At 61.7% G+C, this 57,671-nt stretch carries 50 protein-coding genes (2 of these 50 only partly in view); 25 read left to right on the plus strand and 25 right to left on the minus strand.

Going from position 1 to position 57,671, the window contains the following annotated elements; all coding sequences use genetic code 11:
• The 3 genes from purU (ACTHXA_RS03620) to ACTHXA_RS03630 all read left to right on the plus strand — a co-directional run.
• Positions 1 to 508: the 3' portion of a formyltetrahydrofolate deformylase gene (purU, locus tag ACTHXA_RS03620; protein WP_441669434.1), read on the plus strand. Its footprint begins 401 nt before the window's first position; 508 of the gene's 909 nt are visible here — the last part of the coding sequence; its start codon lies beyond the left edge, outside the window; its stop codon occupies positions 506 to 508.
• A gap of 173 nt (positions 509 to 681) precedes the next feature.
• Complete coding sequence (locus tag ACTHXA_RS03625) at positions 682 to 1,527, plus strand: methylenetetrahydrofolate reductase (protein WP_441669436.1); 846 nt, start codon at positions 682 to 684, stop codon at positions 1,525 to 1,527.
• A 56-nt stretch (positions 1,528 to 1,583) separates the two neighbouring features.
• On the plus strand, positions 1,584 to 2,927 hold the full coding sequence (locus tag ACTHXA_RS03630; RefSeq protein ID WP_441669438.1) for an aminomethyl transferase family protein: 1,344 nt from the start codon (positions 1,584 to 1,586) through the stop codon (positions 2,925 to 2,927).
• 15 nt (positions 2,928 to 2,942) lie between these two features.
• On the opposite strand, the gene ACTHXA_RS03635 is transcribed toward ACTHXA_RS03630, so the two are convergent.
• Positions 2,943 to 3,416, minus strand: a complete 474-nt coding sequence (locus tag ACTHXA_RS03635) for a MarR family winged helix-turn-helix transcriptional regulator (protein WP_441669440.1) — start codon at positions 3,414 to 3,416, stop codon at positions 2,943 to 2,945.
• A gap of 133 nt (positions 3,417 to 3,549) precedes the next feature.
• Here ACTHXA_RS03635 and ACTHXA_RS03640 point away from each other — a divergent pair, with 133 nt between their 5' ends.
• Positions 3,550 to 4,251, plus strand: coding sequence for a GntR family transcriptional regulator (locus ACTHXA_RS03640; protein ID WP_441669442.1), 702 nt, complete (start codon positions 3,550 to 3,552; stop codon positions 4,249 to 4,251).
• A 194-nt stretch (positions 4,252 to 4,445) separates the two neighbouring features.
• On the opposite strand, the gene ACTHXA_RS03645 is transcribed toward ACTHXA_RS03640, so the two are convergent.
• The 3 genes from ACTHXA_RS03645 to ACTHXA_RS03655 form a co-directional block, all read right to left on the minus strand.
• Positions 4,446 to 5,828: an aminomethyl transferase family protein gene (locus tag ACTHXA_RS03645; protein ID WP_441669444.1), complete on the minus strand. Its 1,383-nt coding sequence runs from the start codon at positions 5,826 to 5,828 to the stop codon at positions 4,446 to 4,448.
• A 350-nt stretch (positions 5,829 to 6,178) separates the two neighbouring features.
• Entirely contained in the window at positions 6,179 to 7,462 is a 1,284-nt protein-coding gene (locus ACTHXA_RS03650; RefSeq protein WP_441669446.1) for a DUF3500 domain-containing protein, read from the minus strand.
• 95 nt (positions 7,463 to 7,557) lie between these two features.
• Positions 7,558 to 8,607: an amidohydrolase family protein gene (locus tag ACTHXA_RS03655; protein ID WP_441669448.1), complete on the minus strand. Its 1,050-nt coding sequence runs from the start codon at positions 8,605 to 8,607 to the stop codon at positions 7,558 to 7,560.
• A gap of 163 nt (positions 8,608 to 8,770) precedes the next feature.
• Here ACTHXA_RS03655 and ACTHXA_RS03660 point away from each other — a divergent pair, with 163 nt between their 5' ends.
• The 9 genes from ACTHXA_RS03660 (at position 8,771) to ACTHXA_RS03700 (ending at position 18,797) form a co-directional block, all read left to right on the plus strand.
• A complete protein-coding gene (locus ACTHXA_RS03660; RefSeq protein WP_441669450.1) occupies positions 8,771 to 9,520 on the plus strand; it encodes a dienelactone hydrolase family protein in 750 nt (249 codons plus the stop codon).
• A 92-nt stretch (positions 9,521 to 9,612) separates the two neighbouring features.
• Positions 9,613 to 10,911 carry an FAD-dependent monooxygenase gene (locus tag ACTHXA_RS03665; protein WP_441669452.1) on the plus strand — a complete coding sequence of 433 codons (1,299 nt, stop codon included), beginning with the start codon at positions 9,613 to 9,615 and terminating at the stop codon, positions 10,909 to 10,911.
• Positions 10,895 to 11,386 carry a nuclear transport factor 2 family protein gene (locus tag ACTHXA_RS03670; protein WP_441669454.1) on the plus strand — a complete coding sequence of 164 codons (492 nt, stop codon included), beginning with the start codon at positions 10,895 to 10,897 and terminating at the stop codon, positions 11,384 to 11,386. Before ACTHXA_RS03665 ends, ACTHXA_RS03670 begins: the two co-directional genes overlap by 17 nt.
• 129 nt (positions 11,387 to 11,515) lie before the next feature.
• A complete protein-coding gene (locus ACTHXA_RS03675; protein WP_441669456.1) occupies positions 11,516 to 12,385 on the plus strand; it encodes a fumarylacetoacetate hydrolase family protein in 870 nt (289 codons plus the stop codon).
• A 142-nt stretch (positions 12,386 to 12,527) separates the two neighbouring features.
• Complete coding sequence (locus ACTHXA_RS03680) at positions 12,528 to 14,054, plus strand: ABC transporter substrate-binding protein (RefSeq protein WP_441669458.1); 1,527 nt, start codon at positions 12,528 to 12,530, stop codon at positions 14,052 to 14,054.
• A 110-nt stretch (positions 14,055 to 14,164) separates the two neighbouring features.
• Positions 14,165 to 15,109, plus strand: a complete 945-nt coding sequence (locus ACTHXA_RS03685; RefSeq protein WP_441669460.1) for an ABC transporter permease — start codon at positions 14,165 to 14,167, stop codon at positions 15,107 to 15,109.
• The gene (locus ACTHXA_RS03690) at positions 15,106 to 16,971 is read left to right on the plus strand and encodes a dipeptide/oligopeptide/nickel ABC transporter permease/ATP-binding protein (protein WP_441669462.1); all 1,866 of its coding nucleotides are present in this window, start codon (positions 15,106 to 15,108) and stop codon (positions 16,969 to 16,971) included. Before ACTHXA_RS03685 ends, ACTHXA_RS03690 begins: the two co-directional genes overlap by 4 nt.
• Complete coding sequence (locus ACTHXA_RS03695) at positions 16,968 to 17,870, plus strand: ATP-binding cassette domain-containing protein (RefSeq protein ID WP_441669464.1); 903 nt, start codon at positions 16,968 to 16,970, stop codon at positions 17,868 to 17,870. The genes ACTHXA_RS03690 and ACTHXA_RS03695 overlap by 4 nt, the downstream gene beginning before the upstream one ends.
• A 30-nt stretch (positions 17,871 to 17,900) precedes the next feature.
• Complete coding sequence (locus tag ACTHXA_RS03700; RefSeq protein ID WP_441669466.1) at positions 17,901 to 18,797, plus strand: LysR family transcriptional regulator; 897 nt, start codon at positions 17,901 to 17,903, stop codon at positions 18,795 to 18,797.
• 360 nt (positions 18,798 to 19,157) lie between these two features.
• On the opposite strand, the gene ACTHXA_RS03705 is transcribed toward ACTHXA_RS03700, so the two are convergent.
• Positions 19,158 to 19,727 (minus strand): hypothetical protein, encoded by a 570-nt coding sequence (locus ACTHXA_RS03705; RefSeq protein WP_441669468.1) that lies wholly within the window; start codon positions 19,725 to 19,727, stop codon positions 19,158 to 19,160.
• 103 nt (positions 19,728 to 19,830) lie between these two features.
• Between ACTHXA_RS03705 and ACTHXA_RS03710 the strand changes: the two genes are divergently transcribed.
• Positions 19,831 to 21,276 (plus strand): alanine/glycine:cation symporter family protein, encoded by a 1,446-nt coding sequence (locus ACTHXA_RS03710; RefSeq protein WP_441669469.1) that lies wholly within the window; start codon positions 19,831 to 19,833, stop codon positions 21,274 to 21,276.
• Between the two features lie 177 nt (positions 21,277 to 21,453).
• The gene (locus ACTHXA_RS03715) at positions 21,454 to 22,227 is read left to right on the plus strand and encodes an arsenate-mycothiol transferase ArsC (RefSeq protein ID WP_441669471.1); all 774 of its coding nucleotides are present in this window, start codon (positions 21,454 to 21,456) and stop codon (positions 22,225 to 22,227) included.
• A gap of 49 nt (positions 22,228 to 22,276) precedes the next feature.
• On the opposite strand, the gene ACTHXA_RS03720 is transcribed toward ACTHXA_RS03715, so the two are convergent.
• The 8 genes from ACTHXA_RS03720 to hemE all read right to left on the minus strand — a co-directional run bounded on the left by ACTHXA_RS03720 (position 22,277) and on the right by hemE (position 32,219).
• Complete coding sequence (locus tag ACTHXA_RS03720; RefSeq protein WP_441669473.1) at positions 22,277 to 23,869, minus strand: polysaccharide deacetylase family protein; 1,593 nt, start codon at positions 23,867 to 23,869, stop codon at positions 22,277 to 22,279.
• The gene (locus ACTHXA_RS03725; protein ID WP_441669475.1) at positions 23,866 to 24,648 is read right to left on the minus strand and encodes a hypothetical protein; all 783 of its coding nucleotides are present in this window, start codon (positions 24,646 to 24,648) and stop codon (positions 23,866 to 23,868) included. The genes ACTHXA_RS03720 and ACTHXA_RS03725 overlap by 4 nt, the downstream gene beginning before the upstream one ends.
• 207 nt (positions 24,649 to 24,855) lie before the next feature.
• A complete protein-coding gene (gene hemL / locus ACTHXA_RS03730; protein WP_441669477.1) occupies positions 24,856 to 26,226 on the minus strand; it encodes a glutamate-1-semialdehyde 2,1-aminomutase in 1,371 nt (456 codons plus the stop codon).
• 235 nt (positions 26,227 to 26,461) lie between these two features.
• Positions 26,462 to 27,439 (minus strand): porphobilinogen synthase, encoded by a 978-nt coding sequence (hemB, locus tag ACTHXA_RS03735; protein ID WP_441669478.1) that lies wholly within the window; start codon positions 27,437 to 27,439, stop codon positions 26,462 to 26,464.
• A 163-nt stretch (positions 27,440 to 27,602) separates the two neighbouring features.
• Positions 27,603 to 28,529 (minus strand): uroporphyrinogen-III synthase, encoded by a 927-nt coding sequence (locus tag ACTHXA_RS03740; protein ID WP_441669480.1) that lies wholly within the window; start codon positions 28,527 to 28,529, stop codon positions 27,603 to 27,605.
• Entirely contained in the window at positions 28,526 to 29,539 is a 1,014-nt protein-coding gene (hemC, locus tag ACTHXA_RS03745; RefSeq protein WP_441669482.1) for a hydroxymethylbilane synthase, read from the minus strand. Before hemC ends, ACTHXA_RS03740 begins: the two co-directional genes overlap by 4 nt.
• A 56-nt stretch (positions 29,540 to 29,595) precedes the next feature.
• A complete protein-coding gene (hemG, locus tag ACTHXA_RS03750; RefSeq protein WP_441669484.1) occupies positions 29,596 to 31,035 on the minus strand; it encodes a protoporphyrinogen oxidase in 1,440 nt (479 codons plus the stop codon).
• Positions 31,032 to 32,219, minus strand: a complete 1,188-nt coding sequence (gene hemE, locus ACTHXA_RS03755; RefSeq protein WP_441669486.1) for a uroporphyrinogen decarboxylase — start codon at positions 32,217 to 32,219, stop codon at positions 31,032 to 31,034. The genes hemG and hemE overlap by 4 nt, the downstream gene beginning before the upstream one ends.
• A gap of 137 nt (positions 32,220 to 32,356) precedes the next feature.
• Between hemE and ACTHXA_RS03760 the strand changes: the two genes are divergently transcribed.
• On the plus strand, positions 32,357 to 33,796 hold the full coding sequence (locus ACTHXA_RS03760; RefSeq protein WP_441669488.1) for a glutamyl-tRNA reductase: 1,440 nt from the start codon (positions 32,357 to 32,359) through the stop codon (positions 33,794 to 33,796).
• An 85-nt stretch (positions 33,797 to 33,881) separates the two neighbouring features.
• Positions 33,882 to 35,024 carry an MFS transporter gene (locus ACTHXA_RS03765; protein WP_441669490.1) on the plus strand — a complete coding sequence of 381 codons (1,143 nt, stop codon included), beginning with the start codon at positions 33,882 to 33,884 and terminating at the stop codon, positions 35,022 to 35,024.
• On the opposite strand, the gene ACTHXA_RS03770 is transcribed toward ACTHXA_RS03765, so the two are convergent.
• The 4 genes from ACTHXA_RS03770 to ACTHXA_RS03785 all read right to left on the minus strand — a co-directional run bounded on the left by ACTHXA_RS03770 (position 35,021) and on the right by ACTHXA_RS03785 (position 39,142).
• Positions 35,021 to 36,496, minus strand: coding sequence for an aldehyde dehydrogenase (locus tag ACTHXA_RS03770; RefSeq protein WP_441669492.1), 1,476 nt, complete (start codon positions 36,494 to 36,496; stop codon positions 35,021 to 35,023). The genes ACTHXA_RS03765 and ACTHXA_RS03770 overlap by 4 nt on opposite strands.
• Before the next feature lie 179 nt (positions 36,497 to 36,675).
• Entirely contained in the window at positions 36,676 to 37,773 is a 1,098-nt protein-coding gene (locus ACTHXA_RS03775; protein ID WP_441669494.1) for a zinc-binding dehydrogenase, read from the minus strand.
• Positions 37,770 to 38,327 (minus strand): zinc ribbon domain-containing protein, encoded by a 558-nt coding sequence (locus ACTHXA_RS03780; protein ID WP_441669496.1) that lies wholly within the window; start codon positions 38,325 to 38,327, stop codon positions 37,770 to 37,772. The genes ACTHXA_RS03775 and ACTHXA_RS03780 overlap by 4 nt, the downstream gene beginning before the upstream one ends.
• On the minus strand, positions 38,324 to 39,142 hold the full coding sequence (locus ACTHXA_RS03785; protein ID WP_441669498.1) for an N-acyl homoserine lactonase family protein: 819 nt from the start codon (positions 39,140 to 39,142) through the stop codon (positions 38,324 to 38,326). Before ACTHXA_RS03785 ends, ACTHXA_RS03780 begins: the two co-directional genes overlap by 4 nt.
• Positions 39,143 to 39,364: 222 nt before the next feature.
• On the opposite strand from ACTHXA_RS03785, the gene ACTHXA_RS03790 reads away from it, so the two are divergent.
• Positions 39,365 to 40,474 carry an alcohol dehydrogenase catalytic domain-containing protein gene (locus tag ACTHXA_RS03790; protein WP_441669500.1) on the plus strand — a complete coding sequence of 370 codons (1,110 nt, stop codon included), beginning with the start codon at positions 39,365 to 39,367 and terminating at the stop codon, positions 40,472 to 40,474.
• A 96-nt stretch (positions 40,475 to 40,570) separates the two neighbouring features.
• On the plus strand, positions 40,571 to 41,488 hold the full coding sequence (locus tag ACTHXA_RS03795; protein ID WP_441669502.1) for a diacylglycerol/lipid kinase family protein: 918 nt from the start codon (positions 40,571 to 40,573) through the stop codon (positions 41,486 to 41,488).
• Between the two features lie 103 nt (positions 41,489 to 41,591).
• Here ACTHXA_RS03795 and purU (ACTHXA_RS03800) read toward each other — a convergent pair whose 3' ends face one another.
• The 3 genes from purU (ACTHXA_RS03800) to ACTHXA_RS03810 are packed head-to-tail and all read right to left on the minus strand — an operon-like array spanning position 41,592 to position 45,231.
• Positions 41,592 to 42,491, minus strand: a complete 900-nt coding sequence (gene purU / locus ACTHXA_RS03800; protein ID WP_441669504.1) for a formyltetrahydrofolate deformylase — start codon at positions 42,489 to 42,491, stop codon at positions 41,592 to 41,594.
• A 56-nt stretch (positions 42,492 to 42,547) separates the two neighbouring features.
• Complete coding sequence (locus ACTHXA_RS03805; RefSeq protein WP_441669506.1) at positions 42,548 to 43,903, minus strand: MFS transporter; 1,356 nt, start codon at positions 43,901 to 43,903, stop codon at positions 42,548 to 42,550.
• Positions 43,903 to 45,231, minus strand: coding sequence for a hypothetical protein (locus tag ACTHXA_RS03810; RefSeq protein WP_441669508.1), 1,329 nt, complete (start codon positions 45,229 to 45,231; stop codon positions 43,903 to 43,905). Before ACTHXA_RS03810 ends, ACTHXA_RS03805 begins: the two co-directional genes overlap by 1 nt.
• 157 nt (positions 45,232 to 45,388) lie before the next feature.
• Between ACTHXA_RS03810 and ACTHXA_RS03815 the strand changes: the two genes are divergently transcribed.
• Positions 45,389 to 46,330 carry a LysR family transcriptional regulator gene (locus tag ACTHXA_RS03815; RefSeq protein WP_441669510.1) on the plus strand — a complete coding sequence of 314 codons (942 nt, stop codon included), beginning with the start codon at positions 45,389 to 45,391 and terminating at the stop codon, positions 46,328 to 46,330.
• A 33-nt stretch (positions 46,331 to 46,363) separates the two neighbouring features.
• Here the strand turns inward: ACTHXA_RS03815 and ACTHXA_RS03820 are convergent, their stop codons facing one another.
• A complete protein-coding gene (locus tag ACTHXA_RS03820) occupies positions 46,364 to 47,254 on the minus strand; it encodes an HpcH/HpaI aldolase/citrate lyase family protein (protein ID WP_441669512.1) in 891 nt (296 codons plus the stop codon).
• A gap of 181 nt (positions 47,255 to 47,435) precedes the next feature.
• A complete protein-coding gene (locus tag ACTHXA_RS03825) occupies positions 47,436 to 48,122 on the minus strand; it encodes a GntR family transcriptional regulator (RefSeq protein WP_441669514.1) in 687 nt (228 codons plus the stop codon).
• A gap of 71 nt (positions 48,123 to 48,193) precedes the next feature.
• Between ACTHXA_RS03825 and ACTHXA_RS03830 the strand changes: the two genes are divergently transcribed.
• The 4 genes from ACTHXA_RS03830 to ACTHXA_RS03845 all read left to right on the plus strand — a co-directional run bounded on the left by ACTHXA_RS03830 (position 48,194) and on the right by ACTHXA_RS03845 (position 53,268).
• Positions 48,194 to 49,327, plus strand: coding sequence for a CaiB/BaiF CoA transferase family protein (locus ACTHXA_RS03830; protein ID WP_441669516.1), 1,134 nt, complete (start codon positions 48,194 to 48,196; stop codon positions 49,325 to 49,327).
• 54 nt (positions 49,328 to 49,381) lie between these two features.
• Complete coding sequence (locus tag ACTHXA_RS03835) at positions 49,382 to 50,584, plus strand: MmgE/PrpD family protein (RefSeq protein ID WP_441669518.1); 1,203 nt, start codon at positions 49,382 to 49,384, stop codon at positions 50,582 to 50,584.
• A gap of 213 nt (positions 50,585 to 50,797) precedes the next feature.
• Complete coding sequence (locus ACTHXA_RS03840; protein ID WP_441669520.1) at positions 50,798 to 52,249, plus strand: MFS transporter; 1,452 nt, start codon at positions 50,798 to 50,800, stop codon at positions 52,247 to 52,249.
• 77 nt (positions 52,250 to 52,326) lie between these two features.
• A complete protein-coding gene (locus ACTHXA_RS03845; protein ID WP_441669522.1) occupies positions 52,327 to 53,268 on the plus strand; it encodes a LysR family transcriptional regulator in 942 nt (313 codons plus the stop codon).
• A 320-nt stretch (positions 53,269 to 53,588) separates the two neighbouring features.
• Here ACTHXA_RS03845 and ACTHXA_RS03850 read toward each other — a convergent pair whose 3' ends face one another.
• Together ACTHXA_RS03850 and ACTHXA_RS03855 are read right to left on the minus strand one after the other, a co-directional pair.
• Complete coding sequence (locus ACTHXA_RS03850) at positions 53,589 to 54,761, minus strand: thiolase C-terminal domain-containing protein (protein ID WP_441669633.1); 1,173 nt, start codon at positions 54,759 to 54,761, stop codon at positions 53,589 to 53,591.
• Positions 54,762 to 54,766: 5 nt separating this feature from the next.
• The gene (locus tag ACTHXA_RS03855) at positions 54,767 to 55,186 is read right to left on the minus strand and encodes a Zn-ribbon domain-containing OB-fold protein (RefSeq protein ID WP_441669524.1); all 420 of its coding nucleotides are present in this window, start codon (positions 55,184 to 55,186) and stop codon (positions 54,767 to 54,769) included.
• Between the two features lie 338 nt (positions 55,187 to 55,524).
• Here ACTHXA_RS03855 and ACTHXA_RS03860 point away from each other — a divergent pair, with 338 nt between their 5' ends.
• Positions 55,525 to 56,817, plus strand: a complete 1,293-nt coding sequence (locus ACTHXA_RS03860; RefSeq protein ID WP_441669635.1) for an MFS transporter — start codon at positions 55,525 to 55,527, stop codon at positions 56,815 to 56,817.
• Between the two features lie 218 nt (positions 56,818 to 57,035).
• Here ACTHXA_RS03860 and ACTHXA_RS03865 read toward each other — a convergent pair whose 3' ends face one another.
• Positions 57,036 to 57,671 carry the 3' portion of a LysR family transcriptional regulator gene (locus tag ACTHXA_RS03865; protein ID WP_441669526.1) on the minus strand. It continues 291 nt past the right edge of the window, so only the last 636 of its 927 coding nucleotides appear in the window; the start codon falls outside the window, past its right edge — the gene reads right to left on this strand; it ends in the stop codon at positions 57,036 to 57,038.

Below are 57,671 nucleotides of genomic sequence, written 5' to 3' on the forward strand. Positions count from 1 at the left end.
CTCGATGGTGATCTCGAACCACGTCGACGTCGCCAACGACGTGCGGCAATTCGGCGTCCCGTTCTTCCACGTACCCGCATCCCCGGACGGCGATAAGTCCAAAGCGGAACAAGAAATACTGAAGCTCCTGAAGGGCAACGTCGATCTCGTAGTGCTCGCGCGGTACATGCAGATCCTCTCATCAGACCTCCTCGACGAGATCGGTGCGCCCATCATCAACATCCACCACTCGTTCCTTCCCGCGTTCATCGGTGCCGCGCCGTACCGCAAGGCGAAGGAGCGCGGCGTGAAGCTCATCGGAGCGACCGCCCATTACGTCACCGCGGACCTCGACGAAGGTCCAATCATCGACCAGGATGTCGTACGGGTCACGCACGCCGACACCGCTTCCGACCTTCAGCGCCGCGGCGCCGACGTGGAACGGCAAGTGCTTGCCCGCGCTGTCGGCTGGCACTGCCAAGACCGCGTCATGCTCAACGGTCATGAAACCGTGGTGTTCTCGCACTGAACGGTGACCCGCGAAGTCGCATCACCGAGCCGCGAAGCTTCGTCCCACGGAACCACGGCCACACAGTCCTATCGGTAGCCCAGCCCCACGGGCCACGAGGCTAAGTTCCACACAAACCGCACAGCAGCAATCACACCCACACCCGACAACGTCGTCCCGAAGGAAACCGCCCCATGCTCGCAACGCACCCCGCAGCACAATTGCTGCAGGACTACTCGATTGAAATGACCGCCCGCGACCTTCCCGAGGTGCCCGCGGCCGCATCCCAGCTCGCGCCGGGCACGCGCGTGAACGTCACGTTTCTCGCGACCGAAAGCCTGGAGCAGCGGGTGGAAAGCGCCAAGGCGGTATTGGATGCGGGGCTCACCCCGGTGCCCCATATCGCAGCTCGCAGATTGAAGAGTGAGGCCGAGCTGCGCGAATCGCTCTCGGCACTGCAGGAAGTCGGTGCGACGAAGCAACTCTTCGTTGTCGGGGGAGACCCCGCGACGCCCGAGGGTCCGTATGGGTCATCCTTCGACGTGATCGAGACTGGAATCCTGCCCGAATACGGTGTCGAGCACGTGAGTATCGGCGGATACCCCGAGGGTCACCCCGATATCGCCACCGAAGTGCTCTGGCAAGAACTTGACAAGAAGTCACGATCGCTCGCCGCACAGGGGCTCCCCGCAAATATCCTCACGCAATTCGGCTTTGACGAGGAGCCGATTTTGCAGTGGATCGCGGCTGTCCGGGAGCGCGGTATCGACTCGAAGATTCGCGTGGGGCTGCCGGGGCCGGCCGGCGTGAAGCGGCTGCTCAACTTTGCGCGGCGTTTCGGGGTCGCCTCGAGCGCGGGCATTGTGAAGAAGTACGGCTTTTCGCTCACGAACCTCATGGGTACCGCCGGCCCCGACAAGCTCATCGAAACGCTCGGTAGTCAGCTTGACCCGAAGATCCACGGTGATGTGGGCATCCACTTTTACACCTTCGGCGGGGTCGCCGCGACCTCGGAGTGGGCCGCAAACTACCTGCGCTAACCGCGCAACCACACCCAAAACCACAACCGTTCCATCAGCAATGAAGCGAGGAAACTATGTACGGACGCAGCCTGCAAGAGGCCATCGACGCAGTCGGATCACCAATGAACCTACTCTGGGTGCCAGGCGCCGCGGCCTGGACGGTGCCCAGCGTGCCGCCCGAATTCCGCGGGTGGCAGCAAGAACAACTCGCCTGGCGCGAGACCGTCGCCCTATTCGACCTCTCTTACCACATGTTCAACTCATTCATCGTGGGCCCGGATGCAACCAAGCTCCTGCGCGAAGTCAGCGCCAACAACTACGAAAAGTTCGCGGTGGGGCAGGCCAAACAGTTCATCCCGGTCGCTTACGACGGCAACATCATCACCGACGGCATCCTGCTGCGAAATGGCGAACAGGACTACACGCTCGCAGGTCCCCCCGCATCCCACACGTGGGTCGGCTACCACGCGCGCACCGGTGGTTACGACGTTGAGGTACGAACCGAAGCGGATGCGTCGGTGCGAAAGGAAGGCGACCCGTCGCTCTTCCGCTTCCAGATTCAGGGACCGGCCGCAATGGAAACCATGGAGCGAGCCCTCGGCGCGCCCGCACCTGAGGTCAAGTTCTTCCACTCGACGTTCGTCGACATCGCGGGTGCAAAGGTGCGCGCGCTCCGCCACGGCATGGCCGGGCAGGCGGGCTTCGAACTGATCGGCGACTACGCCAACTACGGCCGGGTCAAGGATGCGCTGGTCGCGGCAGGTGAGCCAAGCGACTTGCAGCTTGTGGGCGGCAAAGCGTACTTCACGAACGGTGTCGAGAGCGGCTGGATCCCCACGCCGACGCCCGCGATTTACACCGACCCGCGGCTGCAGGCATACCGCGAATCAATCAGCGAGTTCTCGTTTGAGGGGAAGCGACCGCTCAGCGGCAGCTTCTATTCGCCGAATATCGAGGACTACTACCTCTCGCCGTGGGAGCTCGGCTATGGCCGTTCGATTCACCTCGGTCACGATTTCATCGGCAGGGATGCGCTCGCGGCCGCCAAAGAGACCGCGCGTCGTAAGCGGGTCACCATCGAGTTTGACCGTGAGGATGTCGCGCGCGTAATTGGCGCCGGGAACGACTATTTCAACTCCTACGGCCGGATGCGGATTGAGGACAGCCAGGGGCTGTCGGGTGTGACCTACTGGACGACCCGCATCAATCCGCTCGATCGCATCCTGGCGCTGTCTATTGTCGAGGAACGAACGGCGGAACCCGGCACATCCGTTGAAGTCGTCTTCGGCGACCACCCCGGTGCCGGAACCGACCCGGAAGCCGATCTCGGATTGCCGCGGATCCGCGGCACCGTGCAGCCCTCGCCATATGACGAGTTCGCGCGCACGCAGTATCGCGGGAACACCGCAACCGTATAGCGAGGAACGAACGACCTAACCGGTCGTTGGCCAGAGGGGCACGCGGCTTTGCTGCGGCCCCTCTACGCGTTCAATGATCTCGTCGAGGTGCGCCTTCGTCTCATCGACGAGCGCTGGTCCGAGTTTCTCGTGCAGTTCCCGCTGCAGGGACGCGAGCAGTTGCTTGCCCTCCTGCACGCCCTGTCGACCGGAATCGGTGAGCTGATACCAAATAATGCGGCCGTGCGTTGGGTGGGGCACCCGCTCGACCCAACCCATCCGCTCGAGACTCGCGAGCGTCGTCGAAGCCGACTGCGGGGTCACATGCAGGTGCCGTGCGAGATCCGAACCCGAAAGATTGCCGAGCTCTTCAAGGTGCACCGCCATGCCGAGCTGCGAAGTCGTGACGCCCAGATCCGCGAATGCGTCGTCCACTGACTTTCGCAGCAACTGGTGTGCGCGGAACATCTTAAAGGGGAGTCCGTCAGTCCATCCGGCTACTTCTGTCACGGTGCTGTGCTTCCTTGTAATGAGTGAAGGGCGTTGCGCTAGTCTCGCATGAATGCGCGGAATAACCGGGCAATCCGTAGCGAATCACGCAGTTTAGTGTTAAATCACTTGTGATTTCGATTATGATTTGGGTATGGCTACCAAAGATGCTGCCGCGGCGAAGAGTAAGTCCGAACAGGCGTACGAGATTCTCAAAGACCGCATTGCGGACGGCACCTTCGTTCCGGGGTTTCGGCTCGTCATCGACCAAGTCTCGCGGGAATACGGCATCAGTTCCGGCCCCTGGCGGGAATCGCTGCGGCGCTTGGAGGCCGAGGGCTGGGTCGAGATCATCCCGAACGTCGGCGCCATTGTGCGTCGTTTCGACGGTGGCGCGTGGCAGCGCACCCTTCGACTGCTCTCACGCCTTGAAGGGCTCGCGACCGCGCTCGCGGCGCCGAACCTCACGGAAGCGGACTTCGCCGAAGCGCGTGACCTCAATGAGCAAATGCGCACCGCCCTCAGCAACTTCGACACCGCCACCTTTGGGCAGCTCAATCGCAAGTTCCACTCGGTGCTCTATAGCAAGTGTCAGGATGAGCACCTCAAGAACCTGCTCGATGCCGAGTGGATGCGCATGCAGGTCATTCGTCGATCTGCGTTTTGGGCAGCGCCAGGGCGGGCCCTCGCCGCACTCGATGAGCATGAAGAGATCCTCACGCTCATCGAGTCTGGCGGCTCCTTCGACGAAGTCGAGGCGCTCGCTCGCCAACACGAAGTGAATACGCTCGTCGCAGTCGAGACGAAGGATGTTCAGGCTCGCGTCGCGGAGTTCACGGACTCGTCCGAGCGCTAGCGTCGGGCTGGCTGATGCCCGCCGCAGCACCAATGGCTCACTGAAATCCACAACGGGGTCGGTGGCGAGGCGATAGCCGGTAACTCGGAGACATCGCCTTGCCACAGACCCCAATCGGGATTTCTTTCCGCACAGCGTGGTGAAGATTTGGCGAGCAGCGGTGGCGAGCGCCAGCGCCGCTACGCCCCGGGCCGCTACACGCCGGAACCCTCAGTGCCCTCGGTGAACGGCCGATCAGCAATCACGCCGCGCACGGAGGTGAGCGTGTGCTCTTCAACCTGTGGATTGCTGGTCGCGCCCTTTGGCTCGCCCCACACCACGCTGACCTCAGCACCCTCGATGGCCTTGTCCGCATCCACAACGCCGAGCGAGATCCAACCGCGCACATTGGCGGTGTAGCTCGTGAGTGAGGCGAACCCGATCAAGTTGCCTTGCGCATCCTCAACCCGATCGAACTGCGAACCGGTGTAGAACCCCGCGGGCATCTCAAGGTACTTGTGGCGCTGATCCCCGGGCAGCTCATAGCTGTTGACGATGCGTCCGGCCTCGCCGGGCTGCCACTTGATCCAGACCTTTTTGCGGTGCGGTTCGTCCTTGATGCGCTCGAGCGCCTCGCGGCCGATGAAGTCGTGATCGAAGCGGATCATGCGGTCGTAGCCGAGGTCGTAGGGAGTGAGGTAGTAATCCTCGATGTTGTCGCTCACGAACGAGCCACCGAGTTGCAGGTTCGCTTCGAAAGAGCGTCCCGATTGCCAATCGCGGAAAGCCTGTGTCTCGGGGGAGGAATAGTACGCGGGCAGCGTGTTCGCGATCCAGCCCGATTCGGTGGCGACGGATGCGTATGCTCGGCCGCCGACCTGGCGCACGCCGTATTCGGCTCCGGCTTCGAGGATGGTGTCGCGGACCGATTCGAATTCCTCGTACGGGCCGAAGAACTCGAAACCGGCGAAGCCGCTCATTCGGTGGTTGAGGGCAGTGACCTCGTGCTTGCCCACCTTGAATTTGCCCATCGTGAAGAACGGGATCTCGGGGAGTGGACCGCCGTTGACCTTCTCGTAGATGGGTCCGGCAGTGGGGCCCTGCAACTGCAGGCGGTAAAGCTCACGGCCCTTCTTGTTCTGGATGGTGCGCTCATCGCGGCGGATCGTGACGTCGTAGCCGCCGGTTTCGGCCTGAAACTGCACCCAGTTGAGCGCGGGTGGGCGGCCAACGATCCGAACGTGGTTGTCACCGATTGCGAAGAGGATCGCGTCGCCGATCATGTTGCCGTCGGGGCCGACCGCGATGAGTTGCTTCGCTTTCATCGCGCGGAATCCCTTGAAACCGTTCGCGCCGACGCGACTCAGTAGTGGGATCACGTCCGGCCCCTCGACCACGAGGTCGGTCATGTGGTGTGAGAGGTCCATGAGCGCGGCAGACTCGCGCCACGCGGTCTGCTCATCGCGCCAGTTCGTGAATTCGGCGGCGATTGGGAAGGGGAACGTGCCGCTACGGCCCGAGCGCAGCAACTGCAGTGGCCCGCCGGCGCTGTCGATCTCGTGCTGCAGGCTCGTTGTTTCTCGCTGAAGTGTCGTCATTGCATCACCTTTCGTGCTTACCGCATCGTTGCGGGCTGCAGCCAGAGTATCAGGAGGCTGAAACAATTGAAAGGGATTGAAATGGTGGATTGCTTGGTGCGAGCGTATTGGCGAAGGATCGGCGGCGTAAAAAATCCCGATCGGGGTCTCAGAGCAAGCGATGGCACCTAAATAGGCGACATCGTCCTGTTCAGGACCCCGTTCGGGATTTTCTGTCGGGGAGCGCGAGCTTGAGCAGACCTTCGGAGGGGAGAACGCGAGCGGCTGCGCTACGACGGGAGCTGCGCTACTGCTCGGGCTGCGTTGATACGTGCTACTGCGGGAGTTGGGCTACTGCGCGAGCGGCTGCGCTATTGCGGGAGTTGCGCGAGCAGCGCCTTCCCGTAGTCGTTGCCATTGGGATGGCGCAGCGTTGCGTGCACATGGAAGCGCGCGGGGGTGCGGTTGCTGAGCCAAACGCCAGCGTGGTGGTCGAGTTCCGCAAGAATCACCGGGCTGTGGATGCGTAGGTACGAGGGTGTCGAACCATCCGTTGCGCCGTACCACGACACATGGGTCTCGCCGACGTGCTCGTCGTACTCGGCGAGCGTGCGCTCGAGCTGTTCCGGTCGCAGCAGTCCGTAGAAGTCGCGCACGATTTCGCGCACGAACTCGCGCTGCGAGTCATCAAGTTCGGTCACCAGGATGCCCTCATACGGCACCACGCGGTTGTCGCGGAAGGCTCCGGCAACGTGACGTTCGTCGGCGGGGTGGATGCGGTCATCCGGCATCGCTTCGTCAAGCACCGATTCGTAGACAACGGCCCGCTCGCGCTGCGCGTCGGTGAAGGAGCTTGCGAGCCCGAGCGCGAGCCGTTCGCGCTGCTCGAAAATCGGTGGATGCGCATCCTCGGAAAGCGCGGGCTCGGCGCCGAGGAACACCGGTGCACAGACCTCGCGACCGCCGACGAACACGAAATTGAGCGCCACGTGGTGCCCGAACAGCTGCCAGCCCCACGGCTTCGAAGTCGACGGTTCTCCGTAGATCGCGAACCAGTAGCTCTCATCGTTCATGAGCTGCGGTAACTGTGTGAGCTCGCCGAGGAAGCCATTGAGCGCCATCGCTTCGCGAACGCGCTCGTATCCCTCGGCGCTCAGCGACGCGCGCATCAGGTCGTGAATCCGCGCGACCTGCGCATCCGTCAACTCCTCCATGCGCAGCCCGATCCGCTTGAACACGAACTCCGGGTTGCTCCAACCGCGCCACTCCGGCGCGTTGAGGTCGTAGCTGACCGTGTCACGCTCGGCGGGGGACAGCGCATCCAAAATTGCCCTGCCGGCCTCGACCGGTTCGGATGCGTTGGGCTCGGCAGGCGACGGCAGGCGATAGAGGCCTTCCCGTCGCGTGCCGGCCGTGGTGATCCCGACAAACGGCTCGCGGTAGAGTCCGTCCCAATACTCGAGCAGATTGCGGAGGAAATCGGCTTGCTGGCGATCAGCAGTGAACTCCTCGTAATCCATTTCGCGGTAGTTGCTCACGATCGGGTCGTCGAGGTCGTACACGAACTCGCGATAGTCCGTCTCGGGGAGGGCAATGGCCTCGCCGGTTCCCTTCGTGCGGTCGGTGGAGAAGAACTCGTCGATGTCGTTCGACATGGGATCACCTCGGTAGCTAGTTTGTGGATGCGGTTGTGCCGGGGTTGTCGGTTCAGCGCGCGCTAGTCCGGCGGCGTTGGTCGACGGAGCCAGTGCTAGATCGGCAGGTTGAAGAGGCGCTTGGCGTTGCCTGCGAAGAGCAGGTCGCGGTCCTCGTCGGAGACCTCGATCTCGTTCTGGATGAAGTCGACACCCTGGCTCATCCAGCTGTAGAACACTGGGAAGGACGATCCGAAGAGGTAGTGGTCGGCGCCCGACACCTTGATGGCGGCCTCGACCTGGTCTTTGCCCCAGGAGTGCGGGTGGGTCATGTCGAAGAAGATGTTCTCGCGCATGTACTGCTGGATCTTCTCGCCGCCGGTGGGGTCGAGGCGCTGCATGGCCTCCTTCTTCTGCGGCTTCTTTGGGGTGAGGAGGTTGGCGTTTGCGAACCAGTTACCGCCGAACATCGTGTGGATGAACTTCAGCCCCGGCAGCTCGTCGAACATCCCGCTGAACAGCTCACGACCGACCGCGGTGGCCTGATCAGAGATGCGGCCGAACTCGCGGCGCAGGTTCGTGTATTCGAGGATCGACTTGTACTCGACCGGCAGCGGCGTGTGGTGGACGACGACCGGAACGTTCAGCTTTTCGATCTCGCGCAGGTATGGGCGGAATGCCTCGTCGTCAAGATAGAGCTGGCCGTAGTGGCAGGCAAGCTGCACGCCGACGAAGCCGAGTTCTTCGACGCAACGCTTGAGTTCGTCAACGTTTTCCTGGCGGTCCCACGGCGGCACGCACGCGGTGGCGAAGAGGCGTCCGCCTGAGCGCTCGACGATGGATGCGGCATTGTCATTGACGGCCTTGCAGGTCTCGAGGTCGAGCCATTCCTGCCATACCGGAACGCGCATGATGCCGTAGTCGACGCCCGCTTCATCCATTGCGGCGAGCTTCGCTTCGACCGAGTAGTCGCCTTCGACGTAGTTGAGGTTGGGGTAGCCCTTGGGCTTTTCGAGTACGAGCTGCTGCTTGCCGTTCTCCATCTCGATGACGCTGGCGATCTCGCCAAAGCCGCGAGGAGCGCTATTGAGGAAGCCGTTGAGGATCTTCTTGTTCGAGAACAGGTCTTCCGGGAGGTGGTGGATGTTGATGTCAACAACAGTCATGGGTGTCTCCAATTCCTGGTGGAGTGCGCCCTCGCACTCGCGGTACAGTTATCCTGCAAGAAATCCTAAAGGAAATCAAGTAATAAAAACACACATGGAATCTTTTAGGATTTACCCTTAGGATCGGGACGTGATTCCGGAACGCATTCGAGGAGGAGTGTTTATGGCTGACCTGATTGAGCGTGACGTCACCTACACGGCGGCAGGCGACAACGAAGCGACAGCATTGCAAGGGATGCTCATCGCACCGAGCGGGGCCGCGAACGGTCCCGGAGTCGTGCTCATTCACGACGCCTTCGGGCTCGGTGAGCAGATGATCGAGACCGCGAGGTCGCTCGCCGCATCCGGTATTTCTGTGTTGCTTGCGGATGTGTGGGGCGACCGAGCGCTGCCTGGCCAGGAGGAGATCGGGCAGTACATCGGTGCGATGAAGGAGAACCCCGAGTTGTGGCAGGCGCGCATCGCGGCCGCGCACGATGCCGCCCGCGAGCAGCCCGAAATCGACCCGGCGCGACTCGCGAATATGGGCTATTGCTTTGGCGGCGCATCCGCGCTGGAATACCTGCGACTTGACGGTCGGGTCATCGCAACCGTCGCTGTGCATCCCGGCCTCGACCTCGTCGAGTTCGACTGGCAGCCACGTGAGGCACGCGTGCTCGTCACCCTGGGCGCAATCGACCCCATGGCTACGGCAGAACACCGTGCACAGTTCGATGCGGCTTTGTCGGATGCGGGGGTCGATTGGGAGCTCGACCTCTACAGTCACACGAAACACGGCTACACGAGCGAGGGTGCGAAATTCGCGCCAGAGAACCCCGTCATCGGCTACCACGAGCGCAACGCCAAGCGCACGAAGGATCGCTACGAAGCGTTCTTCCGCGAGATCTTCCCGGAACTGCGCCCGACTAACTAAGCCAGTCAATCTGCGTCGGCGCGGCCTAATCACGACAACCGACCCGTCGCATCCACCACCCCAAACCACCCCAATCGACTAAGGAGTCGACCATGAAGATTGCCATCATCGGCGCCGGGCCCGCGGGCCTCGCCGCAGCCTTGCGCCTGCACCAGCAGGGATTCTCGCCCGTTATTTACGAGCGGGTCCGTGAAATCAAGCCACTCGGCGTCGGCCTCGACATCAAGGTCTACGGCGTGCGCGAACTCGAGGAACTCGGACTGCTCGAAGAATTCGAAGCGATCTCGAATGAAGCGGTCGACTCGATCTTCTACAACAACCACGGCCAGGAGATCTACGCCGAGAAGTGTGGCAAGCACATGGGCTATGTGCACGACCAGCGCTTCGTGCACCGCGGTTACCTGCAAATGCTGCTGTACCGCACCGTCATCGAGCGCCTCGGCGAGGATGCGATCCAGCTCGGCGTCGGCCTCGAGCGTTACGAAAACACCGACAGCGGTGTGAAGCTCCACCTCGAAACCCGTGACGGCGAGACGATTGAGCGCGAGGTCGACGTGCTCATCGGCGCCGACGGCATTAAGTCGGTGGTGCGCGCGCAAATGCACCCGACCGAGTCTTCGCCGAAGTTCTCGGGTATCCGGATGTACCGCGGTGTGACGGTCATGGACCCGTACCGCGATGGCCACACGATTCTCCACATTGGCGCGCCTCGCATCGCCTCGATGATCGTCTACCCGCTGCACCTCGACTACGAAGGCACCGGCAAGACGCTCGTGAACTGGGTCGTCGAGACCGAGGGCGAGGAAATGTACGAGGACTGGAACACCCCCGGTGATGTCAATGACCTCATTCCGCTCTTTGACGACACGAAGCTGCCCTTCCTCGACGTCCAGCAAATGCTGCGCGACGCGAAAGAGGTCTATGTGTACCCGCTCGTTGACCACGATCCGCTCGATCGCTGGGTCGACGGCAACGTTGTGCTCATCGGTGATGCTGCGCACGCGATGTACCCGCGCGGTGGCAACGGTGCCTGCCAGTCGATCGTCGATGGCAAGGTCATCGCCGAACGGCTCGCCGCGAACCAAGACAATCCCGCAACCGGGTTGCAGGAATTCGAAGACGCACGCCGCGAGGGCGTGAACCGCCTCGTGATGGCAAACCGTGGCGAGGCCTACGAGGTCGTTCGCCGTCTCGTGCAAGATCGCACCGACGCGAAGCGCTTCGACGACATCGAAGAGGTGCTGCCGATGGAAGAAGCCGACAAGATCTTCAGCCACTACCACGGCCTCGCGGGCCAACCACGACCGGGATACGAAGACGGCGAGACCACCGGCTTCCGCACCTGGGAAGTCGAAGACTCATGGGAGGTCCAGAATGCCGCAACCCGCTGACTCCAGCGTGCGCGAAAATGCAGCGGGCGTGCAGCCGGCCGGCCCCGAGCTGCGACGTGAGATTGAAGCCGTCGAGGCCGAGCGCATCCGTGCCTTGATCGAAATCGACCTCGACGCGCTCGCGGAGATTTACCACGAATCGCTCGTGCACATTCATGCCCCCGGCGTGCGCCACACGAAGGACATGTTGCTCGAGCACACCCGCACTCGGCAGGCGTATCGCGAGATCGAGCGCGGCGAGTTGACGATTACCTCGGTGGCTGATGGCGTCGTGGTGGTCACCGGATCGATTCGCAATCGACTCGGGAACCCCGATGGCAGCGAGCGAGTTGTCGAAGGAATCGTCACCCAGGTGCTGCACCGAGATGAGGATGCGCGGTGGCGGTTCCTGAGCTTCCAGCTCACGCCGTTCGGCGAAAAGGTCTGGGGCGACTTGCCTTCGGAAAAAGACGCCGCAGCCGACGCAGATCGCTAGTTCAACACAGACAGCCCAACACAGACGCCTGAGCCAATACAGACGCCAAAGTCAACACAGACGCCTGATCCAAAACCGATGCCGTGTGACGCGGCGACTGAATCTATTACGCACTAAGAGGAGCGAAGAATGAAGCTTGCCCGATTCCGCAGTGGCAATCCCGGTGGCACTGGCGCAGGAGCCGTGCGCGTGGGCCGCGTCGATGGCGACACCATCACCGACCTGACCGACCTCGTCGGTGACTCGCTGCGCGCGGTTCTGAGCGACCTGTCGGAACGTGCCGAGGAAATCAAGGCACACGAGGGCGAGACCTTCGCGCTCGCGGACGTGACGCTCGAAGCGCCGATCGACACGCCACAGAAGTACCTCGCAATTGGCATGAACTACGCCGAGCACGCGAAGGAAGCGGCGGCCGACGGCATCCCAACGCCAAAGAACCAGTTCTGGTTCAACAAGCAGGTGTCATGCATCAATGCCCCGAATGGGGATGTGGTGCGCCCGGCCGTGAGCGACAAGCTCGATTACGAGGCCGAACTTGGCGTCGTAATCGGCAAGGAATGCAAGAACGTGACGCGCGAAAACGCGGCGTCGGTGATCGCCGGATATCTCGTGACGAATGACTTCTCGGTGCGTGACTGGCTGCAGAAGCGCTCGCCGACCTTCACGCTCGGCAAGTCCTTCGACACGCACGGGCCGATCGGTCCGTGGCTCACGACCGCCGACGAGATCGCGGACCCGCATAACCTGCGCATTCGGCTCTCGGTCAACGGCGAGGAGCGGCAAAACGACCTCACGAACGACATGATCTACGACATCTTCGACCAAATTGAAGAGCTGTCGACTGTAATGACGCTCAACCCGGGCGACATAATTGCGACCGGGACACCGAAGGGAATTGGTGCGCCCAAGGGGCAGTTCTTGGCGCCCGGGGATGTCGTCGAGACCGAGATTGAGGGGCTTGGAACGCTGCGGAACACGGTGGTGTCGAGTGATGCCTAGCAGTCCTTGTGCATTGCAGTTCTCGCACGCTTAGGTTGCAAGTATTGCAATGCACGATTCACACTGAGGGATTACAATTTATTTCATCTGGAATATCTTTTCGGATTTGAAAAGCGATTTGGCATGATGCAAGGAGGCACTGATGCCGCGCAACAAGAAACCCCTTCTGCGACTGATCGCTCCACTTCTGGGCGCAGCGCTGGTACTCACCGGCTGCTCAGGTGGTAGCGGTGGTACAGATAACACGGGCCCTGAAGCGGAAGCGGCGACGCTCCGCGTGAACTTCAGCGGATTCCCCGAGAACTGGACGCCGGGACAGGAAATGGAAGGCGGATTGCTGCGCGTTCCATACGAAACTCTGCTCGCGCCGGGCGAAAACGGTCACGCCGAACCGTTCCTAGCGTCCGACTATGAGCTCGAGCCGGAATCGCTCACTCTCACGCTCCAGGAGGGCGTCACCTTCCACGACGGCGAACCCTTCAACGCGGAAGCGGTGAAAGTGAACGTCGAAACGGTGCAAGCCGGCGCGACTGTGTGGTCCGGGAGCTTCGCAACGATTGAATCCATCGATGTTGTAGACGACTACACGGTGAAATTCAATCTCTCGGAGCCCTCGCCATCGCTCCCGACCGTGTTGACAACTCGTGCGCTTCCCATCGCGAGCCCGAAGGCGATTGCGGACGGCACGATCGCCCAGACTCCGGTTGGTACTTCACCCTGGGCCTACGATGACTCGCTGTCGATCGTGGGAACGAAACTCTACTTCGGGGCATTCGCCGAGTATTGGGGTGAGAAACCGGGATTTGCGAATGTAGAAATCTTCGGTATCAACGAGTCGGAAGCGGCTGCGGCAGCGCTCACCAATGGTGAGATTGACCTCTCGGATGTTGAGGACAGCGTGTTGCCAAACTTCGAGGGCACCGATATCCAAACCTTCGATTATCCCGCGATCCGCAATAACCTCATCTTCTTTGATCGTGGGGAGGGGGGACTCTTCGAATCGCAGGAGCTGCGTCAGGCCATCTGCACCGCGATTAACGTCGACGAGGCCGCGAACGTAATCGGGAAGATTACGCCCGTTTCGCAGCACTTCGCTGAGGGCGAGCTAGGGCACAACCCGGATATCGCCGGTTACCCGTTTGACCTCGATAACGCGCAAGCGCTCTATGCCGAAGCTGGCAGCCCGAGCGTGAGTTTCGAGATTGCGGCAGCCCCGTACAACGAGCAGCAGATCAGCATCTACATGGACCAGGCGAGCCAGATTGGTGACTTCAGCGCAACGGTGTCGTCGATGCCGCCGCCGCAGTTCGCAAGTGTCTGGGCAAGCGGTCAGTACCCCGCCGGCCTCGCTGCGAACGACGAAATGACACCTTATGACTGGTACCAATCGTGGTTCGCCGCGGATGCGGCCGGTAACCCCTCCGGCACCGAAAGCGAAGCGCTCAAGACCGCTGCGGATGAGGCAATCGCGGCCGGTGACAGTGAGGAAGCGACCGAGCTCTGGGGCACAGTAACCCAGATCATTTCGGACGAGGCGCTGACCTGCGCACACGCGCAGAGCGCTGAGACCATTGCGTATAACTCCACGACCGTGAGCGGCATTGATGCCCCCGCGGAACCGTGGGAAGCGCAGTCGGTCAATTACCGTGACCTTGTCCCCGCGAGCTAACTAGGGCGCCTTCGCGCTCACGAACATCTCCCTTGGGGGTTGCGGAATCCACGACGGATTCCGCAACCACCAAGGGAATCGCATCACGACACTGTTGAAGGTGCCCCACAATGTTGAAACTCATCATCACTCGTGTCGCCCTGGCGGTGCCACAACTCATCATTCTTTCGCTGCTCGCCTTTTGCATCACGTACATGGTGCCGGGGAGCCCTGCGGCGGCAATCCTGGGCGCCGCCGCGACCCCCGAATCCATCGCGACACTCGAGGCACAACTCGGCCTCGACCGGCCATTCTTTGAACGGCTCATCGAGTGGTACGGTGGCGTTCTCCAGGGAGACTTCGGGCGTTCATTTGCGACCGCTCGTCCGGTGACCGATATGCTCGGTGAGCGACTCCCCGCCACCTTTTCACTGATGATCGGTGGCACCATCATCGCGCTGATCCTGGGTGTCGCCCTCGGCATCATCGGTGGCACCAAGCCCGGCTCCATCCGCGACCGCATCAGCACCGCAATTGCGTCAATCACGATGTCGATTCCCGAGTTCTGGCTCGGTATCATCCTGATGCTCATCTTCGCGGTTCAATTGGGCTGGCTTCCGGTCATCGCCTGGGTACCAATCGACCACGACTTCTTCGGCTGGCTGCAAGGAATCATCCTGCCTTCGCTCGCGCTCGGGATCACCGGCGCCGCGCTCATCGCAAGGCAGACGAGAACCGCAATGGCGAGCAATATGTCCGCTCGCTATATCGACTCCCTGACCGCTGCGGGCGTGCCTCGCAACCGGCTCATCTTCAAATACGGCTTTAAGAACGCGCTTGTCCCGGTGCTCTCTTCAACCGGAATCACGATCAGCATCATGCTCGGTGCGAGCTTCGCGATCGAGAAGGTGTTCTCGATCCCGGGAGTTGGCTCGGTATTGATCCGAGCGGTCTCGGGCAAAGACTTCGCGCTCGTGCAGGGCGGTGTCTTGCTCATCGCGACGATCATCATCGTCGTCAACCTGATCCTTGACATCGCGTACGGCATTATCAACCCGAAGGCACGACCAGAATGAGCCAAACAGCTACGACCAATATCCTGACCGGTGCGGCCCCCGCGCAGCGTCAGGCAAGTAATTCGGGCCGTGTCATCGCGCGAATGATCAAGCAACCGGCCACGGTGACCTCGCTGATCTTCATCGCATTCGTCATCGCCATTGCGATTGCGGCACCGCTGCTCGCTCCATACGACCCGAACCAGACGCACTATGACGCAGTCTTCGCACCGCCCTCTTCGGAGTTCCTACTCGGCACCGACGACATGGGTAAGGATGTGCTGAGCCGGCTCATGTTCGGTGCTCGGGCCGTGCTCACGGTCGCCTTGGGAGCCGTCGCCGTCGCGGTCATTATCGGTGTTCCGCTCGGCCTCATCTTCGGCTTCCTCGGTGGCTGGTGGGACCGGATCGGGATGCGCTTCGTCGACATGCTGCAGTCCCTCCCGGGAATGCTCATCGGACTCGTTGTCGTCACAATCCTCGGTCGCGACGTCTTCATTCTGATGTTCGCGATCGGGCTCATCTTCTCGATGGCATTTGCGCGGCTTACTCGCGCAATCGTGCTCGTGGAACGCACCAAGCCGTACGTCGAGGCCGCTGAAGTTGCGGGGCTTTCCACCGGACAGCAGATCTTTGGCCAAGTGCTGCCGAACCTCGTGGGACCGCTCATGACGCAGGCAATGGTCTACTTCGGTTCGGCGATCATGATCGAATCGGCGATGAGCTTCCTGAGTATCGGTCTACCAGCGGAATCGGTCTCGTGGGGTCAGATGCTCAGTCTTGCCGTCGATAACCAAAACGTGGCGCAACACCTGTCTTGGCCTCCAGGTCTGGCGATCGTGTTGACGGTCCTTGCCTTCAACGTATTCGGCGACGGCTTCAACGATGCGCTTACCGGGGAGCGTCGTCGCAAACCGAAGCGCGTTGCGCAGCCAAAGATTGACCCGAAGAACGTCAGCACCGCTACCTCCGCCATCCCAGAGCCAACCGTCGATGCTGAACTTGCGCTCGACGCTCGCGAGGTGACTGTTGGCCTCGGCGGTACGGGCAGGAGCGAACCCACCAATATCGTCAAAGCGGCGACCCTCAACGTTGCCAAGGGCGAGATCGTCGGCTTGCTTGGCGAATCCGGTTCGGGAAAGTCGACCTTCGCACGCGCAGTGCTCGGGATGCTCCCCGCGGGTACGTGGCTCGCCCACGGCTCGATCAAGCTCGACGGCGTTGAAATCGCGGGCGCCAATGCGAGTCAACTGCGGAAAGTTCGGGGCACCAAGATCGGCGCCGTGTTCCAGGACCCGATGACGGCACTCTCACCCGTGCACACCGTTGGGACCCAGCTCATCGAACCCCTTCGCATCCACAAGGGAATGTCGAAGAAGCGAGCCCGTGAACGCGCAGTCGAACTCCTTGACCGGGTCGGTGTGCGCAACGCCGCAAGCCGACTTGACGACTACCCGCACCAGTTCTCTGGTGGAATGGCGCAGCGCGTAGCGATTGCCATGGCGCTCGCGGCAGAACCCGACCTCTTGATCGCTGACGAGGCGACGAGCGCGCTCGATGTGACCACGCAGAGCCAAGTGCTCGACCTGATCATGGACCTGCGCGACGAGTACGGAATGGGTGTGCTCATGATCACACACAGCCTCGGCGTCGTTGCCGAAGCCTGCGACCGTGCCGCGATCATGTACCGAGGCAATCTCGTCGAAACCGCGGACGTGAAGTCCCTCTTCGAGCAGCCCGAGCATCCCTATACCGAGGCGCTACTCGCGGCGAACCCGCTCAATGCGGACACGAGTGGACGCCTGCCCATCATCGACGCCGAACGTCGTGCCACAATCGACGCAGTCGTCGCCGAAGACGAGACGAACCGGAGCGTGAAATGATCGCCGCAACCACACACGAAAAGTCGACCTCGTCCCAGCCCCCGCTCTTGCGTGTGCGCAACCTCGTGGCGGGGTATCCCAAGCAAGCCAATATCTTTGGCGGAACGAAGATCGTGCCAGCGATTCACGACCTCACTTTCGACATTCACCGCGGCGAGACCCTCGCGTTCGTTGGGGAGTCGGGGTCGGGGAAGAGCACGACCGGTCGTGCGGTGCTGCGATTGCTGCCGGTGGCGAGCGGATCGATCGAGTTCGAGGGGCAAGACATCGCGCAGTGGGGTCGGCGCACGCCGCTCGATTATCGCAAGCAAGTGCAGGCGGTGTTCCAGGATCCATCGGCCTCGCTCAACCCACGCCATCTCATCGCGCACTCGATCGAACTACCACTTCGCCGACACGGGGTGAGCTCGGCGAAAGAACGACGCCGCAAGATCGACTGGGCGATTGACATGGTGGGACTACAGCGTGACCACCTCAACCGCTTCCCGAACGAGCTCTCGGGCGGTCAGCAGCAGCGCGTCGCGATTGCGCGGGCGCTCGTGCTCGACCCGAAGTTGGTCGTCTGCGATGAGGCAGTGAGCGCACTTGACCTCTCGACGCAGGGGCAGATCATCAATCTCCTCGCCGATCTGCAGGACGAGACTGGAATGAGCTACCTCTTTATTGCCCACGACCTCGGGCTCGTCCGGCACATCGCCGATCGCGTTGGCGTCATGAATCAAGGCCACCTCGTCGAGCTTGGAGAGACCGAATCGCTGTTCAAGAATCCGCAGGACGAATACACGAAACGTCTGCTCGACGCGACCCCCGCATCCACCCCGATCGGCCGGGATGCTCGGCGGGCCGCCCGGGTGGCAGAGCGTGAGCGGACTCGCGCGGAACTCGTTTCGAAAGCCTAGGGGCGCGACGCCGTGGACAGATTCGCGAATATGCGCACTTTCGTGACCGTCGCTCGTGCGAGTTCGTTCACGGCGGCGGCGGATGAGCTCGGCATCTCGCCATCGCTCGTGTCGCGACAGGTTGCTGCGCTCGAAACAGACCTCGGTGTTCGTCTTGTAAATCGGACGCCGAGAACCCTCCAACTCACCGAAGCAGGGACCGAATACGCGAAATTTGCCAACCGCATCCTGAAAGAAATCGAATCACAGCACTCACGGCTGGCCGAAAAGAAGGATGCGGAAGAGGGCAAGATCTCGATCATCAGCCCGAAGTGGATCGGCTTGATCGACCTCGGCAAGGCGATCGGCGACTATCTACGGGATCACCCGAATACGCAGGTGCATTTTGAGCTCGGCGGACTCTCCGATCGCATCTACGACTTCCTCGACCGCGGTTTTGATGTTGCGTTTCACGCCCGGGATCTGCGTGACTCGCGGGTGCGCGTGCGCCGCATCACTGACCTTGAATTTGCGCTCGTGACTTCTCGCGAATACCTCGCCGAACACGGTGCGCCGGAGACGGTTGCCGATTTACGACAGCATCCGCTCGTTACGCACAGTAGCGATACCTCGTGGAAATTTGTGACCGACGGCGAATCGAAACCGTTCAATATTCAGAAGCCGTTTGCGCAGACGAACGCCTATACCGTGATCGGCGACTTTTTGCTCGCCGGTCGGGGAGTGGGCGTGATCCCGCGTGGACTCGTGCGTAGTTCTCTCGAAGCGGGCGACCTCGTCGAGCTCTTGCCGGACACTCCGATCGAATCGCGCACCTTGTACGCAGTGCAGAGCCCCGGCCCGCAGTCCTCGGCGCGGGTGACCGGGTTCATCGACTTCATGGTGGAGTGGTACCGGAGGCAGTCGGCGGCGACTACGACTGCGGTGTGACTGCCGCCCGTCGGAAATCTGCCCGCCAGCCGGTGACTTTGGTGCGGGTGGTGTCCTGACGCCAACCGGTGACTTTGGTGCGCGTGGTGTCCTGACGCCAGCCGGTGACCACCGGAAACGCGGTTTACTACCTTCAGGAAAGTGGCATAGTGCGTTTCGGGTGGTACGCGGGATGAGGCGTCGGGGCCGGTGGGTTGTCGAACGCGAGGTGTCGCCGCCACCTCAACGGGTGACCACCTGAAACGCGGTTTACTACCTTCAGGAAAGTGGTACAGCGTGTTTCGGGTGGTACGCGGGATTGAAAAAGACCGGGCTGCAGCGTCGAGAGGCGTAGGCGGCAGGGATGCGGCGTCAAACGCGCTACATCTGCTGCCGCACAACCTTGGGCGTCCTGAACGCCATGATGAGGTAGGCAATCAGGCACGCCAAGACAAGCCCCGCGAACGTGAAGGCGCCGACGCCAACCGCATCCACGTTCAGCCCCAGCACCCGACTGGCGAATGACCGGTAGCCGGAGTCATCAGGAGAGTCGGTTCCGTCGCCGATAAACATCGAGAGCAAGAACGTCAGCGGAATCGTGATGAGGTTCAGGATGGCCGACACCGTTGGTAGCGCACGGGCGCGCCGGACGTAGACGGGAATCAACGTGAGGCCGCAATCGACCCAGTGGAGGATTACCCACGCTGGGCCGACGAAGAGGACCAAGATCACGGTCACAAAACCGAGCTCTTGTCCGAGGAAGAGCCCGCGCCCGAAGATCAGCAGCGTTGCGGTAATGAGCGGCGTCACCCACTGAAACCAGAACACGAACTTACCGATTCCGCTCGCGGGCGGGCGCGGTGATGTGAACTGCTGATACCCCGGCGCCCCGGGAGAGACGTGGGGCCCCGGTGGCTGTTGCGGAAATGGCCCGTTCGCGTTGCCGTACATCGGTCCATTGTTTCGCGGCGCTCGCGTGAAATCGTGACCCTGCAGTCGCATTCGGGAACGGGTTCAGTTGTACGAGGGATGCACTTGCGACTAGGTTCTTGCCATGGATCAGCTTCAGAGCATTCTCGACTCGATCAGCAGCTTCGTCTGGGGACCCTGGCTCCTCATCCCGCTGCTGCTCGGCACCGGTATTTTTCTCACGGTGCGTTTGCGCTTCATCCAGCTGCGGAAGCTCGGTCCGGCCCTCAACCTCGGACTCATCCGCCGGCAAGATGACACCGAGGGTGGCGATATCTCGCAGTACCAGGCGCTCACAACCGCGCTCGCGGCGACGGTCGGGGTTGGCAATATCGTCGGCGTCGCAACGGCCATCGCGATTGGCGGCCCCGGCGCGCTGTTCTGGATGTGGGTGACCGGGCTCTTCGGCATGGCCTCGAAATACGCTGAAGCGTTCCTCGGCGTGCGATTCCGTAAGACGGATGCGAACGGTAACAAGTCCGGCGGGCCGCAGTATTACCTCGAACGGGGAATCAAGGGGCCGATTGGTCGCTTCCTCGCGATTTGGTTCGCGGTGTTTGCCGTCCTCGCGAGCTTCGGTATCGGCAATATGACCCAGGGCAATGCGGTCGCCGCGCAGCTGCAGGGCGTATTCAATATCGAGCCGTGGGTGACCGCCATTGTGCTCACTGTCCTGATCGGACTCGTACTGCTTGGCGGCATCAAGTCGATTGGAAAGGTGACCGCCGCATTCGTGCCGGTCATGATCGTGCTCTACATCGTCTTCGGCATGGTCGTGCTCATTGCGAACGGCCCGGCACTCCCCGGCGCACTCGCCCAGGTCTTCACCATGGCCTTCACCGGCGCGGATCCCGTTGCAGGTGGCTTCGCGGGATCCGCCATCATGCTCGTCTTGCAAATGGGTGTCGCACGCGGCATCTTCTCGAACGAGTCCGGGATGGGGTCGGCAGCAATCGCTGCGGCCGCTGCGAAGACCACACACCCGGTGCGACAGGGACTCGTGTCAATGACGCAGACGTTCATCGACACGATCATCGTCGTATCCTTCACGGGCCTCACGATCGTCGCGACCGGCGTGTGGGAGACGGGGAACGCGAACGGCGAAGCGGGGCTCATGACCTCGCACGCGTTCTCCTCGGCGCTCGGCGAGTGGGGCGGCGTGATCGTGTCGCTTTCGATCGCGTTTTTTGCGTTCTCCACGATTCTCGGCTGGGCCTACTACGGCGAGCGCTGCATGGAGCGGCTCTTCGGCGTGAAATCCGTCCCGCTTTATCGCATTGTGTTCACCGCGGTGGTGTTCATCGGATGCACGGTGCCGCTGGCGCTCGTGTGGACCTTCGCGGACATCATGAACGGGCTCATGGCGCTGCCAAACCTCATCGGCCTCATCGCGCTCTCGGGACTCATCGCTCGCGAAACCAAGCACTATCTCGACCACGACCCGAAGCTGCGAGCCACCCCATCCGAGATCGACGAGTTTATGGAAGGGCACGAGCGTCACGACCAGGACGTTGAGCCCTCGCGAACCTAGCGATTCGCGCCGTCGCACGCATCCAAGCCTCAACGCGAAGCGCCGGTCCGCTCAGGGGACCATTCGGAGATCGGCACTGGATGTCCAGCCCGCTACCCGGTTTCTTTCGGGCTCGACGACGAACATGGGCGTGAGACAACACCCATGTCTCGAAACGTGCGAGAGAGGATTTCAACGATGAACACATCTGCCGGATCATTTGAGAACACTGCAGCACAAGACACACCACAGGACGAAGTGCTCGAAAGCGCTGACCAGATCGACGACACCGACGACCGAGTGTTACAACGCACCGCGAAGCACCTCGCCGACCGGTATGACGGAGTTTTCTCGCAGGACCTTGTTGAGCGGTATGTCTACGAGTCGTACATGACGCTGCACCGCAACGCTCGAGTGAAGAAGTTTGTCGCATCGCTCGCTGGAAACTTTGCCGAAAGCCGGTTGCGCGCGCTCGCCTACGCGACGGGCAAACTCGAGCGGCCCAAGCCGCAGGTGCTGTTCGTTTGTGCGGAGAATGCGGGACGCTCACAGCTCGCGGCAGCGGCACTCACCGAGCTTGCCGGTGACGATGTTGAAGTGCGCTCGGCAGGCTCCCGGCCTAGCGAAGACCTCTATCCCGAGGTCGTCAAACTCCTGCAAGAGCGCGGCGTCGACCCCGAAACGATCTATCCGAAACCGCTAACCGACGACATTGTGCGCGGCGCAGACTATGTCGTGTCGATGAGTTCTTACGAGGATTTGCCGCCGTATCCGGGCCAGACGTTCTTCGAATGGGATATGCAAATCCCGCGCGACGTAACGCGCGCCAACGTCGAAACCGTCTTTGAGGATGTGAAGATCCGCGTCGAGGGATTGTGGCAAGAGATTCACGCGAAGTGGCGGGCGGACGAACCGGATATTGACGAGCCAGAGGTTGACCAGACAGAGATTGACCAGGCCGCGGCTGGGTAACTCGCGGAGTCGTGGCCGGCCGACAAGCGGCGAGGCTATGGGGTCGAAGTTAGGGGGTCGAGGACACGACCCCCGACGGCACTGATCCATTGAAGAGTTCGGTGACGGTGACGAGGACGAACCCGCGATCATGCAGTCCATCGATGATCGCGGGTGCCGCCTCGACCGTGTCATCGTGAATCGAGTGCATGAGCACGATCGACCCAGGTTTGGGCGAGTTGATCGCATCCTGCGTGAGCGCTTCGACGCCCGGCTTTTGCCAGTCGAACGTGTCGTGATCCCACATCACCACCGGCATACTGATTTCTGCGAGGACTTGGTTGTTATACGCGCCATACGGCGGTCGAAATAGCGTCGGCGCGGTCCCGGTGACCCCTGAAATGGCGTTCTGCGTGCGATCGATTTGGCTTCGTACTTCGTCGGGCTTGAGCGTCGTGAAATCGGGATGGTTCCAGCTGTGGTTGGCGAGTTCGTGCCCCTCATCGTGGGTTCGCTGCACGATATCCGCGTTCGAGGACACGAGATTGCCGAGGAAGAAGAAAGTTGCGAGGGCGTCGCGTTCGGCGAAGGTGTCGAGCAGCGTGCTCATCGCCGGATTGGGACCGTCGTCATAGGTGATTGCCACGCACGGCAATAGCGTGCAATCCGGGGAAGCCGTTACGGGGTGGTTGGTTTCATTCGCTTGCCAAGGCGTCTCGTTCGCAAGGTCGTCGAGCAGTGCTTGTCCCGTTTCGTTGAGCACCGGTGCGATTGCTTCCGGCGTGAAGCGGATGCGATCGTGATTCTCGGGGTCATCTCGGCCGGGCAGCGAGTCGAGTTCGGCGCTGTTCAGGCCTCCCGGTACGTCGAGCACGAGCGAACCATCCGGTTGCAAGACTGCAGCATCGAGTGCGGATTGAAACTGTTCTCGTGATTCTGGGTTGGGGGATGCGGGGCCACCGGTGGGCCAGAGCGTCAGCGCTCCCGACTCGAGACGTACTGCTTTTACCGCTTCGTTCCAGAGCGAATTCTCGGCCTGTTCGTCGAGATCGAACAGTTCCGTAGCGGCATATGCGGTGTCTGCGGCTACGTCGTAATAGGTCGTTGACACCTGATCCGTACCTTCTGCATCAACGGTTCGCCAACGTATCCCGAGCATGCTGCCGGTTGCGGCGACGAATTCGCAGGTGCCGACTGCCCACGCATCGGAATTTGTAGGGAGCAGTTCGGTAGCTGGAATCGTGGTTGAGCCGGCGACGCAACCTCGGGCATCCGTCCCGAAGCCCGTGTCTTGGGCTTGCGGCAAGTAGGCGGTTCCGGATGCTGTTTCTTGCGCCTTGATTGTCGACCACTGCTGTTCTTGAATTGATCTGTTGAGTTCGTCTGCGCCTGCGATCAACGGCCAGCGCAGGTCAACGCCGACTTCGGCATTCCGAACGTGGTGTGGCACGAGGCCTTCGATCTCGGTCGGGTCGATCTTTTCGAAAGCTGCATCCTCACCGGCCACGGCCAGTTGGGAGACACTCGCTGGTTCTCTCGGCGTCCACGAAGAATCTGTCGGGATTGGTGCGGCACAGCCCACGAGGCCGACCGCCACGACTAACGCCGTGGTGACGGCGGCTCGGATGCGATCGGGGTTGAACTGTGCGGTCAGCCGACTCATGACACGCTCACCCCTGCAATGATGTCGGCAATTTCGCCAAGATATGCCGCGAAATTGCCGTTCACACCGACGCGCACTCCGATGAGCGGGGTCGACTGCTCATCTTCGGGTTGCGGGTTGAGTCCCGCGATCATGACGACGTTGTGGTCGCCGCAGGGGCTGCTGTTTTCTGCGGGTTCGTCGCCTGCTGCTTCATCATTTGATGCGTCTTGGCTGGTTTCTTCACCGTTCGCTGGCGACTCCGAGGCGGCATCCGGCTGCTCGCTATTTTCGGCTTCACTGATATCGTTGCTGCCTGCGCCATCCCGCACGATATAGACGATCTCGGAGCCGGAGGGCGCGAATTCGGTGAATGCCTCCTCGTGCTGCATACCTTCCTGCCGAGCCAAATTCGTTGCGGCATCGCGCGCGTCTTGCGCATCCTCATTCTTGGAAAAGCAAAGCGCGGCAGCTCCATCCGGAGTGTGCAAAACGACCTCGCTGGCAAAGGGGCGCTGTTCAAGAGCCCATCCAGCGGGGACTCCGAGCATTACTGGATTATCGCCGCCGCTGAGCTCAATCCGTCGATCTTCGTCCTCGACCGAGACACTCATCGCGCCGATCAGGAACGGCCCGAACACTACGGCCGCGATGATGAGCACCGCACCGCCGCCAAGTAACCACGGCAGCCAGACGCGACGACCTATTACGCGGCCCGATTTGTGATGCGTGGGGGCGCTACTTTCATGCCGCCCAGGAGGCATCGGTGAGTCGGCAGCAATGTCAGAAGAATTGTCCACGAAACACCTCCACTCAGATGCGCGTCAGCGTCACTACCGGTGCGCTATTGGTGATGATCGTATCCAGAGCCTCCGACATCATCGTCCGCCTCGAGGCTGGCCTTACCTACACCGTTTGCGAGTAACGCAACCGGGTGCGACGGGAAACGGATCCGGGCTGCAGCATCCTCAATTCGGATGCTGCAGCCCGGATCAGTGCTGACTCAATTACTGCGGTGTCGCGCTCGCCGCGGCTTCAACTGCTGCTGGCAGCGCAGCTTCAAAGGTGTTGAGTGCATCGTCATCGTGCGCAGCGGACAGGAACCACGCCTCGAATACGCTCGGCGGGAGGTTCACTCCGGCGTCGAGCATGGCGTGGAAGAAGGCGGGGTATCGCCAACCCTCTTGGCGCTTGACTTCATCCTCGTTGATCGGTGCAGGTGAGCCGAACTCGTCGGTGCCAGACCACCCGAGCTGCGCACCGTCACCCATCGCGAACGAGAACAGATTGCGCACCCGCTGCACGGCAACCGGGAGACCGACGCGATCGAATTCGCGCTTCACCGAGCTGATGACCCGGTCTGTGGCGGCGTCGATGTGCGCGTAGACGGCATCATCGGCGAGGCGCAGCGTTGCGACACCGGCCGCGACTGCGACGGGGTTTCCGCTGAGCGTTCCGCCCTGATACACCGGACCGTTCGGGGCGAGGTGCTCCATGATCTCGCGGCGGGCGCCGAGTCCGGCCACGGGCATCCCACCACCAATTACCTTGCCGAAGGTGAAGATGTCGGGCGTCCAACCACCGCGGTCGTTGTCTTCTTGTTCGCGGCCCCACCAGCCTGCGGGGCCGGTACGGAACCCGGTGAGCACCTCATCGCAGATGAGCAGAGCGCCGTCGGCGTGGCAGATCTCTGCGAGCCCGCGGTTGTAGCCCGCGAGCGGCGGAACGACGCCCATGTTGGCGGCAGATGCCTCGACGATCACCGCGGCGATGCGGCCGGCGTGCTCTGCGAAGGCGGCGCGCACTGCGTCGAGATCGTTGTAGGGCAGCACGATGGTCTGCGAAGCGATCGGCTCCGGGACACCCGCGGAACCCGGCAGCGCCAGGGTCGCGAGCCCTGACCCCGCGGCGGCGAGCAGCCCATCCGAGTGACCGTGATAGCAACCCGAGAACTTGATGACGAGGTCGCGCCCGGTGACCCCGCGCGCGAGACGGATCGCGGTCATCGTTGCTTCGGTGCCGGTGGATACGAGGCGCACTTCGTCGATCGCATCCTCCTGCACCTTCTTGAGTCGCGCGACCACTGCCTCGGCGAGTTCGACTTCACCCGGTGTTGAACCGCCGGGGCACATCAGGTCCGCGGCAGTTCGCTGCACCGCCTCGACGACCTCCGGATGCGAGTGGCCCAGTAATAGCGGACCCCAGCCACAGATGAAGTCAACACGACGGTTGCCGTCAGTGTCGGTGAGCCAGGCACCTTCGCCCTTGACGGAGAACGGGGGAGTGCCGCCGACCGAACCAAAGGCGCGGACGGGTGAGTTGACGCCGCCGGGGGTCACGGCACGGGCACGGTCGAACCACTCAGCAGAGGTGGTCATAGGGAGTCTCCTTTGTTGTTTGCTGGTGTTTTCTTGGCTACCCATGAGAATGTGATTTACCTATTTCTGGAGACAGGTAAACCTCATTCTTGTGGGTACGGTGGTCAGCGTCGGATGGGTAAACCTCATTCTTGTGGGTACGGTGGTCAGCGTCGGATGGGTAAACCTCATTCTCGTGGGTACGAAAGGTTGAGTGAAGTGTGCCCGCGTGCCTGGTACGAGCGGCTGCTGCCAGCTAGGCGCGCAGCGACTGGGCGTACTCGGTGGCGAAGTAGGTGAGGACCGCATCCGCACCGGCACGGCGAATCGAAACGATGGATTCGGCGATGGCGCGCTCGCGGTCGATCCAGCCGTTCTGGGCGGCGGCCATGATCATCGCGTACTCGCCGGATACCTGGTAGGCCCACACTGGCACTTCGGACTCGACCGCGACATCGGCGAGCACATCGAGGTAGCTCATGGCTGGCTTCACCATGACGATGTCTGCACCTTCGGCTACGTCGAGCTGCGCTTCGAGCAGCCCTTCGCGACGGTTCGCGGGATCCATTTGGTAGGTCCGACGGTCGCCCTGCAGCTGCGAGTCGACAGCTTCGCGGAACGGTCCGTAGAACGCCGACGCGTATTTCGCGGAGTACGCCAGCACGATCGTGTCTTCAAGGCCAGCATCATCCAGCGCGTCGCGAACGACCGCCACCTGGCCGTCCATCATGCCCGAGAGCCCCACGATCTGCGCACCGGATTCGGCCTGCACCACGGCCATGTCGGCATAGCGTTCGAGGGTCGCGTCGTTGTCCACGCGCCCGCGCGCGTCGAGCACACCGCAGTGGCCGTGGTCGGTGAACTCATCCAGGCACAGATCGGCCTGCACCGTGATCGCGTCGCCCGCTTCTTCTGCGACGACACGCAGGGCGCGGTTCAGGATGCCCTCGGGGTCGGTCGCGCCGCTGCCCACCGCATCCCGCTCGGACGGAACACCGAAGAGCATGATGCCGCCGACACCCGCCGCGGCAGCTTCGGCAACCGCCGGGCGGATCGACTCGAGCGTGTGCTGGTAAATGCCCGGTAGCGAAGAAATCTCCTGTGCCTCAGTGAGTCCCTCGCGGATGAACACCGGCAGAATGAGCTCGTGCGGGTGCACATTGAGCTCTCGCACCTGATTGCGGATTGCCACAGACTGCCGCAAACGGCGCGGGCGAATAACTGGCTTGTGCATGAGGTGTTCTCCTTTGGGTTGGGCGACTCGAGGTGGATTTCCGAATGTGATCTGGTGGATTGCGTCGGCTGGATCAGGTCTACTGGTTTGGTCTGTAAGTTGCGGCACGTATAGCAGCTTGCGAGGGAATATTGCCCTTCGTCCAGCCGACACGGGTCAACTTTTACAGGGGGTCCCGCCGCCCGGCAATTGCGTCGAGCATGGCAGGGATGCTGGGAGTCGCGGCCTCGTAGGCGACCGCAAATCCCGCAGCGCGAGCGTCCCGAGTTGTGATCGGGCCGATCGTGACGACCGTGACCGGCGCATCCGTACCGACCTGCCGCGCAAACTCGCGGACCGTGCTGCCGCTGGTGAGAAAAACGTAGTCAACCTCCCCGTTCTGGATTCGTGTGCGCAGCGCGGGTGAGAGATCGACACCGACGGTTTGGTAGGCAACCGGGTCGTCGACCTGTATGCCGAGTTGGCCGAGCCCTTCGGCGACCGTTGGCTCGGCCAATGACGACCGCGGCAGCAGGATGCGTTTGGCGGAGGAGTCGGGCCACTCGCGCACCAGCCCGCGTGCGGACTGCTCCGTGAGCGGCTGGAAATCGACGCGGAGTCCGGCATTGGTGAGTGCCGTTGCGGTGGCGCTGCCGACGGCGGCAATCCGGGTTGAGTCTGGAAAATCGGATGCGGCGATGCGCGAGTCGGCGGCAGATTCAGTGCCTAAATTTTGCCGAGCGTCGGGCTGTATCGTTGTGGAGCCAGTGGCGCTCTCGGGCGCTGTGGCAGCCGTGCCATCGGCCCCCACAATGGCCGCCACCGCACGCGGGCTCGTCACGACGAGCCAGTCATAGTCGCCCTCGCGCAGTCGAGCAAGTGCGGCGGTCAAGGGCGCGGTGTCCGCCGGCGCAACAAAGCGGATCAGCTCACCGACCACGGTTTCAGCGCCGAGACGGCGCACCTCGGCGCTCGCGGAATCAGCCCAGCGACCGCCACGCGGAAGCAGCACCACTTTTCCCGCGAGCGAGCCACCCGTATCGTCAGCGAGCAAGTCGCCCATGTTGTCACCGCGCGAGTCACCCATGTTGTCAGCGAACGGCTCGGTCATTCCGAGATGAAATCCGCCGCGCCCTGGCTGAAGAGCGACTCCACCAGTTCCGCAGCGAGACGCGCGGGTTCGTAGTCCTGACCCGAGACGGTTCCGGTCGCGCGTCCGAGCGACTTGGCATACACCGTCGAGAGATCAACGGAAACCTCACCGCGAGCCTCCGCCACCGCATCCTGCCCGTACACGCGCGCGAGCACGGTCAATACACCGTCATTGACGTAACCGTATATTCCAACGGGTGCCTGGCATCCCGCATCGAGCCCGTTCAAGATCCAACGCTCAGCATCAGTGGCGGCACGAGTGGCCGCGTCATCGAGCTCGTCGAGCCCCGCCAAATCCCAATCCTCACGCGTCTCAATCGCGAGCGCACCCTGTCCGGGAGCGGTGGGGAACTCTTCGAGTGACAGGTAATCGGTGATCTCGGCGGTGCGGCCAACGCGCGTGAGCCCAGCGGTGGCAAGCAGCACCGCATCGAGTTCACCGTCGGTGACAAAGCCGATCCGGGTATCGACATTGCCGCGGATATCGTGCAGTTCAAGATCGGGGCGGACGCGGCGCAACTGCGCCCGTCTCCGCGGCGAGCCCGTGCCGAGTTTCGCGCCCTCGGGCAGCTCGGCAAAGGTCAGGCCGTCACGCGCAATCAAGGCGTCGCGAGCATCCTCACGCGCGGGATGCGCCGCGAGCCGCAGCCCGGGTGCCGGTGTGGTGGGGAGGTCCTTGAGTGAATGCACCGCGATATCGACTTCACCCTGCGCGAGCGCTTCGCGAAGCTCGGTCGCGAACACGCCCTGACCGCCTATCGTGGAAAGCGAGGCCCGGTTCACATCGCCGTGCGTGGTGACTTTCACGATCTGGAACTGTCTGCCGGTGATGTCGGCAAGGTCCTGCGCGACGATGCTCGTCTGTGCAACGGCAAGCCGAGAGCCGCGCGTGCCGATGCGAATCGGCGGCAGCTCGCTCGGTTCGTCGAAAAGGAGCGGAGTCTCACTGGAAGCTGAGGGGGCAGACATGGAGTTCATCCTAAGTTTCGGGGCTTATAGTGCGGTCAGAAGTTCGGTCGCGCCGGTCAGCGGTCGAGCCTGGCAAGGATGCGTTCGGCCGCCGACTCGGCTCCGGGAACGACATTCGCGAGTCCAGTGCCGTCGATCCAGGTGCCACATGCCTCGAGCAGCGCGGCCGTATCGATCGCAGCGCGGATGCGCGAAAGGGCCGCCGTGCGGCCGATGCGCGCGGCCGGCATCGGCATCCGCCACGGCTGCCGGGCGCTCGCGCGTAACTGGCTGCGCTCGAGCGGAATGTCGAGGATGCGGGAAGCATCTCGGAGGGCTTGTTCTGCCAACTGGTCATCGTCGAGTGCGAGAGAAACAGCATCTGCGTCCGGTGCGGCCGGACCATAAGACAGCCGGATGACGTGCTGACCCGGCGCGGTCTCCTTGGCAAGCCACGGCCACTTCGCACTCACATGGGTGAGCGCCTTCGCGGCGACATCGTCCGCATCCGAGACCAGCACTCCGGTGCCGCGCGGATGCGCGTCCAGTTTGGGTGCGTCGACAAGCAGTGCGAAGACTTCGGATGAGACTGTTGCGGCCGGTTCGTCGATGCCGAGGCTGCCAGCGGGCCCGGGGACACCGCTGATCGCAGCACCTGTGCTCACGAGCACACAGGAGAAAGGTTCTCGTTCCACTGAGGATGCCTCGCCCGCAGCGTCAGCTAGACGGTCCGAAGCCCGCCCTGAAGAATTCGCTTCAAACGGCACGAGCGCACCCGACTCAAGATCCACCCGCATTGGCGACTGCAACCGTATCTCCACCCCGAGCCGTTCGCACTCTGCGACGAGCGCGGCGACGAAGCGGTGCATCCCGCCGCGAACGCCGCGCACGAGCGCACCGGGCGAAGCCTTGGGACGGAGCGAGGCGACCGCGGCGGTCAACGACCCGTGCTCGGCAAGCCGCTGCGCAAGTGTCGGAATCAGCACCTGATGTTCAATGAGCTCGGGATCAAGCGAATACACGCCGCGCGCTACCGGTGCGACGAGTCGCCGCAAGACTCGCTCACCGAACCGCGTCCGCACGAGTGCGGCAAAGGACTCCTCATCGGCACCCACGGAAGCATCAAGCTCGGCCTCCGCCGCAACCGCAGCAACGCCCTCCGCACCGATCGCCTCGAACAGACCCGGCGCATCCGCGCCGGCAGGGATACCGAGCATCCCGCCTGCGGGTAGCCGGTAGGCACCCGCCGAGCCATAGGCCCCGGAGCCAAGAGTCCGTGGCTCGACCAGCGCATCCTCAAGTCCGAGATCAACAAGGAGCCGCTCCACCGCACCCCCGCGCACCGCGAATGCTTCGGCGCCGATGTCGATGGTGAGCGGACCTAATCGGGCCGGCTGGATGAGCCCACCCAATCGGTCCGAGCCCTCAAAAACCGTGACGGCGACCCCCGCAAGCGCGAGCCGACGGGCCGCCACAAGCCCCGCGACCCCGCCGCCGATTACGGCGACGCGAGTCATTCGAAGTGTCCCGATTCCGCGCGCTCGACTTCAGCGCGCCCGGTGTCGGCAAGTTCCGCGTCGGTGACGTCTGCGTCAACCAGCCCCGAACCGGGCAAGGTGTGCACGTACTCCACCAGGCGCGTAAGCACAGTTGGGTCGGTTTCGGGTGGAACCCCGTGACCGAGATTGACGATGTGTGCCGGTGCGGCAGCGCCGCGGCGCACCACGTCGCGGGTGTGGGCGTGCAGAATCGCATCACTCGCGAAGAGGGTGGCGGGGTCAATATTGCCCTGCAGCGGCACGCCCGGCAGGCGGCGAATCGCCTCGTCGAGCGGGATGCGGTCATCGACCCCCTGCACGTCGCCGCCGGTTTCGTGCATATCGGCGAGGAGTTCACCGGTGCCAACGCCGAAGTGGATGGATCGGATGCGTTCGCCCTCGGGAGTTGCGAAGGTCGCGGCGTGCTCAAGCGGAATTTTGCTTGAGGAAGCAACCGCGGAACGGTACATCTCGCGGGAGAGCGAACCGGCCCAGGAATCAAAGAGTTGCACCACCGAAGCGCCCGCGAGGATCTGCGTTTCGAGGAATGCCGCCGAAAGTTCGCCGATTGCGGTGGCGAGTTCGTTCCAGGCCTCGGGCTCCGAGCGCATCAGCGCACGTGCCCGCAGGTGGTCCTTCGAGGGCCCGCCCTCAACGATGTAGGCCGCGAGGGTGAAGGGGGCGCCGGCGAAGCCAATGAGCGGCGTCTCGCCGAGTTCCGCGACGGTGAGGCCTACTGCCTCGGTGATCGGGATGAACAGCTCGGGACCCGCCTCGCCACGAAGCCGCGCCGCGAATTCACGAACTCCCTGCGCATCCCGCACCGGCTCGGCAAACACCGGACCGCGACCCGGCACGATCTCCACGTCGATTCCCGCAAGTTTGAGCGGCACGACAATATCGCTGAAGAACACCGCACCGTCCACACCGTGGCGGCGCACCGGCTGCAGCGTGATTTCGCTCGCGAGGTCGGGCCGCAGGCAGGAGTCGAGCATCGCGACGCCTTCGCGCAGCTCGCGGTATTCGGGCAGCGAGCGGCCTGCCTGCCGCATAAACCAAATGGGCAGCGTCTCCGATCGGATGCCTCGGGATGCGCGCACGAGCGGCGAATTCGAGGTGAGTCCGGTGACGAGCGGGTGGTCCGAAGGCAGAATGGTGCTCATTCAGCCAATTGTGGCTCATTTCCGCGCCGGATGGGGCAGGCGGGCTCCCGTAACTACACGGTAGAAGTTGCGAAAAGGTTTCTGAGCGGTAGTCCAAGGAGCAGAAAGCTGGGAAAGCGCGTAGAATCATCGGCATCATGCTGGTCTGTGTAAGCGCCAATCACCGTTCGGCTGGGTTCACCCTCCTCGAACGGTTTAGTTCTGTGTCCGTCGACTCCCTCGAAGCGCTCATCCGTGAGTCAGCCGAGGTCGCCGGCGGCGTTGTGCTGTCGACGTGCAACCGCTTCGAGGTCTACCTCGACCTGGAGGGGCCCGCGAAGCTGGATGCGTTTATTCCGTCACTCGCACGCGGTCTGCAGATGACCGAAACCGAACTTCGTGAGCACGTGACCGTGCTCAGCGAGAGCGCAGTGCCGCGGCACCTTTTCGCGGTCTCGAGCGGTCTCGAGTCGGTCGCGCTCGGAGAAGAAGAGATTGCCGGTCAGGTCCGCCGCTCCCTCGAGCAGGCTCGGGATGCGCAGGTCACCACGAGCGATCTTGAGCGGCTTTTTCAGTCTGCCTCGACGACTTCGAAGGGTGTCAAATCCCACGCGCACCTCGCGACTCAGGGGCGCTCGCTCGTGAGCCTTGCGTTGGATCTTGCCGGCTCGCAGGTCATGGACTGGCAAACCGCCAATGTCGTCCTCATCGGCACCGGAACGTATGCGGGTGCCTCGCTGAAGTCGCTGCAGGACCGTGGCGTTGGCGCTGTCGGGGTGTATTCACCCTCCGGACGCGCGCACACCCTCGGTGAGCGCTACGACATCCGCGACATCGAGGAGGGGCGACTTCCCGAGTGGCTTTCCAGCGCCGACCTCGTGATCACCTGCACCAATACGGAAACCTACGTCCTCGACTACGACCAGGTGCGTAACGCTCGGATGGCACCCGGATCGAGCGAGAACCTGCTCATCGTTGACATGGGGATGCCCCGCAACGTTGATCCGATCGTCGCGAAGCTCGACACCGTTGACGTGCTCGACATCGAAACCGTGCGGCGACACGCACCGCTCGAAGACATGGGCGCAACCGAACTCGCCCGCTGCATCGTGGCACGCTCGGCAGCACAGTTTGAACAGGAACGCCTCGAGCAAGAATCCGCGGCGGCGCTCGCAGAATTCCGCGCCACCGTGCAGGACCGAGTCGTGGAACAGATCGAAAAGACGCGCGCAGACGACAAGACCGCACAGGCGATGCGTCGCCTCGGAAACTCCCTGCTGCATCCCACCACGATGCGAATCAAAGAACTTACCCGCGAAGGTCGCAGCGATGAAGTGATTGCGGCGCTGAACCTGCTGTACGGGGACGGTACGACCAAGGTCCCGGCTGCTGGCGACGCGACGGGTGGCGTGGCTGCGCAGGACGCAGTGCATGCCTCGGCAGACCGCGGGAGTGCGACCGCCGCGGCTCCCCGCGCGGTTCGCGGATGCCCCTTCCGGAATCTCGAACTGGTCGGAGCAACACCGGTTGGCGGACTGAACTTCGCGGCGTGCCAGTCGGCATGCGAACAGCCCGATACCTGCCCAATCTCGCACTAACTGCTGCGCGACTGCAGCTTCCGCGCGAATGGTCCTGCCGCGCTCGCGGTAGGTACCATGAGGCTGTCAGAAGGAGTTAGCGCGATTGAGCGAGTCAGTTTTCCGGATCCCGGGCATGCGTTCGCTCCTGCTACTGACCTCACTTTCGTTCACCGGCTACGCCGCGCTGCTGCCGGTTGCGCCGCTGTGGGCGGTCGAGGGCGGGGCGGATGTTGTCGGTGCGGGATTCGTCAACGGAGTTTTGCTGCTTGCAACGATCCTCACGCAACTGTGCGTACCGTGGCTCATTGGTCGGATCGGTTGGCGCTGGACGCTGGTCCTCGGGGCAGTCTTCTTGGGGCTTCCAACTGCGGGGTTTATTCTCAGTAGCGAACTGTGGGCGATCCTGCTTGTCTCAGCACTTCGAGGTGTTGGCTTCGGCATCGTTACCGTTGCCGGAACATCGTTAGTCGCGCAGCTTGCGCCGCCCGCGCAACACGGACGTGCCGTCGGCGCATTCGGGCTTTCGGTGGCAGTGCCGCAGGTGCTATTTACTGCCGCGGGGCCGTGGCTTGCGGAGCAGGCCGGCTTCGCGCTGGTGTTTATCATCGGGATGCTGCCACTGGTGGGCATCGTGCCCGCTCGGTCGCTGGCCGCCAAGGCACAGGTGACCCCGAAATCGAAGGCCCCGGCACCGTACGCAAAGCTGATCCGGCCAATGCTCATTCTGCTCGCGCTCACCCTGTGCGGTGGTGCGCTCCTTACCTTCTTACCGCAGATGGTGTTCCTGCCGACAACGAGCATGATCGCCCTACTGGTATTGACACTGGTCGCGGCGGTGACACGTTGGCTCGCGGGATCCTTCGCTGATCGGTTTGGCGCGAAGCGGTTTCTCTGGCCGCTCATTATTGTGACCACGGTCGGGATGCTTTTGGTCGGTTTGGCTGTCCAAGACCCGACGGGAACGAACGTACCGTTGCTGCTGCTTGGCGTCGCCACGGTTGGAGTGAGCTACGGTGCCCTGCAAAACCTCACACTGACCGTTGCGCTGCAGTCGGTGAAGCCACAGCACTACGGCTCCGCGAGCACGGTGTGGAACGTGGGCTTCGACGCCGGAACCGGTCTCGGCTCGATCCTCATCGGGGCAATTGCTTCGGGGTCCTCGTTTGCGGTAGCGATGTACGTCGGCGCGGTGATTTCGGTGCTGACCTTGCCCTTGGCGTTTGGGCGGCGTGAGGCCGCTGCTTAGCGCAGCACAAACGGGTTGCCGCGGTGTGGCGAGGTCGAAATCCACACGGACTTCGTCTGCAGGAATTCCTTGATCGCTTCCGAACCGCTTTCGCGGCCGATACCGCTGCGCTTGTAGCCGCCAAACGGTGAGGTGAAGCTGACCGAGCGGTAGGTGTTCACCCAGACCGTGCCAGCTTCGAGCTCTTCGGTCATCCGGATTGCGCGACCGATATCGCTGGTCCACACGCCAGCTGCCAGGCCGAAGTCGATATCGTTGGCGATGCGCACCGCATCCTCTTCGTCAGTGAACTTGATGACGGACAGCACCGGCCCGAAGACCTCTTCCTGTGCGATCCGCATCGAGTTATCGACATCGGTGAAGATCGTGGGCTCGACCATCTGGCCGCCAGAGCTGCCTTCGCCTTCGTAAGGCTTGCCGCCAAGCACTGGCGTTGCGCCCTCGGACTTTGCGATGTCGATGTAGTCGAGCACCTTCTGGAATTGTGCTGGCGTGGTGACCGGCCCCACCTGGGTTTCGCGCGACATCGGGTCACCGATTTTTGCCGTCCGTGCCATGTCAATCACGCGTTGAACAAACTCGTCGTGGATGGATTCCTCCACGAGGAGTCGGGACCCGGCGATGCAGGTCTGCCCGGACGCTGCGAAGATTCCCGAGATGACCCCGGATACTGCGGCGTCGAGGTCGGCGTCGGCAAAGACGATATTCGGTGACTTCCCGCCGAGTTCGAGCGTGACCGGTTTGAAGTCCTTTGCCGCTGCGGCGTTGATCGCCGCCCCCGCAACATCGGAACCGGTGAAGGCAATTTTCGCGACATCAGGATGCGCGACAAGCGGGGCGCCAACATTACGGCCGTCGCCGGTGACGACGTTAAACACACCGGTGGGGAACCCCGCCTCGTCGAAGAGCTTGGCGAATTCGAGGGTGGATGCGGAGGTGAATTCCGAAGGCTTCACGACCACGGTGTTCCCGGCGGCGAGGGCGGCGGGAAGTTTCCAGGACAGCAGCAAGAGGGGAGAGTTCCACGGTGTGATCATTGCCACGACACTGAGTGGTTCGTAGCGCGTGTAGTTCAGCGTATTGGCCTTGTCGGTCGGGATCACCGCGCCTTCGACCTTGTCGGCGAGACCGCCGTAGTAGCGATACCACTCCGCCATGTATCGGGTCTGCCCAGACATCTCCTCGTAGAGTTTGCCGTTATCACGCACTTCGATTTCGCCAAGGTGCGCGGAGTTCTCTTCAATCAGCTCCGCGAGTCGCGTCAGCAACTTGCCTCGAGCAGTGGGAGTCATTCGCTTCCACTCGCCGAAAGCGGAGCGCGCTGCGGACACCGCACGATCGACATCCTCGGAGTTGCCCTCAGCAATTTGTGCCCAGACCTCACCGGTATACGGGTTGGTTGAGTCGAAGTATTTCCCGCTTGCTGGAGGCGTGAATTCACCACCGATATAGTGATTATATCGCGTGGTCATGCTGTAATCGCCTTTGAAAACTGGCCTGTGAGGCTAAAGAATCCCAACTGGCATCCTTCAATATATTAGTCCATGAGTGGGGTGTTGTGAAGGTGGCAGCATGCTGCAAAAGAAGAAGTGAGCCCCGCTCAGGAGCTCACTTCTTTGGTCTTGGGCACCCGCGTCACCGGAGCTAGCCGCTAATCGTCGTTAATCACGATTCCCGCACGGGTCACTTCCCGAGCCTCAGCCGCTCGAAGTGCGTCTTCAATCTCATCCAGCGAGAAGTCCTTGTCGACAAGTGACTCCCACGGGAAGTGCGGCGTTTCCTCGACGAAGGTGATTGCTTTACCGAGCACCTCGAGCGGATAGCGAATTGCCGCGCGGATCTGCACTCCGGTCCGAGTGAACAAGCCCGGATCGAAGTCGGTGTACTTATTCGGCGTGATATTGCCGATTTCGACCACGATTCCGCCGGGCCTCGCCGATCGTACCGACTCGGAAAATGCCGAAGGCACACCAGTGAGGTCGATCACGACATCCGCACCGTAGCCACCGGTCGCATCCTTCACCAGCTGCACCCGCGCATCCCCGTCTTCGGCGGTCGAGAGATCGATGGTTTCGTGCGCGCCGAATTCCTTGACCTTCTGGAGCCTGCTCGCGGCCATTTCGGCAACGTAGACCTCGGCACCGAGTGAAGAGGCGACTGCAGTGGCGCAGACTCCGAGTCCACCGGCACCGAAAATGACGACCTTGTCGCGATAGCTCACTTCGCCGAGGAGGCAGCCGTAGTACACCTGCGAGAGCGCGCAGTTGACGGCGGATGCTGCCTTCGAGGAGACGCCATCCGGTACCTTATATACCGCTTGGCTCGGCCCCACCGCATAGTGGGAACCGAAGGTGCCGAAGAAGTGCGGTGCCTCCTCGGCGGGCGTCGACCATCCGATATAGGCATTGCGACAGACGTTGCCGTGACCGTTATTGCATTCTGGGCAGCGGCGACAGGCCTGGAAATAGGTGGTCACTACGCGATCACCGACCGCGAGCGGTTGCCCGGCGAAGTCGCTCGACACGCCTTCGCCGAGCTTCGCGACACGGCCAATTCCCTCGTGACCCATGACGCATCCTGCCCCGACCAGCGGGTGGCCGCCGTGCAGGATGTGCACATCCGAGCCGCACACATTCGCGCGGATCATCTCGAGGATGAGGCCGCCGGCGACCGGTTCGGGGACGTCATAGGAGCGGGCGCCGATCGAATCGACATCCTGCAGAATCGTGGTTCTTCCGGGACTGCTCATTGCGCATCCCCCTTCTTCGGTGTCGATCGCGCTGCGGCACTCGGCTTGTCGGCACTCGGCTTATCGGCACTGGGCATTCCGACGCCAGACTTCCCGGCGCCAGGCTTCCCGTGAGTCGGCTTCCCGTGACTGTGCTTGCCCGCAGCCGGATTCGTGAGTTGCTCGGCGCGCTGCGCCGCGGTTGCCTTGGCGACCGACTCGCCGATATTGTCGCCAGCGCGCAGCGGCCTGCCCTCGAAGATTCCCTCGTGTGCGAGCACCGGTCTGCGGTCTCCCGCGAGTTCGGGGTACTTTTCCTCGAGCTTTTCGCGCTTCTCCATTTTCTTGCGCCAGTGCGAGACCGCTTCGGGATTCCCGCGGTCGATCCCTTGCCAGCTGTGCGGCATTTGCTCACGACTCGGGCCGGCGGATGCGCGGCCACCGATCCCCACCGCGCTCGGCACTCGACTCGAAGCGCCACCGCAGGCCGGGCACTCCGGATTGGGGGACATCATCGAGTCGAGGCCAGCGGTGAATCGGTGATCCTGTTCGCAACGCAAGTCGTACAAGATCATGAATAGAACCCGTTCGGAGCGAAGGTGAGTTCCTTCTTCTGCTCCTCATCGTGCCCAAAAATCACCTGCGCGTTCGTCTCTTCAGCGATCTTGCGGAGCTTCTCCACGGACTCAAGCCACGCGAGGTTATTCCACACAATCGCGGCACCCACAGCGGGCGGGCCCCAGGAGTCCGACAGATACACCGCATCCGAGGTAAAAATCTTCGTACCGTCATTGGGGAGGTCAACCTTGAGCGACATCGTGCCCCAGGTGTGGCCGGGAGTCTGAATGACGCTGACTCCGGGAACGATCTCGTCATCGCCCTTGATGCCGCCGATGTCGATGCCCTTAAAATCGTCCGGGATGTGCGCGCCCTGGTTGTAGCCGGTGATTGTCTTTACGCCGTCGAGCTCGGCCTGGCTTGTGAGGATGCGCGTCTTGCCGTTGTCGAACATCCGCGCGTTGGCGGCGTGGTCGAAGTGGAGGTGCGAGAGCACGAGAATGTCAATGTCGTCGGGAGTGAGTTCGAGCTGTTTGAGGCTTGAGTCGAGGTAGCCGCTGTCGCCCTCGGGGTCGTCGAGGACGGGGAAGAACTCGTCAAATCCGGTCGGTGCCCAGTGTTCGGCCCAGTTCCGGGGGACACCCGTGTCCCAGAGAATCTTTCCCTCGGGGTGATCGATCAACACGGCGTGCGTCGGCACTTCTCCCCAGGCACGATCGGCGTGACGGTCTTGGCGCGTTTTGATTACGCGTCCCGGCTTCAACAAGAGCCAGGTGAGGTCTGCTTCCATGGTGCCGGACTCCAGCACATGAAGTTTCATTTCATTGGCCACTGCAATCTCCTTTGATTGTCTGTTGTGAGCAAACCGCTGGCTTGCGTGAATCTTCATGTTTCAGCCCGCGGTCCTGGAAGACTAGCTGAATATATTCCTCGAAGTGTGGAGGTGCCTCACAGGTATTGAATACCGCCAGGAATACTTGTTACCGTGCAAGACGTCGCGAATTGTGAAAATATAGTCACCCTCACGGCGCAGAGAATCGACAAAGGAGTCGTTATGAAAATCACTGGTGCAGTTCTCGAAGAAATTGGCCTTCCGCGCCCGTATGTTGAGTCCGAACCACTCAAGATTGTCGAGCTCGACCTCGACGATCCCGGCCCCGACGAGGTGCTCATCCGCATCCGTGCCGCTGGCCTGTGCCACTCAGATCTATCTGTTGTCGACGGCAACCGCGTACGTCCCACCCCGATGCTGCTCGGCCACGAGGCCTCGGGTGTCGTCGAGAAATTTGGTGCGAACGTCACCGACCTCGAAGTAGGCCAACAGGTGACGACGGTGTTCCTGCCGCGTTGCGAGAACTGCGATAACTGCCGGACCGGCGGGAAGCTGCCCTGCACGCCGGGCACAATTGCCAATAACGAGGGACACCTCGTTGATGATCAGTGGCGCCTGCACCGTGACGGTGAGCGGATCTATCACCACGTCGGGGTCTCTGGGTTTGCCACCCACGCCGTGGTGAACCGACAGTCAATCGTGCCGGTGGGCGATGACGTGCCCGCGGATATTGCTGCGGTGCTCGGCTGCGCGGTGCTGACTGGCGGTGGCGCCGTCATCAACGCCGGTGACCCGCAAGATGGCGACACCGTGATGATCGTTGGGCTCGGTGGTGTCGGGATGGCCGCGCTGTTGACCGCGATTTCGCTGAAGAAGGGCAAGGTGATTGGGGTGGATGCGAACCCCGAGAAGCTTGAGCGGGCGAAAGAGCTGGGTGCGGATGAGGTCTATACCCCCGCCGACCTCACCGAGCAGGGCATTAAAGCGCCGATCGTCATTGAAGCGGCCGGGCATCCGAAGGCCTTCGAAACCGCCGTCGCGGCCACCGGCGTGGGTGGTACCACCGTCACCGTGGGTTTGCCCTCGCCGGATGCTCGTTCCAGCATTGCACCGCTCGGCCTGACAGGTGAGGCGCGCACCATCAAGGGCTCCTATCTCGGCTCCGCGGTGCCGGCACGGGATATTCCGGTGTACGCCGACCTTTGGCGACAGGGGAATCTGCCGGTCCAGGAGCTGATCTCCGGACGGATCAAACTTTCCGAGATCAACGACTCGCTTGACAAGCTTGCCGACGGGCAGGCAGTGCGCCAGGTGATCATGTTTGAGGAGTAGGTAGTGGTGTGCTGCCGCCCGGTCATTGAGCCTGACCGGGCGGCACGCAATCCGGCGATGGTGCGTGATACTGCAGCGGTGCGCAATACTTGACGCATGCGTGCCGAGCGGATCGTGTATGCCCTCAATGCGACCTCGGGTCAGGGCTTCAATGGTGGCTCCTCGGATTTCGGCGAAGGAGTCGAACTCGCAACGGGGGAGACCTTCGCGGAACTCGAAGCAGCCACCGCCACTGCGCTTGAGCGGCCCGCGGATGCGCTGATCGTTCAGGGTGGGGACGGCATGGTGTCGATGGGCGCTGCCTTCGCCGCCGTCCGCGGGATTCCGCTCGGTGTGGTCCCTACCGGCACCGGAAATGACTTCGCTCGTTCAGTCGGCATCCCGCGCGGACGAACTGCTCACGTACGCGAGCGGCTCATTGAGGGGCTCCGTGACGGTTCGGCACGTTTCCGCGCGGTGGACTTACTTCGCTACACGGTTGACGGCGAAAAGCATGTTGCCGTGAACTCGATCAATATCGGCTTCGATGCGCTCGTGAATGAACGAGCTAATGAGATGAGGCACCTCAGCGGTACGTCAAGGTATCTCATCGCGCTCATCCAATCGATCCGTCATTTCGAATCCGCGACATTTAAGTACGCGATTGATGATGACGCACAGGAAACGATCGACGCGCAAGTATTTACGATCATGAACGGTCGGTCGGCCGGTGGCGGAATCCCACTTGTCCCCGCTGCACGCCCCGACGATGGGGAACTGGATGTGCTGAGTGTGTCGAGGTTGAACCGGGTCGGTCTGCTGCTGCTCTTTCCCACGGCGTTCGCAAGACTCCACCCCCGATTGCCCCAAGTTGAGATACAGCACGGCACTACCGTGCGCGTGGACATTCCCGCCGGGGTACCGATTTACGCGGATGGGGAGTGCGTGCGCGCATCGACGTCGGTCAGCTCTGCAAGTGTCGAGATCCGGCTTGACCCTGCGGCACTACGTCTCGTGCGCTCGGTCACTCATTGAATGGTTGGCAAAGCGGTTACATCGACCGGGTGCGAAAGTGCCCGCCAGGCGATTTCACTTGACGGGCACTGCACGCTCCGTAACTGGATACAAGAACTACATATCAGAACACGACCGTGGCGTTACCGTGACGCATGACACGGTCGTCGCAGTGCCACTGCACTGCTCGCGAAAGCACGGCGCGCTCGACATATGAGCCGTGGCGGCTCAGTTCGGCGCTCGACTCTCGGTGCGACACCCGAACCACACCTTGATCGATGATTGGACCCTCGTCGAGGTCTTTCGTCACGTAGTGTGCGGTCGCGCCAATGAGTTTCACCCCTCGTTCCTTGGCTTTCTTGTAGGGGTTGGCGCCCACGAATGCTGGCAGGAAGGAGTGGTGGATGTTGATGAGCGGCACGCCGACTTCCGCGAGGAAGTCGTCAGAAATGATCTGCATGTAGCGCGCCAGAACGACGAGGTCGACGTTGCCGCGGAGCAGCTCGAGGTGGCGGGCCTCGGCTTCGCGTTTGTCTCCGCCGACTGGCACGTGAATAAACGGGACTCCGAAGGACTGCGCAGCATCCGCCAAATCGGGGTGATTGCCCACGACCATCGATATGTCCATGTTGATTTCGCCGCGTCGTTGCCGCCACAGCAGGTCGAGAAGGCAGTGATCCGTTTTGGAGACGAAAATTGCCACTCGCTTGCGGTCACTCGCGTTTGTGAGCCGCCACTTTGCATCGAATCGCTTGCCAATACGCTCATCGAGTGTTGCTTTAAGTTCCGGCATAGCGGCGCTCAGGCCAGGAAGGTGAAATACCGTTCGCTGGAAGAACGCGCCGCCATCCGCATTTTCACTGAACTGGTCGAGGTCGGTAATGTTCGCCCCGAGTGAGGTGAGCGTTTCCGTTACCGCTGCCACGATGCCCGGCTGGTCTGAGCAGGACAGGAGCAGTCGCCCGGTATCAGCCTGCTCGGCGGGAATCACATGGGGATTCACGATTGGAGAAGTCGTAGTCATAGTTGAATCACGAATTTCTTTCAAGAATGTCGATTGTGGTCAAAGGCTCTGTCCGTTTACCGCTGTGCGGCCACGATCTCCTCCGTCGCGCGGAGTGGAGCACCCCGTGGTTCACGGATGAGCGAGGTGGCAATAAATGACACGATGATCAGCGCCATGATGTAGAACGCGATGTTGAGTGAGAAGCCAGTTGCGCCGATCAACCACTCCGCGATCAACGGTGCAAAAGCGCCACCGAAGATCGCCCCGAGTGCGTAGGCGATCGAGATGCCGGAGAACCTCACCTTTGCGGGGAACATCTCAGCGAACATCGCAGACAGGGGTCCGTAGGTGAGTCCATTGGCCAGCGTCAGCACGGTGAGGCCGAGGATATACAGCCAAATATTGGCTGTATCGATAAGCAGGATGAGTGGAATCATCCAGATAAACATTGCGATATAGCCGATTTTGAGCGAAAGCGTACGCCCAATGTAGTCAGACAGGATCGCTCCGAGTACCGTGCTAACCGCCCACGCAACGCCTGCGATCACCGACCCAAGCAGGGTCTCGCTCTGCTCCATGCCGAGTTCACGGACGGCGTATGAGGAGAAGAAAGAGATGAACAGGTATCCGGCGGCGTTACTGCCAATGAACGACAGCGCAGCGAGCAGTACCTTCCGCCAGTGGTTCTTGAAGAGCGATCCCAGCGGTGTCGCGCTCTCGCTCTTGAGTTCGCTCATTTCGAGGAACACGGGGCTTTCAGCCACGGCACGACGAATGAAGTAGCCAACTACGATCAGCAAGGCGCTCAGCAGGAACGTGACGCGCCAGCCCCATTCGAGGAATTGCTCAGGCGTCGTCAACGTCGTGACGAGCAAGACAACACCGGTGGCGAGCAGCATCCCCAATGGAACGCCGATCTGGGGGTACGCGCCGAAGAGTCCACGTTTCTTCGTGGGTGCGTGTTCCACGGCCATGAGCACCGCTCCGCCCCACTCGCCGCCTGCCGATACACCCTGAAGAATTCGGAGGAATACCAGCAGAATCGGAGCGGCAACACCGATTTGGGCGTAGGTCGGCAAGAGACCGATTGCCGTCGTCGCGATTCCCATCAGGAAGAGCGTCATCACGAGCACGCCCTTGCGACCGAATCGGTCGCCAACGTATCCGGCCAGGATCGCACCCAGTGGACGGAAGAGGAAGCTGATGCCGAGGGAAGCCCACGCTACGAGTTGACCAATGACCGGCCCCGCGGGTTCAAAGTAGAGTGACCCGAAAACCAGGCCCGCTGCTTGGGCATAGATAAAGAAGTCGTACCACTCGAGAGTGGTTCCGATGAGCGAGCCTGCAGCGACGCGGCGCTCCTCTCGTGTGAGGTTGCCCTTCGCTTTCGATTGCTGTGCCGTCGGATCGACGGCGTCGGTGCCGGACATTAGCTCACCGAAACCTTGTTCTGGTTGGTGAGGTCGTTGTAGCGGTTGTCGTGCTTGTAGGGGTACGTGTGTACCGTGGCGCGGATTCGCTTCTGGCGATGTCCTGGGTCACCCCAGATAACCTCTACTTCGGTGCCGGGCTCCGTGTATTCGAGGTCGATGACTCCGTGCGAGAGGACCTTACGGAAGTAGAAGCTGAATCCTCGCGAGGTTGTCGATCCGATTTCCTTGTCACCTACGACGACTGAGGACGTGTACATCGCGAACCACTGCGCACGGGGGAAGTCCATGAAGTCGTACGGAACCTCGTCGTGGTAGAGCGAGTCGTTCACTTCCTTGACATCATCAAGGTTCCACACGAGTGTGACGATGCCGCGCTTCGGGTTCTCCATCTCGGCTTCGAGTGCTTCGCGACCGTAGAATTCGTGGTCGAATTTGATGTTGCGCGCCCAACCGAGTTGGATCGGGCTGCGGAACCATGCGCTCGGGTCATCGCCGTCGAAGCTCCCCTTGACTTTGAGGCAGCGCTCGAAGCTCTGGTACCAATCGGCGCTCGTGTCGTCGTCGACCTCTACGTTGTATTCGTTGTAGTAGTCGCGCTCGTTCTCACCCGTGATGGCCGGAAGGTAATCGTGCGTCACGGTTGGGCATCCTGCTTCAAGGTGGTTGACCATTGCCGTACGTGCGCCCATCCGGCGCAGATTGTATTTCTTACCTGTGCGCATGACGGCAGCGCGCACGGCATCGGCCGAGGTCTTTGGCCCCTGCAATTCGAAGCCGATTTCGCCTGCCATTCCCTGGCGCAAGAAACGCACCGGGTGGCCTTCGATCGTCGCGTCGACGAAGTGCATGAACTTCGTTTCGGTCAGGGGCGCATCGGTGAGGTCCTGCAAGAGCGCGAGGGCCTTTGGCCCCGAGACCTGGAACTTGAACTCGTCCATTGACATTGCGAAGGTGGCGTCGAAGTTGCCGTGGTCGTAGTTGTACTTGATCCATGTGGCGACCGGGCCGCGCGCGTTGAAGAGGAAGTCGTCCTCGGCAAGGCGCATCAGAATGCCTTCGCCGATAACCTTGCCCTCGGCATTGCAGAAGATCGTGTGCTTGGCCTGTCCGAGCGCGAACTTCTTGAAGCTGTTGACCGCGAGCGACGAGAACAGTGCCAGGGCGTCGGGGCCGGTGACGCGCAATTCGTCGAGGTATGACCAGTCACCGATGTAGACGTCCTCTTTCCACGACAGGTTTTCGTCTTGCCAGCCCGTGTATTCGAGCTTGCCCCAGGATGCGGCGATGTCGAGTCCGGTACGCATTTCGGCAGTGTAGAGATTCATTTTGCTCCTTTGCTCATCGTTGAATCAGTTCAGATGCCCCGAACATATCCGCAGAATTGAGCGCCGGAAATTGAGCATTTCTTGGCCAATACCAAACGTGAAGTTAGGTAAGCTTCTTTCTGGGCCAAGATTTCGCGTCTAATCAGGTAGGAGTTTCGTGGCAAGATTCACCGTCACACAACTTGAATATCTGTGTGCCGTGGCCCGTGCCGGTTCGCTCGCACGGGCCGCGGAAAGTCTGCATGTCACGCCAACGGCAGTGTCCTCGGGGCTCGCAAGCCTCGAGCGGGCCGCCGGCGTAGAGCTCGTCACCGGCAGAAAATCGCGCGGGACGACGCTAACGCCTGCCGGATATCAGCTCTACCTCGAGGCCGAAAATGTCTTGAGCATGCTGGATGAGGCTCAGCTCTCAGTCGGTAGCGGTGGCTGGGAACTGATTGGGCCGCTCGCGGTCGGCTGCTTTTCGACGCTCGCGCCCACGTTATTGCCGCTCGCGACTCGTCACTTCGGGGAAGTGCATCCGCGAGTCGAGTTGAAATACACCGTTGATCGGCAGGAGGCACTTGTGCAAGCGCTCATGCAACGCGAGCTGGATTGCGCCATTGTCTATGACCTCTATCTTCCCGAAGGCATCCGGAAAAAGAAGCTCGGGACTGCCCAGCCCTATGTGCTGCTGAGCCCGGAGCATCCACGCGCTAACGACAGCGCGGTATCGCTCCGTGACCTGGCAGACGACCCGGTCGTTCTCTTCGATTCCGATCCGGCGAGCACGCACAGCTTCACAATGTTTCGGGAGGCGGGAGTCTCACCGAGAATTGGCTATCGCGGGACGCAGTACGAGCTCATCCGAGCGATGGTCGCGCGCAATCTGGGTTGGAGCTTGATGATTCACCGCCCGAAGCATGATTTGACTCAGGAGGGGCTCAAAATCCACTCGCTTCCACTTCGGCCTGCCCCTGCCGAAGTGGACCTGGTGGGAGTGTGGCCCGACGGGACGCACCTCAACCGACGCACCGAGACATTTCTCGAAGTCATCCGGCGCATTCAATCGAATCTGCCACTCGACACGATGACAAACTCGTTCGCAGACGGGCCGTAGCCGGATTTGGCGCCGAATATGCGCGCCCGGCGCCTACACCCCGAGGATGCGTTGCGCCCGCAAAATGACCGGTCGGTCGACCATCTGTCCGTCGACTTGTCCCAGTGTCCCGACCTCGAGGACGCGACGAGCCCAGTCAAGCTCCTCATCGGACGGTGCGAAGACATCAGCGACGATAACCACTTGGCGGGGATGGATGCAGAGCTTCCCCGTGCATCCCGATCGCTTGGCGTGCTCGGTATCGCTTCGCACGAGCTCGTCGTCTTTGAATTCGGGGGAGGGGGAATCGAGCGGGCCCTGCTTGCCGGCGAGCGCACTCGCGATGACCAGCTGCGCGCGCACATAGTCGACGGTGGTGCTGCGGGGCTCGCAACCGAGCTCGAGCGCGAGATCGATCGCGCCAAGTGCGAGGCGCGAGACGCGAGGATGCGCGGCGAGCTCTTGTGCGGCAACGACGCCGGCGGGGGATTCGACAAGCGGCAGGATCGTGGTCGCGGATGCGCCGAGCGCTTGCGCGACCAGGTCGACTTCCTGAGACGACTCGGCTTTGGCGATGAGCACAGAATCGAGCCCCCCGGAGTCGAGGACGCCCGAAGCGAGCCATTCACGGTCACGGGCGCCCTCGTCGCTGAGTGGAGAGTTGAGGCGCACCGTGAGTGTCTGCCGCGCATCCTCCGCAGTTTCGAGCCCAAACTCACCGGGGTTGGAAAGCACTTCGCCGAGGGTGGCTCGAGCCTCGGCCTTTGCCTCCGGCGCGACCGCATCCTCGAGGTCGACAATGACCGCATCCGCACCGGCGGCGAACGCCTTGGCGATTCGATCTGGCCGCGTCGCCGGAACGAACAGCGCCGTTCGCGCGCGATCGATGTTGGCCGTCGAGGTGGTCGATATATCGCTTAGTGCGTCTTTGCTTTGCTGGCTCATGCTGTCAGCATCCCACGATTGCCAATGCTGTCACAAGTTTGGCAGCCGCCGGGCTTGATTGCTGCAGGATTTCCAATATATTGGAACATATCTGTTCGACGTTGAGGAGGGCTCGTGATGACCGAGGTCGCTACTGAGTCGCCTCGACGGATCTGCGCCGCGGGTCCCCGCTTGTCTGCCGCTACTGCGATTGAGGTTCCGAGTCTGGTTCGCGCTCGTCGTCGAGTCGACTCGCGAGCAGGTCACCGGCATGCACGATGTGTTCGTGCATCGCGGCGCGGGCCTCATCGACGTCACGATTGCGAAGCGCCGAGAGGATGCGGTCGTGATCACCAGCCGATGCGGCCGGCCAGCCTTCAATCTGCCCGTAGAAGGATCGAGGGACGTAATGCGACACGATCGACAGGATGCGGTTGAGCTTGGGCGAGCCACCGAGTCGCGAGATATACGAGTGCAGTTCGTGATTGTGCAGTTCGACCCCGTCGGAATTGCGGCGCTTGGCGGCCGCGAGAAGCTCGAACTGGATTGCGTCGAGCTCGTTGATATCGTCGTCGGTCACTCGCTGCGCAGCACGAGCCGCGATCTCACCCGCGATCAGCGCGTGGGCGGTAAAAATGTCGTGAATGTCCTCCGCCGTCAACGGATTGACGACGAACCCGACCCCCTGCCGGTTATCGAGAAACCCCTCGGTGCGCAGCGCTTGCAGCGCTTCACGCGCGGGCGTCTGCGAAATTCCGAGCTCCTTACCAATATCTTCCGGGCGAAGCACGTCGCCCGCGACGAACTCGCGCGCCAAGATTTTTTCGCGAATGAACGCCATGGCCTCGCGGCTCATCAGGCGACGTTGCGGGGGAACTGCTTCAGACATACCCGCAAGTTTAGTCGGACGGCCCGCGTGCTGTGCCCACTATATTCATCCACCACTAAGAGGAAGAACCCGTGACTGAGCAACCACTTGACGGAATCACCGTCGTTTCTATCGAACAGGCGGTCGCCGCACCCTTCGCGACCCGACAGCTCGCCGACCTCGGTGCCCGCGTCATCAAAATTGAACGAGACGCGGGAGACTTCGCGCGCGGCTATGACGAGGCAGTCAACGGCGAGGCGAGCTACTTTGTCTGGCTCAATCGCGGCAAAGAATCTGTGGTTCTTGACCTCAAGACCGAGGAAGCCCAGCGCATCCTGCGAAACATGCTCAAGAGCGCGGATGTGTTCGTGCAGAACCTCGCACCCGGAGCGATTGAACGCCTCGGATTTGGCGCCGAAGCCGTTGCCAAAATCAATGAGCGCCTCATCCACGTCTCGATTTCGGGGTTCGGTAAAGACGGTCCGTATGCGCGCAAGAAGGCGTATGACCTCATAATTCAGTGCGAAGCGGGCCTGTTATCGGTGACCGGGACCGAAGAGAACCCGTCAAAGGTGGGGGTGTCGGTTGCCGATATTTCCGCCGGCATGTATGCCTACTCCGGGATCCTTGCCGCGCTGATACAGCGTGGCAAGACCGGCAAGGGCACGGCGCTCGACATCAGCATGCTTGAGGCGCTTGGCGAGTGGGTGCAGCAGACCTACCTCTACGCCGAGTATTCGGGGAATGCCTCGAAGCGCACCGGTGCGGCGCACGCGAGCATCCAGCCCTACGGGCCATTCCAGGCACAGGATGGGGTGATCTTCCTCGGGCTGCAGAACGAACGTGAGTGGAAGCTCTTTTGTGAGCAGGTGCTTGAGCAGCCAGAACTGGTCGCGGACGAGGACTTCGATTCGAACTCGAAGCGCGTCGCGAATGTTGAGCGCCTGCGCGACACGATCACGCAGGCCCTGAGTAGCCGCGCCGTGGATGATGTGCAAACGCTGCTCGACGAAGTCGGGATCGCCAACGCGCGGATGCGAACGATGCAGGAATACTCCGCGCATCCGCAGCTTGCTGCCCGTAACCGCTGGCGCGAGGTCGCCACGCCCTCGGGCACCGCTCGGGTCGGGCTACCGCCGGTATTCTTCGGCGAAGAGCCGCCCATGGGGGCCGTGCCGGTGCTCGGCGCCGATACCGAACGCATCCGCAAAGAATTTAGCGCGTAGCTGACCTCGACCGTCGGTAGCACTGCGACGCCGCACAACGAACTGGAGACCAACATGTCACTCACCACCGCCGAGGCGCTTGCCCAGTGGGCGCACAGTCTTACCCCTACAGACACTGACCTCGCGCTCGCCCAGCGCTCCCTCGTGGACACGATGGCGGTCACGCTCGCCGCTCGAAACAACGCGCTGGTGCCGATTAGCGCGCAGCTCGGGGAAGCGGGGCACTGGGCGGCAACCGGTCACGTGCTCGACTTCGATGACCTGCACATGGAATCGACGACCCACATCAGCGTCGTGATTGTGCCCGCGACGCTCGCCACCGGCGGGGATGCTCGGGCCTACCTTGCGGGGGCGGGTGTCATGGCGCGGCTGGGCAATGCGCTCGGATGGACGCACTATCAGTCCGCCTGGCATGCGACCTGCACCGCGGGCGCGCCGGCGGCGGCGGTTGCGGCGTCGATTGCCCTCGGGCTCAGCGTGGACGAAACCGCGCACGCAATTGCGTTAAGCATCCCCGCAGCCGGCGGTGTGCAGCAGGCGTTCGGCACTGTGGGGAAGCCGCTGCAGGTCGGCTTCGCGGCGGATGCGGGCGTGCGTGCCGCGCGTCTCGCGCAGGCCGGTGCGCGCTCCGACCTCCGCGTGGTCGATGAGTGGCTCGGCAAAGTGAATGCGACCGGGCCGGTACAGCTCGACGGTCCCGCGATCCCAGATGGTCTTGCGATCAAGCTGTTCCCGTGCTGCTATGCCATGCAGCGGCCCATCGGGGTCATGCGTGCGCTTGCGGCGCGGGTCGACGTTGACGAAGTTGAAGGGATTAACGTGACCACCCCGCGCGGTACGGTGAAGCCGCTCATCCACTCGCGTCCAACTACCGGACTCGAGGGGAAATTCAGCCTCGAGTATTCGCTGGTGGCGGTACTCCTTGACGGCTATCCCGATTTCGAGAGCTTTACTGATGCGCAGGTGCAGCGCCCACTCGCGCAGGAGCTGATCCGGAAGGTGCATCCGAAGTTCACCGAGGAGCCGATCGACAATCTGCTCGATGGCGACTGCACTGTTGAAATCACGCTCCGTGACGGGAGCGCCGTCGCCGAGACTCTGGCGCTGCCGCCCGGGTCCCCCGGACTGCCGCCGACCGAGGGCGAAATCGCGGGCAAGCTTGAGGCTTGTGGGGCGGATGTGCCGGAGCTGCTCGCAGAGATTTCGTGGGCCGCGGCGGCGGGGCTCCTGCGTGCGCAACTTCCGGCTCAGGCGTAGACCGAGAGGCTACGAACTGCATAAGGGCGAGAGGCTTCAAAAATCTTACTGGGGAATATCCCCAATTTAATAACTGAATGCTCGGTTAGTTATTCGGGAAACCTGTGGATACTTCCACGACTTATTCCGCTTGGCCGATCGTATATGTTGCGCTTACGCTGATTCCCGACCGCGAGGCAGACTTCGCGGATCTCGTTAGACAAGGGAGTCTCAGTGACGAACACTGCAACTGCAGAAAGCCGCCGTCTTGCGGCAGAACGCCGCCGCATCATCGGTGCGGTCGTGGTCGGTACCACCGTGGAGTGGTACGACTTCTTCGTGTACGCGACCATGGCCGGTCTCGTACTCGCGCCGCTGTTCTTCGAACCCGCAACCCAGGGCAATGAAGGCTTCGCAACCATCCTCACCTTCCTCACGGTGGGTATTTCGTTCCTCTTCCGGCCGCTTGGCGCATTCCTCGCCGGACACTTCGGCGACAAGATCGGCCGCAAGCCGATGCTCGTCATCACTCTGCTGCTCATGGGTGTCGCAACCTTCTTCATCGGTCTGCTCCCCACCTACGAGGGAACCGAAGGCGACTGGTTCGGTGGCATGGGTATGGCCGCGCCGATCATGCTGCTCTTCCTGCGCATCCTGCAGGGCATCTCGGCTGGTGGCGAATGGGGCGGCGCCGTGCTCATGGCAACTGAGCACTCCGCAACCAAGACCCGTGGCCGCATGGGTATGTTCCCGCAGCTCGGCGTACCGTTCGGCATGCTGCTCGCTTCGGGCATGATCGCCGCGGTGACCGCGCTCACGGGTGACCAGTTCGCCGTATGGGGATGGCGCATCCCGTTCCTCTTCTCTGTTGTGCTCGTGGTAGTCGGCTTCATCGTGCGCCACGCGGTTGAAGAGTCCCCGGTCTACAAGGAGATCGAGGAGCGTCAGCAGCAGGCTTCCGCCCCGATCGCGACCCTGTTCCGCAAGCACGGCGTCACCGTGATTCTCCTCGCGGCTCTCTTCATCGGAAACAACGCCGCGGGCTATATGACTACCGGTGGGTACATGCAGAACTACGCGACGAAGACCCTCGGCATGGACGTCACATTCGTGATGCTCGCGGTGCTTGCCGCGGCGGCAATGTGGGCGCTGTTCACCTATATCTCGGGCTTCATCACCGACAAGATTGGCCGCAAGAAGAGCTTCTTCATCGGCTACGGCCTGCAGCTGATCACCGTCTGGGTGCTCTTCGCGATGGCGAATACCGGCGAGCCGATGATGCTCCTGATTGGTCTGCTCATCTTCGCAATCCCGCTCGGCCTCACCTACGGTCCGATCGCGGTGTGGTTCGTGGAGTCCTTCCCCGCCTCGGTGCGCTTCTCGGGTGTGTCGATTGGCTATGCACTCGGAGCGATCCTCGGTGGTGCATTTGCGCCGACCATCGCAACCTGGCTGATGCAGACCTTCAACAATGTCTACGCAATCTCGACCTACCTCTTTATTGCGACGATCATCAGCCTTATTGCAGCCACCTTGCTCAAGGACCGCACGGGCATTCCGCTCACGCACTCCTTCGAGGAGACGGGCAAGTTCGAGTCCTGGAAGCCGGGCGACCCGACCAAGGAAGAGTACGAAGCTCTTGGCGACCCGATGACCGACGCGAACCGGGTTCCCGAAAAGCTCTAGCGGATAGCCCATCGCCCCCGCTGGCGGTTCGCGCAAACCGTAATAGCCCCATAGTGCGTCCGACGTACTATGGGGCTATGAGCAGCGGTGCTGATCCACATCCCATCCCGAGCCCCGATATCACGTTGCGGCAGCTCGAGTGTTTCGTGGCGGTCGCAGAAGAAGGCACTATTACGGGCGCCGCGGCGAAGATCCATTCCTCGGGTTCGGCGGTGTCGGATGCGGTGACCTCGCTTGAGCGGGCAATCGGCGTGCCACTCATGGTGCGGCGTCGGTCACAGGGGGTCACGCTCACGTCCTCGGGTCGGTCCATCGTGCCGCTCGCACGAGAGGTGCTCTCCCGGTCGAACGAACTGGAGATGATGGCTCGCGGTGATCAGCGGCGTACCGCCCCGGTTCGTGTCGGCGCCTTCCACACCATCGCGCCCACGCTCATTCCGCCACTTATTAGCCGGTATGTGGCCAAGCATCCCGACACTGAAATCAGCTACGTCATGGCTGAGCAGGATGCGCTCGCCGAGCAACTCGCAAACGGTGAGCTTGATGTTGCGCTCGTCTATGAACTTGATTTTCCGCTTGAGTTTGAGCGCACCCGACTCGTGCGCTCGAGGGCCGTGGTGCTCCTGCCGGAATCGCATCGGCTGGCGGGGCGGGACGCGCTACAGCTCAGCGAACTGGCCGATGAGCCACTCATTTTGCACGACTCAGTGCCGAGTCGGCAGCACGCCCTCGATATTCTGAAGGAGTCGGAAGCCGACCCGCCGCGAGTCCATGCGACCGCGAACTATGACCTTTGTCGTTCGCTCGTGGGTGAGGGGCTTGGCTGGTCGATTCTGATGGGCCGGCGATTCTCCGCAACGACCTGGGCGGGGCACAAGGTTGTCGAAGTACCGATCCAACCCGCGCCGCCGCCGCTCGACATCATCCTCGCCGCGCGCGCCGAAACGCATCCCGCCCGCGTGCTCGAACTCATCGAGGTCGCCCGCGAGACGAGCAGTGAGCTTATGGGCGCTGGTTAGTGACGTGCGCTGTGCGTCCTTAGAATTAATTACCACCGAAAACGCGAGTTTCCACCTTCTGGAAAGCGGTAAGCCTCGCTTTCGGTGGTATCCAAAATCGGGTGGCGGCTTTCCTCGTCGCTCGCTTCGTGCCTCTCCCTCGGAGCGACCACCCGTAACGACGTTTACCACTTTCCGGCCAACGAGTTCGAACGCGCGGCGACAGGTTTTGGCGGGCACTGTCATCATCTCGAAACCATAGTTTGGTTATTCCCGCGCATGTGACGCCAAATTGAAGCCCTCGAGCTACACACTGCTGGAGGCCGTGCAGAACGTACCGGTCATTGTGAGGTAATTGCAGGCTGTTCATTCGACAGAATGACGGATGCTGCGGCGGCAAACATCGCGCCGTTACCCTGCACAAAACTGGTCGTAACATTTTCGACCTGGACGCACGCTTCGCCGCGGAGCTGCCGGACGGATTCCTGCAGCGCGAACATTCCATACATTCCGGAATGGGTATAGGAAAGACCGCCACCATTTGTATTCATCGGTAGCGAGCCACCCGGTCGAGTGTGACCGTCCGCAATGAACGCACCGGATTCGCCGAAATCGACGAACCCGAGGTCCTCAAGACCGTAGAGTGGCAAGTGCGCAAACGCGTCGTACACCATGAGGTGGTCAATATCGTTCGGGGCGAGGGCTGCGGTACGAAATGCTTCAGCTGCCGATCGACGGAATGCGCCAAATTGGGTCAAGCTATCCATTTGCGAGATGAGCGGTGACTCGACGGATTCGCCTGATCCTAGGACGTAAACAAGCCGATCGTGGTTCCGCATTGACTGGGCACGCTCTGAGGTCGTGAGAATCAGGGCGCCTCCACCATCGGTGACGACGCAACACATGTCCTTCGTGAATGGCCAGGCAAGGTCTCGCCGAGCGAGTACTTCGTCAACGGTCGTGGAGGAGCGTCGCGCTGCGCGCGGGTTCGGTACTGCCCATTCGCGCTGTGACACCACGACTTCGGCGAGGTCTCGCTTGCTCATGCCTCGTTCTTCAAGAAAGGCGGCGACCGGTATCCCAAAGGTGGCATACGGCGGAATCGCGCCGTAGATGTCTTCGAACTGGCCCTTCATCGAAGCGAATTCTCTGCCGAATGGCATAGGTGCTGCGGCGATTTGGGATCGGCCGGATTCTCCGTGGGTTATCAGCACGACCTCGGCTGCTCCGGCTGCGATTGCAGCAGCAGCATGCCTCACATGTGCGATGAAGCTGGTTCCGCCGATTGAGGTCCCGTCGATCCAACGTGGCTGGATTCCGAGTGCGTGAGTGACCTCCCAAGGAAATGTTGGACCAGCCGTAGCAAAGCCATCGATATCGGAAGGCTTGAGACCCGCATCGTCTAGGGCGTTTCGTGCGGCTTCGCAGTGAAGACCGAGTTCAGACAGATCCTCACGCACACCGATGGTTGTCGTCTCTGCGGCGCCGACGATTGCGATACCGCCCTGGTGCATTCGGGTCACGCGGATGCCTCCGTCGCGAGGCGGAAAACCGGCAGTTTCATATCACCGCGCTGTTCGAAGTCAACTCGAAGTGGCGAGCCGAGGGGGATTGCGTCGGGTGCCGGATCGATGCCGACAATGTTGGTGAGCATCCGTGGCCCTTCTTCTAGTGTGACGATCGCGATGATCTGTGGGTCTGGCCCAAACTGAGGCAGCGGTCGAAAGTTGATCGAATAGGAAGTCAATGTCGCTCGGCCACTGACGGTGCGCCATTCCACATCGCTCGAGGCACACGTCGGATCCGGACAAAAAGGGCGTGGGTAAAAATAAAACTCTGTACAGGCGTTGCAGCGTTGTATTCGCAATTTGCCACGATTGGCAGCGTCCCAGAACTCGCGTGTCTCGGGCGTCGGTACAGGCAATGGCGGAGTCTTCATCGAACCTCCTAGTTCTTCATGATTGTGACCGGATGCGTCGCTATTTCATTGGTCTTTGCCCTCGTGACAAGACATTTGAGTCGCTGGTCAAGGTGCGATACGTAGCGTATCGTTAGGTTTGGGTCAGCGCAACGAGGTTTGGGTTTCTTCTATCTGGCCGTGCGGTGCGTTTGGCATCAGATCACAACGGATTCGTCGACCAGCCGTGGTCAGCGAATAGGCAGAGAGGCTTATATATGTCCCGAATTGAATCGCCAACTGAAAGCATCACGCAAGTTACCGAATCGATCGGACTGACCTGGCGACATTAGTGCTATTTCGTGATAATCGCGTTGATCATGCTCTGTGATGGCATGGACGTCACCATCGTCAGTCATATCTTCCCTTCGCTCATGAAAGAGTGGGGAATCGAAATCGGTGGCGGTATCGCTCTTGTCGTGAGCGGCGGTTTCATCGCAATGGGTATCGGTGCACTGGTCGCGGGTCGGCTTGCCGACCGATTCGGGCGCAAGCTGGTGTTCGTAGCAGTCACCTCACTGTTTGCCATCGCGACGGCGCTGGGTGCGACCGCCGAGGATTTCACTGCATTCACCGCGTGGCGATGGATCGCCTGCTTGGGAATGGGCGCGGCAATGGCCATCGCCAACACACTCCTTTCCGAGCTGGTCCCTAAAGAGCGTCGTTCCGCACTGTTGGCCATCGCTTATGCTGCGGTCGGGCTCGGTACATCCGTAGGGGCGACCTTCGCTGGCATCTTGCTCCCGAACTATGGGTGGCGCGTTCTGCTCCTGGTTGCAGGCACGCTTCCACTCGTCTTTGCAATTGTCGCGGCCATTGTCATTCCCGAATCCCCTTCGTTCTATGCCATTCGCGGTCAGATTGAAAAGGCGAAGCGGAGTCTGCGGCGACTTATGCCAACGGTAGACCTCGCTCGAATCGATTTCTCGATTCCGGTGATTTCGTCCAATGTGGAAAGTGCCAGGGGTGCATTAGTGCAGCTATTTTCTCAAAGGTACGCCTTGACGACGGTGCTTCTCATCGCCTTCGGGTTCCTCTCCCTCGGTACGCAGCTGACGATCGTCCAATATCTACCGAGCCTGATGCAAATGCCCGATCCTGGCCTTACCAGCGTCGAGAGTAGTTCCGTGATGGGAACGTACGGTCTCGCCAGTACGATCGGTGGGCTATTGGTTGGAGTCTTTCTTGCTCGGTGGTCGAGATTCGTGGTCTTCGGGTCTTTGCTAGTTCTGTCCGCACTTGTCGTCGTTTCGGTCGGTGTATGGCCGAACCTCTCCCACGGAACTCTCCTGCTACTCATGGCCGCATTCGGATTCATCATTCCGTCCGTGCTTGGCCCTTCGCGATCGATTCTTGCGGCCGCGGCGTACCCAACTGCGGTCCGAGCCACAGGTATAGGTGCGACCGAGATGGGCGGGCGCGTCGGTTCCGCTGTGGGTGGTGCTGCGGGAGGAGCGCTTATTGGCGCCGGCCTCACGATGAGCGGGTTCTTCCTCACGCTGCTCGTACCGATGGTGTTACTCTTTGCCGCATTGATCGGACTCAAAACAATTGACTCCCGAACAAATCGAACGACGATAGTGGAACGCCGAGTGCCAGTTGACGCCGAGTGATTAGCCATCCCGAGTCCCGACATCACGCTTCGGCAACTTGTTCGATTCCTCATGCTGATTGAAGAATGCGCGATTGGACTTCAAACGTAATTTCACTTGATCCAATTACGGGCAGTGGTACTCCTGGCGGAGAAATGTCGGATGACGGAAGCCATCCCAGCGAACTCTCGAATGGGTTCCTGGTGCCGCAGCGCCTCTCCAGGTTCGCAGAGTTATCGTTACGGCGTCGCGATATTCCGCGCCACGGTATCGCGCGCGAACTCGACGAAAGCCTGGGCCCGGTCCGTTAGGTGCACGCCTTGTGGCCAGCAGATCACAGCCCATTCAACCTCGGTGGTCGCATGAATTCGCTTGGCCACGAGAGGAAGATCCTCGTAGCTGCGGTCAAGTCGGGCCTTCTGGATAAGCAGGCTGTAACCGAGATTGCGTGCGACCATCGAACGCACAAACTCAAAATTCGGGCTGGTGTACGCAACCTTTGGTGTTACTCCAGCTCGATGGAGTAAATCGAGCGTATGACGGCCGCTGGGTGGCAAATCGAGCATGATCAACGGATCTCCAGCGAGTTGTTCGAGGGATATCTCATCGGAATTGGCAAGGCGATGCTCGGTCGACAGCAACGCATGCACTTCGGTTTCGTAGAGCTTTTCCATTTCGAGCCCAGCGGGCAAGTTGAGTCTGTACCCGATCACCACGTCGAGCTTTCCCTCGATGAGCTGCTGCGTTAGATCGTCGAGCGACCCGTCCCTAAGTCGGAGCTGCACGTTCGGGTGCGCCCGGGTAAAGCCGTCGATGAGCGAAGGCAGGACCGTCGCGGACAGCGTCGAATAGCATCCGACAGAAATCGGACCACT

The organism is Gulosibacter sp., from assembly GCF_052090685.1.
In the GTDB taxonomy this organism is placed as follows: Bacteria; Actinomycetota; Actinomycetes; order Actinomycetales; family Microbacteriaceae; genus Gulosibacter.

Coding starts and splice junctions, on each gene's coding strand:
- ACTHXA_RS03625 (WP_441669436.1), top strand. CDS start 682: ATGCTCGCAACGCACCCCGCAGCACAATTGCTGCAGGACTACTCGATT.
- ACTHXA_RS03630 (WP_441669438.1), top strand. CDS start 1,584: ATGTACGGACGCAGCCTGCAAGAGGCCATCGACGCAGTCGGATCACCA.
- ACTHXA_RS03640 (WP_441669442.1), top strand. CDS start 3,550: ATGGCTACCAAAGATGCTGCCGCGGCGAAGAGTAAGTCCGAACAGGCG.
- ACTHXA_RS03645 (WP_441669444.1), bottom strand. CDS start 5,828: ATGACGACACTTCAGCGAGAAACAACGAGCCTGCAGCACGAGATCGAC.
- ACTHXA_RS03650 (WP_441669446.1), bottom strand. CDS start 7,462: ATGTCGAACGACATCGACGAGTTCTTCTCCACCGACCGCACGAAGGGA.
- ACTHXA_RS03655 (WP_441669448.1), bottom strand. CDS start 8,607: ATGACTGTTGTTGACATCAACATCCACCACCTCCCGGAAGACCTGTTC.
- ACTHXA_RS03660 (WP_441669450.1), top strand. CDS start 8,771: ATGGCTGACCTGATTGAGCGTGACGTCACCTACACGGCGGCAGGCGAC.
- ACTHXA_RS03665 (WP_441669452.1), top strand. CDS start 9,613: ATGAAGATTGCCATCATCGGCGCCGGGCCCGCGGGCCTCGCCGCAGCC.
- ACTHXA_RS03670 (WP_441669454.1), top strand. CDS start 10,895: ATGCCGCAACCCGCTGACTCCAGCGTGCGCGAAAATGCAGCGGGCGTG.
- ACTHXA_RS03675 (WP_441669456.1), top strand. CDS start 11,516: ATGAAGCTTGCCCGATTCCGCAGTGGCAATCCCGGTGGCACTGGCGCA.
- ACTHXA_RS03680 (WP_441669458.1), top strand. CDS start 12,528: ATGCCGCGCAACAAGAAACCCCTTCTGCGACTGATCGCTCCACTTCTG.
- ACTHXA_RS03685 (WP_441669460.1), top strand. CDS start 14,165: ATGTTGAAACTCATCATCACTCGTGTCGCCCTGGCGGTGCCACAACTC.
- ACTHXA_RS03690 (WP_441669462.1), top strand. CDS start 15,106: ATGAGCCAAACAGCTACGACCAATATCCTGACCGGTGCGGCCCCCGCG.
- ACTHXA_RS03695 (WP_441669464.1), top strand. CDS start 16,968: ATGATCGCCGCAACCACACACGAAAAGTCGACCTCGTCCCAGCCCCCG.
- ACTHXA_RS03700 (WP_441669466.1), top strand. CDS start 17,901: ATGCGCACTTTCGTGACCGTCGCTCGTGCGAGTTCGTTCACGGCGGCG.
- ACTHXA_RS03705 (WP_441669468.1), bottom strand. CDS start 19,727: ATGTACGGCAACGCGAACGGGCCATTTCCGCAACAGCCACCGGGGCCC.
- ACTHXA_RS03710 (WP_441669469.1), top strand. CDS start 19,831: ATGGATCAGCTTCAGAGCATTCTCGACTCGATCAGCAGCTTCGTCTGG.
- ACTHXA_RS03715 (WP_441669471.1), top strand. CDS start 21,454: ATGAACACATCTGCCGGATCATTTGAGAACACTGCAGCACAAGACACA.
- ACTHXA_RS03720 (WP_441669473.1), bottom strand. CDS start 23,869: ATGAGTCGGCTGACCGCACAGTTCAACCCCGATCGCATCCGAGCCGCC.
- hemL (WP_441669477.1), bottom strand. CDS start 26,226: ATGACCACCTCTGCTGAGTGGTTCGACCGTGCCCGTGCCGTGACCCCC.
- hemB (WP_441669478.1), bottom strand. CDS start 27,439: ATGCACAAGCCAGTTATTCGCCCGCGCCGTTTGCGGCAGTCTGTGGCA.
- ACTHXA_RS03740 (WP_441669480.1), bottom strand. CDS start 28,529: ATGACCGAGCCGTTCGCTGACAACATGGGTGACTCGCGCGGTGACAAC.
- hemC (WP_441669482.1), bottom strand. CDS start 29,539: ATGTCTGCCCCCTCAGCTTCCAGTGAGACTCCGCTCCTTTTCGACGAA.
- hemG (WP_441669484.1), bottom strand. CDS start 31,035: ATGACTCGCGTCGCCGTAATCGGCGGCGGGGTCGCGGGGCTTGTGGCG.
- hemE (WP_441669486.1), bottom strand. CDS start 32,219: ATGAGCACCATTCTGCCTTCGGACCACCCGCTCGTCACCGGACTCACC.
- ACTHXA_RS03760 (WP_441669488.1), top strand. CDS start 32,357: ATGCTGGTCTGTGTAAGCGCCAATCACCGTTCGGCTGGGTTCACCCTC.
- ACTHXA_RS03770 (WP_441669492.1), bottom strand. CDS start 36,496: ATGACCACGCGATATAATCACTATATCGGTGGTGAATTCACGCCTCCA.
- ACTHXA_RS03775 (WP_441669494.1), bottom strand. CDS start 37,773: ATGAGCAGTCCCGGAAGAACCACGATTCTGCAGGATGTCGATTCGATC.
- ACTHXA_RS03780 (WP_441669496.1), bottom strand. CDS start 38,327: ATGATCTTGTACGACTTGCGTTGCGAACAGGATCACCGATTCACCGCT.
- ACTHXA_RS03790 (WP_441669500.1), top strand. CDS start 39,365: ATGAAAATCACTGGTGCAGTTCTCGAAGAAATTGGCCTTCCGCGCCCG.
- ACTHXA_RS03795 (WP_441669502.1), top strand. CDS start 40,571: ATGCGTGCCGAGCGGATCGTGTATGCCCTCAATGCGACCTCGGGTCAG.
- purU (WP_441669504.1), bottom strand. CDS start 42,491: ATGACTACGACTTCTCCAATCGTGAATCCCCATGTGATTCCCGCCGAG.
- ACTHXA_RS03805 (WP_441669506.1), bottom strand. CDS start 43,903: ATGTCCGGCACCGACGCCGTCGATCCGACGGCACAGCAATCGAAAGCG.
- ACTHXA_RS03810 (WP_441669508.1), bottom strand. CDS start 45,231: ATGAATCTCTACACTGCCGAAATGCGTACCGGACTCGACATCGCCGCA.
- ACTHXA_RS03820 (WP_441669512.1), bottom strand. CDS start 47,254: ATGAGCCAGCAAAGCAAAGACGCACTAAGCGATATATCGACCACCTCG.
- ACTHXA_RS03825 (WP_441669514.1), bottom strand. CDS start 48,122: ATGTCTGAAGCAGTTCCCCCGCAACGTCGCCTGATGAGCCGCGAGGCC.
- ACTHXA_RS03835 (WP_441669518.1), top strand. CDS start 49,382: ATGTCACTCACCACCGCCGAGGCGCTTGCCCAGTGGGCGCACAGTCTT.
- ACTHXA_RS03845 (WP_441669522.1), top strand. CDS start 52,327: ATGAGCAGCGGTGCTGATCCACATCCCATCCCGAGCCCCGATATCACG.
- ACTHXA_RS03850 (WP_441669633.1), bottom strand. CDS start 54,761: ATGCACCAGGGCGGTATCGCAATCGTCGGCGCCGCAGAGACGACAACC.
- ACTHXA_RS03855 (WP_441669524.1), bottom strand. CDS start 55,186: ATGAAGACTCCGCCATTGCCTGTACCGACGCCCGAGACACGCGAGTTC.
- ACTHXA_RS03860 (WP_441669635.1), top strand. CDS start 55,525: ATGCTCTGTGATGGCATGGACGTCACCATCGTCAGTCATATCTTCCCT.